Source organism: Roseovarius salis, from assembly GCF_044472985.1.
GTDB classification, from domain to species: Bacteria; Pseudomonadota; Alphaproteobacteria; order Rhodobacterales; family Rhodobacteraceae; genus Roseovarius; species Roseovarius salis.
The window spans coordinates 1-56,621 of the sequence record NZ_JBISDG010000010.1; the positions used below are offsets into that span (position 1 = coordinate 1).

A 56,621-nucleotide genomic window follows, 5' to 3' on the forward strand; every position below is an offset into this window, starting at 1 on the left:
CGACACGCGGCCGGTCGCCGCCGCTGCCGCCATCGCGGAGGCGCTGCGCGCCGCGAGCAAGCCGCTTTTCGTCTTTGGCGGCGGGGCGGCGCGCGGTGCCGCCGATTGGCGCAGGATCGTGGAACTCGCCGGAGCGGCGAGCTTCACCACTTATGCCGGGCGCGGGGTTGCCGCGGGGCACGCGCTGGATTTCGGGGCCTATCTTGCCCGGCCGGACAGCGCGGATCGTGTCGCGGAGGCGGATCTCGTCGTTGCGGTGGGCACCGAGCTGTCCGAGATTGACCTGTGGCGCGACCGGTTGGGCCATTCCGGGCGTTTCATCCGCGTCGACATCGATCCCGCGGAGCTGCGCGCGGAGCCGGGAACGACGTTGGCGGTGCAGTCCGATGCGGCCGCGCTTGCAGAGGAATTGCTGAATCAGGGTGAGCTGGGCGGCGCAACCGGCTGGCAGGCAGCCGAGGTCAGCGCGGCCCGCACCCGTTGGAAAGCGGAATGCGAGGCCGAGCGCCCGGGGATCGTGGCTGTCTGCGACGCGCTGCGCGCCGCGCTGCCGGCCGACACGATGGTATTCTCGGACATGACGCAGTTCGGCTATGTCGCCAAGGAGGTCTGGCCGATGGACCGGCCCGGCCACTGGCACCATCCGTTCGGCTTCGGCACGCTGGGCTACGCGCTGCCGGCGGCCATCGGCGGCGCGGTGGCGCGGCGGGGGCGGCCCACGCTGGCGATCGCGGGCGACTACGGGTTCCAGTATACCGTGCAGGAGTTGGGCGCCGCGGTCGAGCTGGGGCTGCCGCTGCCGATCCTGGTTTGGGACAACGGCAAGCTCAAGGAGATCGAGGACAGCATGGTGCGTGCGCAGATCGCCCCCCGCGCGGTCGAGGCGCGCAACCCCGACTTCGCCGCTCTGGCCCGCGCCTACGGCGCGCATGCGCAAACACCGCGAACTGTGGACGAGGTGGCTGCGGCCGCGCGGCAGGCGCTGCAGGCGGACGCGCCCACGCTGATCCATGTGCGCGCCGATATTCCGGCATAGGGGCATGGCCCCGGCCGCGGCATGCCGCGGCTTTCCATGGCTGTTTCAGGTCAGGGGCGCAGGGGCGCCCCTGACGCCTGCCACTGGCGGGTGGTGCCCGGTCAGTCCCAGCAACTGACCAGCACCGTCATCCCCGAGGCGCGCTTGGACAGCGTTTCGGGATCAATGGGCTGACCGCCCTCGGCGGGGATCGGTTGCACCCCGATTTCCGCCAGCAGCGCCGTGATCGCCTCGGCATCGGCGGCGAAGCTCACGCCTTCCGGCAGTTGGCGGTCCCGTTGCCTGTCGGGAAGCAGCATGCCGAGAACGGCCCCGCTGCTGTCGACGACCGGCCCGCCGGCATCGCCCTCGAGCGCGTCGAGCGCGAGGCGTTTCAGCTTCTCCTCGCCATTCAACCCGCGCACATCGGCAAGTTCCCCGTATGTCACGGTCGGCGCACCGAGGATTCCCCCGTAGGAATACCCCGCCGCCGCCACGTCGGACTGAAGCCGCGGCGGCGCCAGCTGGAAGGCGGCGATGCCGATCGGCGCAAGAGGATCGACGGGGCGCAGAACCGCAACGCCGAGATCGGGATCGCGCGCGACGACACGGGCATCGTAGTCCTCGTCCAGCGTGACCCGGTCGCAGCCCTGCACCACCTCGAGTGTGGTGACAACGGTGCCGGACCGATCGACGTAGAACCCCGAGCGCGACAGGCTCGGGCGCCGGATTTCCAGGCCGGACACGAGGTCCACGCTCTGCGTCTCGCCACTGCCTTCGGCCGGGTCGAGCACCCCCGCGATTCGCTCGAAGCTGGCGCGCATCTCGTTCAGCAGGCGCGTGCGGCGCTCCTCGTCGCCCGCCGGCCAGATCAGGGTGAACCCCTTGATCTCGCCTCCCTCGACCGATGCCTCCGTGTGCGAGACGATCTCGTCGTTCTCGCCAACCAGCCTGAAACTGTCGCCCTCGATGCCGCGCTCGCCCTCTGGCGGCACGATCCGCAGGGTCTGCATGATGTCGTAAAGACCGACAAGCGTGTCGCGGTCGCCGCGCTGGCTGATCAACAGCACGCGGGCGCCGGGGATGTCGCCGGTCGCGTCGAAATGGGCGAAGGGCGGTTCGTACCGGGAAAACGCGACCGCCCCGGTGGGCATCCGCATCTGGATGCCGGTGCGACTGTCGCGGACAAGGCGCAGCTCCAGCCCTTCCAGCACGGAATTGTATTGCCGCAGCAACTCGGCCCTCTGCCGCGATGTCATGACGCCGGTGCGCTCGTAGTCGTTTGATGCCTGCCACTGGGACATCGCCGCGCGGGTGCCCGGCCCGATGACCGCGTCGATCGGGCCGTTGTAGAAACCGGCCCATTCCAGCGCGACCTGCAGTTGCGCGCGCTCCTCCCGGCTCAGGCGACGCTCGTTCTGGCGGGCCTCATAGGTGGTTTCCGCCGGGATTTCCGGGACGGGCACGATCTGCGGGCCACTGTTGTCGATGATCTGCGGCGTGCTGTCCGACCTCTGCCCGGCCTGTGCCAGCTGGATGGTCCCGTCCGCTTGCGCCGCGCCGGCGTCCGCGGCGCGGTCGAGGTAATTCGTGCCGACGGGCCAGAACTGCTGACGGTAATCCCCGCTGGTGGCGAGATAGCTGCCGGGGGGGATCAATCCCTGCCCGCGCAGGCGGGTCATGACGCGCTCTGCCTCACCGGGGCCGTAGGGGCCAAGCGCCACGGCGTACCATCCCGCGCCGAGCGAGAAGCCGTTCACGTCGGCGAGCTGCCCGCTATAGGCCTGAACGGCCTGCCGCGTCAGCGCAAGGTCAGGGTGGGTTTCGATCTGTATGAACCGATCCTGCTCCTGTGCTGTGGCCGAGGTGACGAAAAACTGAAACAAAAGCAGAAGCGAAAAAGCAATGCGCGCCATGTGATATCCTGATTTCAGGGCCCTGTTGTCGGTCTCTGCAACTTTGTAGCAAATCCGCACGACCTTGCATCCAAAATATGCCGTGCGACGCGATTGACCATGCCGGGGCGGAACCGTAGGTAAGGCCCGACCGAACGCCCCATTCCCGAGAGGCCCAGATGGTGCAGACAACGACGGGCAAACCGCGCAGTTTCCAGGAGGTCATCCTGCGGCTCCAGGGTTACTGGGCGCAAAAGGGCTGCGCGATCCTGCAGCCCTACGACATGGAGGTGGGCGCGGGCACGTTCCACCCCGCCACGACGCTGCGGTCGCTGGGCACGCGTCCGTGGGCTGCGGCGTATGTGCAACCCTCGCGCCGGCCCACCGATGGACGTTACGGCGAGAACCCCAACCGGCTGCAGCACTACTACCAGTACCAGGTGCTGATCAAACCCAGCCCACCGGACCTGCAGGCGCTCTACCTGGGCTCGCTGGAGGCGATCGGCATCGACATGGAAACCCACGATATCCGCTTCGTCGAGGACGACTGGGAAAGCCCGACCCTCGGGGCGTGGGGGCTGGGATGGGAGGTCTGGTGCGACGGTATGGAGGTCAGCCAGTTCACCTATTTCCAGCAGGTTGGCGGGCATGACTGCAAGCCTGTCTCGGGCGAGCTGACCTACGGGATCGAGCGTCTGGCAATGTACGTCCTTGGCATCGACCACGTGATGGAGATGCCCTTCAACGACCCCTCCGCGGCCCATCCGCTGAGCTATGGTGACGTCTTCCGCCAGACGGAGGAAGAATACAGCCGTTTCAACTTCGACGTGGCCAACACAGAGGTTCTGCTGCGTCAGTTCGAGGAGGCCGAGGCCGAGTGCGAGGCGATCCTGAGCCACCCGCAAAAGGACCCGCGCACCGGCCAGCGCATCGTCATGGCGCACCCCGCCTACGACCAGTGCATCAAGGCCAGCCACATCTTCAACCTGCTTGACGCGCGCGGCGTGATCTCCGTGACCGAGCGGCAGGCCTATATCGGGCGGGTGCGAGCGCTGGCAAAGAAATGCGCTGACGCCTTCGTGCAGACAGAGGCCGGGGGATACACGGCGTGACCGGAAAGCTTGTCGGCATCGTCCTTATCGTGGCCGGAGTGGTGGCCGGTGCGGCCATGTATTACCTTCAGGTCTATGCATTCTACGAGCGGATCGAGCCGACGGGGCAGGGCGACGTTCAGTTGACCGCCCGCGGCGCCGGCATGCCCGAGCCGGTATCGCACGAGGATTTCCGCGCCATAGACGCCGACAGCTCGCCCATCCGTTACCGGGCGTGTTTCCAGACCGATCTCGACCCGGCGACGCTGGAGGGCGTCTACCGGCCCTATCGCGGGGCGGTTCCGCTGGAAGCCCCCGGCTGGTTCGACTGTTTCGACGCCGATAGCATCGGGGCGGGGCTGGAGGCCGGCACGGTGCGGGCATTCCTGGGGGAAAAGAACATCGAGTACGGGATCGACCGTGTCGTTGCCGTATCGCAGGACGGGCGCGGCTATGTCTGGCACCAGATCAATCATTGCGGCGAGGTGGTGTTTGACGGCAAGCCCACGCCAGAGGACTGCCCTGAACCACCGGAAGGCTACTGACCCATGCCTGATCTCCTGATCGAACTCTTTTCCGAGGAAATCCCCGCCCGGATGCAGGGCCGTGCGGCCGCGGACCTCAAGGCGCGCATGACCGATGGGCTGGTCGAGGCGGGGCTGACATATGCGGGGGCCGCGGCGTTCTCGACGCCGCGGCGCCTTGCGTTGACGGTGCAGGGCCTGCCGGACGAGAGTCCCACCGTCACCGAAGAGCGCAAGGGGCCGCGCGTCGATGCGCCGGACAAGGCCATCGAGGGTTTTCTGCGCGGGGCCGGCGTGGCGCGCGAGGATCTCGAAATCCGCGACGAGAAGAAGGGCCAGGTCTTTTTCGCCCGTATCACCCGCCCCGGCCGCAAGGCGGACGTGATCGTGGCCGAGGTGCTTGGCGATGTCATCCGCGACTTTCCATGGCCCAAATCTATGCGATGGGGCGCGGGCAGCCTGCGGTGGGTGCGGCCGCTGCACTCGATCCTGTGCATCCTGACCGACGATGCCGGCGAGGCGCGCGTGGTCGATTTCGAGATCGACGGGATCCGCGCCGGCAATACGACCGAGGGCCACCGTTTCATGGGGCACGGGCGCTTTGCCGTGGCGTCCTACGATGAATACCGCGCCAGGCTGAAACGCGACAAGGTGCTGCTGGAGGCGCAGGAGCGGGCAGATCACATCTGGCAGGAAGCCACCAACCTCGCCTTCGCCAACGGGCTGGACGTGGTCGAGGACCGCGGCCTGCTGGCCGAGGTGGCGGGGCTGGTGGAATGGCCCGTTGTGCTGATGGGCGAGATCGGGGAGGAATTCCTCGACCTGCCGCCGGAGGTCTTGCAGACTTCGATGAAGGAGCACCAGAAATTCTTCTCGGTGCGCAATCCCAAGTCCGGCCGGATCGAGCGGTTCGTCACCGTCGCCAATATCGAGGCCCCGGACCACGGTGCAACGATCCTTGCCGGTAACCGCAAGGTGCTGGCGGCGCGGCTTTCCGATGCCAAGTTCTTCTGGGAAAACGACCTGGCCGAGGCGCGCGCGGGCATGAAGACGTGGCTGGAAAACCTCGAGAAAGTGACCTTCGAGCGCCAGTTGGGCAGTCAGGCGGCCCGCATGCGGCGCATTGTTTCACTGGCGCGGGAACTGGCGCCGATGGTCGGGGCCGATCCCGAGTTGACCGCGCAGGCGGCGCGGGTGGCCAAGGCGGACCTGGAATCGGAAATGGTGGGTGAATTCCCCGAGCTTCAGGGCGTGATGGGGCGCTACTACGCGCAGGCGGCGGGCCTGCCCGCGGAAGTGGCCGCGGCGTGCGAGGAGCATTACTCTCCGGCGGGGCCGTCCGATCGCGTGCCGCAGGCGCCGGTGTCGGTCGCCGTGGCGCTGGCGGACAAGCTGGACACCCTGACCGGTTTCTGGGCGATCGACCAGAAACCCACCGGCTCCAAGGATCCCTTCGCGCTGCGGCGGGCCGCGCTGGGCGTGATCCGCATCGTGCTGGAGGGCGGGCATCGGATCAAGCTGGACAGGTTCATCGACGCGCAGCTGTTGCGCCACAAGATCGCGCTCAATGCCCGCAAGGCCAGCGAGGGCGAGATCGACACGCTGGAGGAGGTGCTGGACGAGGTCGCGGAGCGCGGCGTTTTTGGCGCGGCCTTCCACGCGGTGATCGAGCGCTTGCAGCAAAGGGAAAGCCCGCCGGAGACCGGCGAGGGAAGCCTGTTGCGCACGGTCGGAGACCTCGTGCCCGATCTGTCGACGGATCTGCTGGCGTTTTTCCATGACCGGCTCAAGGTCCATCTGCGTGAACAGGGTGTGCGCCATGACGTCATCGATGCCTGCCTCGCGCTCGATGGCCGCGACGACCTTGCGCTGATCGTGGCCCGCGCGCGGGCATTGCAGGAGGTGCTGGAAACCGACGAGGGCGAGAACCTCGTGCAGGGTTTCAAGCGGGCCAACAACATCCTGATACAGGCCGAGGAAAACGACGGCGTGGAATATTCCTTTGGCGCCAGCCCGAAATTCGCCGAGTCCGACGAAGAGCGCGCGCTCTTTGCCGCGCTCGATACCGCCGACGCGACCATCACCAAGGCGGTGGCGGCAGAGGATTTCGCGCAGGCGATGGCAGCCATGGCTGCGTTGCGGGGTCCCATCGACACGTTTTTCGAGGCGGTTCAGATCAACGCCGAAAACGACGTGGTCCGGCGCAACCGGCTCAACCTGCTGAACCGTATCCGCGAGAGCTGTCTGCAGGCCGCCGACCTGCGCAAGCTGGAAGGCTAGGGCGCGCATCTTGCAGCGCGGGGCACGGGCGGCATACAACTCTTGCGTTCGGCCCTTGGAAAGGCAATGGTGCCGCAGTGCAGCAAGATCAGGCGCATATCACCCTCATCACGCCGGACGCGCCCGTGGCGACGGAAACCCATGGCGGGCGTGCCAAGTGCCTTCAACGTCTGGTTCGGCTCGGCCTGCCGGTGCCGCGCACGCTTGCACTGTCTTTCCAGACGGTGCGCCGGATCGCGGCAGGCGAAATGCCAGATCCTGCGGAGCTGCTGTCGCCCTTCGATGCCGCCGCCATCCTTTGCGTGCGCCCCTCCTCGGAGGATCCTGACTGGGGCGGGCCGGGCGCGGTGCTCAACATCGGTATGAATGACGCGCGCTGCGCGGAGATGTCCGAGCGCATCGGCCCCCGGGCGGCGTCGGCGCTGTACCTGCGGTTCGTTCAGGCCTACGCCATCCACGTGGCCCGGCTGGACCCCGAAGAATTCGACGACGTTTCGGATGATCCCGTGACCGGGTTGAAGCAGGCGTTGGCAGCCTACGAGGACGAAACGGAGGAGGCGTTCCCGCAGGATCGCGGCGTTCAGCTTGGCGAGGTGCTGCGCTCGATGGCGCGGGCGTGGGAGGGCACGACCGCCCGCCTGCTGCGGCAGGCCAAGGGCGCACCCGCCGATGCGGGCCTTGGACTGGTGGTACAGGAAATGGCGCTCGGCCTTGGCGAGGGCGAGTGCGGCTCGGGCGTCATGCAGCTGGTCAACAGCCAAACCGGCGAACGGCGCATCACCGGCCGGTACCTCAGCCAGAGCCAGGGCCGCGAGGCGCTGACCGGCGGGGCCGATGCGCTCTACCTCGAGCGGGACCCGCGCGGCCCCTCGCTGGAGGATCAAGCGCCTGAGGCGTTTGCCGAGCTCAAGGCGCATACCGCGCTGATGCGCCGCGCGCTGCGCGAGGAGATGCAGGCCGAGTTCACCATCGAGAACGGCGTGCTTTACCTGCTGGACGGGACGCGCGTGACGCGGACGGCGCGCGCGGCGGTCGCCATCGCGGTCGCGCTGGCAGAGGACGGGATCATCCCGCACGAGGAGGCGCTCCTGCGCATTGAGCCGCGGGCGCTCAACGAGTTGCTGCACCGGCAGGTCGATCCCGAGGCCCCGCGCGACGTGCTTGCCCACGGCATCGCGGCCAGCCCCGGCGCGGCCAGCGGACGGATCGTGTTCAGCGCCGCCGAGGCGCAGGCCAGCGAATCGCGCGGCGAGCCCTGCATCCTGGTGCGGCGGGAAACCAGCCCGGAGGACATCCGCGGCATGCACGCCGCCGTGGGCGTTCTGACCGAGCGTGGCGGCATGACGAGCCATGCCGCCGTCATCGGGCGGGGGATCGGGCGGCCCTGCGTGGTCGGCGCCTCCGACATCGCGTTCGATCCGCGCCGCAGGCAACTGGCCTTTCCGGATGGGCGCGTGCTGAAAAACGGAGACTGGATCACCATCGATGGCACGCATGGCGAGGTGCTTGCCGGTGACACGCCCTTGCTGGAGCCCGCGCGCGACGCGGCGCTGGCCACGCTGATGGGCTGGGCGGACGCGGCGCGCGACATCGCCGTGCGCGCCAATGCAGACACGCCCGCCGATGCCGAGGTCGCGCGCACGTTCAAGGCGCAGGGGATCGGGCTGTGCCGCACAGAGCACATGTTCTTCGACTCCGACCGCCTGACAGCCATGCGCGAGATGATATTCGCCGATTCCAGCGAGGACCGCGCGGCGGCGCTGGAGCGGGTGCTGCCCATGCAGAGGGCCGATTTCATCGACCTGTTCCGGATCATGCAGGGCCAGCCTGTCTGTATTCGCCTGTTCGACCCGCCGCTGCACGAGTTCCTGCCCAATGACAGGTCGGGCATGCGCGAACTGGCCGAGGCGCTGGACCTGCCGCTGTCGGACGTGACCCGCCGGGTGGAGGCGCTGGGAGAATACAACCCGATGCTCGGGATGCGGGGCGTGCGCCTGGGGATCACCGTGCCCGAGATCTACGAGATGCAGGCGCGCGCGATCTTCGAGGCGACCATCGCGGCCAGCCACGAGGGCGAGCCCGTCGTGCCGGAAATCATGATACCGCTGGTCAGCGCCAAGCGGGAGGTGGAGCTGGTCAAGACCCGTATCGACGCCGTCGCCGCGGCCGTGCGCAACGAGCGCGGGCAGGACTTTGCCTATCGTCTTGGCGTGATGGTGGAAACGCCGCGCGCCGCGCTCCGTGCCGACGAGATCGCGTCGCAGGTGTCGTTCCTGAGCTTCGGGACGAACGACCTTACGCAAATGACCTATGGTCTGAGCCGCGACGATGCCGGCCGGTTCATGTCGCAATACGTCCAGCAGGGGGTTTATCCCGAGGACCCGTTCCACACGCTCGATACCGAGGGCGTGGGAGAGTTGCTGGAAATCGGCGCGACCCGGGGCCGCAGCGTCAAGCCGGATCTCGTGCTGTCGATATGCGGGGAACATGGCGGCAATCCCGAATCGATAGCGTTCTGCCGTGCGGCGGGCTTTGATTACGTGTCATGTTCGCCTTTTCGGGTGCCGGTGGCGCGACTTGCTGCCGCACAGCTGGCCATCCGCGACAGGATCGGATAACCTGCGCCATTAAATTGAAATTTTCGCGTTTCGGACACGGTGTGCAAGGTGCCCATCCTTGCGCGATATCCCCCGGTCGGCGGGGCCGGGTGGACGCGGGCCGCAGGATTGCGTAATAAAGCTGGCCTATGCACGGTTTTTGGGCATTGGAAAGGACGCTGTTTTGATCAGGCTGGCTTTGGTATGTCTTGTGGCCTTCGCGGGGGCTGCGGCGGCGGATACGTCGCTGGCCAAGCTGCTCGACAATGAACGCCGCGCCATGACGGTGCTGCCCGAGTCGCGGATTGCCAGTTTCCTCGAACGGCCCGAGCTGGAGGTGGAGTATTCCACCGACTGGATCGCGCGACAGGCGGTCAGCAAGGGCGACGCGGACTGGCGCTGCCTTGCAGAGGCGCTGTATTTCGAGGCACGCGGCGAGAGCGTGAAGGGCCAGTTCGCCGTGGCCGAGGTCATTCTCAATCGCGTGGACAGCCCCGAGTATCCTGACACGGTCTGCGGCGTCGTGAACCAGGGCACCGGGCGGAAGTACCAGTGCCAGTTCACCTACACCTGCGACGGTCATGCCGAGGACATCGACGAACCCGCCGCGTTCAAGCGGGTGGGCAAGGTCGCGTCTCTGATGGTTCAGGGGGCGCCGCGCCCCTTGACCAAGGGCGCCACCCATTACCACACCCGGGCTGTCAACCCTGCATGGGCGCGCAGCTTTCCGCGCACGGCAACGATCGGCGTGCACCATTTCTACCGCATGCCCACGCGTGTGAGCTCGAACTGAGCCACACCGCGGCTCTTCAAAAACCGGTTGACTTGACCGCGCGTGCCGGTACAAGGCGACCTCACGCGAATTTTGCGGGCGATCCCTTTCGCCCGATGCAGGAGACGGACCATGGCAAAGCCGACAACCATCAAGATCCGCCTGAACTCGACCGCGGGCACCGGCCATTTCTACGTGACCAAGAAAAATGCCCGTACGATGACCGAGAAGATGACCATTCGGAAATACGATCCGGTCGCGCGGAAGCATGTCGAGTACAAGGAAGGCAAGATCAAGTAACGCTTGCCGGATCCAGTGGAAAAGGGCCGCGCCGATTGGCGCGGCCCTTTCCTTTTGCGGCTGACCGCAAGGGATTGCCGAAGTGCAGGGCAGAGCTGTCGGCGGCGGCAACTGATCAATGAAAAAGGCCGGTCCATGCGGACCGGCCTTTCGCGTTTGTGCGGATGCGTCGCGTTATTCGCGGGCGCCCAGCAGGTTCAGCAACATGATGAACATGTTGATGAAGTCGAGGTAGAGCCGGAGCGCGCCCATGATGGCGGACTTGCCCAGCCATTCGCTGTCGCCGCTCTGGGCATGGGCCAGATACTCGTTCTTGATGTCCTGCGTGTCATAGGCCGTGAGGCCGGCGAAGATCAGGACACCGATGACCGAGATGGCGAACATGATCGCGGGCGAGCCGAGGAAAAGGTTCACGATCGACGCAACGATCAGGCCGATCAGCCCCATGATCAGGAAGCTGCCCCAGCCGGATATGTCCTTCTTGGTGGTGTAGCCCCAAAGGGACAGACCGGCAAAGGAAATCGCCGTGATCAGGAACACCTGCCAGATCGAGAAATCGGTGAATACCACGAAGATGTAGCTGATCGACACGCCCATCACGGCGGAGAAGGCATAGAAGAACAGCTGCGCCGCTGCCGCGGAGAGGCGGTTGACGACGGCGCCGAAGGCAAAGACCATGATCAGCGGCAGGAACATCACGACATACCGCGTGAAGCCCGTGAACAGCGCGTTCATCATCGCCGCGTTGTTGCCCACGGCCCAAGCCGCCGCAAATGTCAGCAACATGCCCACGGACATGGTGCCGTAGACCTTGTTCATGTGGGCGCGCAGGCCCTGGTCAATCTGGGCGGAACGCGCGCCGGTTCCCGTCCGGATCGTTTCAAACTCAGCCATTCAAGCCTCCGAATAATGACATACCAAGCCCTGTTGGAGGGCTTTGGCGATAATATCGGACGCCCGGCCCCTCATTTCAAGGTTTTCCGGCCCATCAGCATGCCTAAAAAGAAGGCTTATTCGATCCAGTGCGCGGGCACGTCCCAAAGCGGGCGCCGGGCCTCGTGACGGGCGTCTTCCCGGGTCAGGCCGATATCCTCCAGCGCGGCATCGTCGAGCCGGGCCAGCCTGCGCCGCTGGCGATGCAGCGACACCATGTGCATGAGTGAAATCCGGCGGCGGCACGGAGCGCCCGACCGGCTGGTTGAAAGGGATTGCGAGGTCATGGCGGCATCTCCTTTACGTCTGCTTATGGCATTGCGTCTTTCCATCTTTTCTGTTGATGTTTATGACCTGTTGCATATCATTTGGGAAACGAATGATTGTGAGGAATTGAATCACGGAGCGTGATGGATGCGGAACCTGGACATAACCACGTTGAGGTCATTCCTGGCGGTGGCCGAACATGGCGGCGTGACCCGTGCCGCGGCGGCGTTGAACCTCACGCAGTCGGCTGTATCGATGCAGCTCAAGCGCCTGGAAGAGATGCTTGGCGTCGACCTGATCGACCGGGCGGGCCGCAGGGTCGCGCTGACGGGGTCGGGCGAGTTGATGCTGACCTACGCGCGGCGTCTTGTCGATCTCAACGACGAGGCCGTGGGCCGGTTGACCGACGACGCCTACGAGGGCGAACTGGTTCTGGGCGCGCCTTACGATATCGTCTACCCGGTCGTGCCGCAGGTGCTGAAGCGGTTTCACGCCCTTTACCCGCGGGTGAAGGTGCACCTGAAATCGTCCAGCACGATCAAGCTGCACGACGCGCTCGACCGTGGCGAGGCCGACATCATACTGACAACCGAGGAAAAGCTCGGCCCCTCCGGCGAGACGCTGGCCGAGATGCCGTTGCGCTGGTCCGGCGCGCCGGGCGGGGTGCAATGGAAAAAACGGCCGCTCAAGCTGGCCTTTTGCAATGTCTGCATCTTCCGGGCCTCGGTGCTGCGCCGGCTGGACGCGGCGGGCATCGACTGGGAAATGGTGATCGACTCGGATGACGACCGCTCGGCCGAGGCGATGATCAGTGCCGATCTCGCGGTGGGGGCGTTGCTGGAGGACAGTATTCCGCCGCAGCTGGAGCCGATCAACACCGGCGGCGCGCTGCCCGACCTTGGCACGCGCCAGATCAACATGTACGGCGCCGTCGGCCGCAACCCGTTGCGCGGCGAACTGGCGGCCATGCTGCGGCAGGGTTTTGCACCCGTCCGGGCACCGGCGCCGGTTACGGCGTGATGACGACCTTGCCGGTGGATTTGCGCTGTCGCAGCAATTCCAGCCCCTCGGTCGCCCGGTCCAGCGGCAGAACATGGCTTACATGCGGTTCCAGGCGCCCCTCGGCGTACCAGCCGAAAAGCGTGGCAAGGCTGTCGGTGATGACCGAGGGTTTGAATTTCATGTACCCGCCCCAGTAGAAACCGATGACGGAAATGTTCTTGACCAGCAGGTGATTGGCGGGGATGCGGGGGATCTCGCCGCTGGCGAACCCGATGGTCAGAATACGCGCCTCGGGCCGGCAGGCGCGGAACGCAGCCTTGAACTGTTCGCCGCCGACCGGGTCATACACCACGTCGACACCGCCAAGCGCCTTGCAGGCCTCGCGGATGTCCCCGGTTTCGGCGTCGATCAGGTGATCGGCGCCGGCGTCCTGCGCGATCTTCAGCTTGTCGGCGCCGCGCGCGCATGCGATGACGCGCGCGCCCATCAGCTTTCCGATCTCGACGGCAGTCAGCCCCACGCCGCCGGCCGCACCGAGCACCAGCAGCGTCTCTCCCGGTTGCAGCCGCGCCTTGTAATCCAGCGCCACGTGGCTTGTGCCGTAGGCCACCATGAAGGCAGCCGCATCGGTAAAGGGCATATCCTCGGGAAACTGCACCGTCCGGTCGGCCGGGAAGCAGCCATACTCGGCCAGCCCGCCGTGACCGCCGAAGACCGCCACGCGGCTGCCCACGGGGGGGTGGGTTGCGTCCTCGCCAAGGGCGTCAACCGTGCCCGCCGCTTCCATGCCGAGCGTGAAGGGCGCCTCCGGCGTGTCCTGGTAATCGCCGGAAATCATCAGCAGATCTGCAAAATTGAGCCCGCAGGCACCGATCCTGATGCGCACCTCGCCCGGGCGTGGCTCGGGAACGGCGATGTCGTTAACCACGGGTGACGATTCTTGCGGGAGGAGCTGCAATGCGCGCAAGGCGACATCTCCGTTTCAAGGGCAATTGATAAGGGCTTGGCATCCTTAGACGATTTGGTGCCCAAGCGTCAATCTGGCGACGCGCGGGCAGACGGTGCGGACCGGGCTTCGCGGCGTGCGCGCGCGTTTGTCGGCGGGCATCTGCACTGGTATTGGCGGTTGTGCTTGTAAAATTCAAAACACGCGATACCATGTATATGCTGTTCATCGTGGCGCGGACGTGCCTGAATCCGGTAGAGCAGTGACAGAGTGTTCGGTGGTTGCTTTCAGGGGCGGTGGGTGTCCGCCGGTCTCCGAAGCGATGAGGAGCAGTACCAGGAGAGGACGAGATATGCCGCATCCCGTTGATGTTCATGTCGGAAAACGCATCCGGCACCGGCGGTGGCTGGCCGGAATGACACAACAACAGCTGGCGCAGGCCGTCGGTATCAAGTTTCAGCAAATCCAGAAATACGAGACCGGCGCAAACCGGGTCAGTGCCTCACGGCTCTGGGATATTGCCGACGCGCTTGATGTTGACGTTAGTTTCTTTTTCGAAGGCCTGAGCGCCGAGGACGAGGCGGAAGTCGAAGCCGGCGCTGCGCCGGCGGACATTCTGGGCGACAAGGAAGCCCTCGAGCTCATCAGGTCGTATTACGCGATTCCGGAAAACCAGCGCCGGCGCCTGTTCGATCTGGCGCGCGTTCTGAGCGACGTCGCTTGAACATACCGGTCACGCCGCGCTAACAGGCCGCGACATGCGGCCAGCGGGGTGACCGGACATGAGTTCTGACGATATCGTGGCCACGGCCCACGCACTGGCCGATGCCGCACGCGACATTGTCTTGGCGTATTTCCGGGCCGACGGGCTCGGGGCGGATAACAAGGCGGGCGCGGGGTTCGACCCGGTGACCGAGGGCGACCGTGCCGCGGAGCGGGAAATGCGTCGCCTGCTGGCTGAACGGCGGCCGCGTGACGGGGTTCTCGGAGAGGAATACGGGCACCAACCGGGGCAGAGCGGCCTGACATGGGTGATCGACCCCATCGACGGCACGCGCGCGTTCCTGTCGGGGACCCCGACCTGGGGCGTGCTGATCGCCGTCGCGGACGAAAACGGCCCCATCTTCGGCATCATCGACCAGCCCTATATCGGAGAACGGTTCGAGGGCGGCCTGGGGCGCGCGCAGATGCACGGGCCGCGCGGGAGCCGTCCCCTCGCGGCGCGGGCGGGCCGCCCGCTGTCGGAATCGATCCTGTTCACCACCTTTCCGGAGATCGGGTCCGAGGTCGAGCGCGCCGCGTTCGAGGCCGTGGCGCGCCGGGTCCGGCTGACCCGGTACGGGGTCGATTGCTATGCCTATGCGCTCGTCGCCTGCGGCCAGATCGATCTTGTCATCGAGGCGGGGCTTCAGCCCTACGACGTGCAGGCGCCGATCGCGGTGATAAAAGCCGCCGGCGGGATCGTCACGGACTGGCAGGGCGGACCGGCGCACCATGGCGGGCGCGTACTGGCCGCCGCGGCGCCGGAACAGCACGCCATGGCGCTGGAAATCCTGTCGGGGGCGCCGTGACCGCGGCACTTGCCCGCGTCAGCCGAAAATCCGCGGCTTGAGCTTGAGGATCGTCTCGCAGGTGTCGCGGCTGATCCTCTCGGCCAGTGTCATGGCCTCTTCGTGGGCGCCGCGCCCGGTTGCGACGGCGGCATCTATAGCCTGTGTCTGGACGAGACTGGCCACGAGATCGGGGTTGTCCCGCGCGAACCCCTCGCCGAATTGTGCATCGATGGCCTGCACCGCCTCTGCGAGGTAGTGCGCGGCGCGGGTCGGGGGCGGATTGGTGTCTTTCATGGCGTATCCCCTGCGGTTCGCGACTGGACGTAGGGCATGGACGGGTCTTGGAAAGCGGGCGTTCGGCCCGTTACCCGCTGGCCCGCGACCCACACCGCCGAAACGGCCCGGTCGTCGCCCATCATCAGGGTGGGAAACAGCGCTTCCCATAGGTCATCGGCCCGTGCGGCGCGCTGCGCGATTGCCGGGGTCGATGCGAGGTCAAGGGCGATCAGGTCGGCCTCCATCCCGGGGGCGATGTTGCCGATCCGGTCCCCCATGTGCAGGGCGTTGGCCGAACCGGCCGTGGCCAGCCAATAGAGCTGCGCGGGATGCAGCGCCGTGCCGGTGAGTTGTCCGATCTCGTAGGTCGCCGCCATGGTCCGCAGCATGGAAAAGCTGGACCCGCCCCCGGTGTCGGTGGCCAGCCCCACGCGCTGCCCCTCGGTTACGCGGGCGCCCATGTCGAAAAGTCCCGATCCGATGAAGGTGTTCGAGGTCGGGCAGTGGATCAACGCGCCGCCGACTTCTCCCAGGCGCCGGCGTTCGCGCGGTTCAAGGTGGATGGCGTGGCCGTAGAGCCCGCGCCCCCCGAGCAGGCCGTGCATCTCGTAGCTGTCGAGGTAGTCCCGCGCCGCCGGAAACAGCGCGCGGACCCATGCGACCTCGTCCGTCTGTTCCGACAGGTGCGTTTGCATCAGGCAGTCGGGGTGCTCTGCCCAGAGCGCGCCGAGCGCCTCAAGCTGTTCGGGGGTCGAGGTCGGCGCGAAGCGCGGGCTGATCACGTAGGACAGCCGGCCCACCCCGTGCCACCGCTGCAGCAGCGCGAGGCTCTCGTCATAGGCCCGCCGCGGCGTGTCGCGCAGCGCCTCGGGCGCGTTGCGGTCCATGCATGTCTTGCCCGCCGCGGCCCTGAGGCCGCGCGCCTGCGCTGCTTTGAAGAAGGCCTCGACGCTGCCGGGGTGTACCGTGCAGAAGCTCGCGACCGTGGTCGTTCCGTGCGAGAGGGTAAGATCGAGGTATCGCTCGGCGATGCAGGCGGCGTAATCCGGGTCGGCAAGGCGTGCCTCCTCGGGAAACGTGTAGCTTTGCAGCCAGTCGATCAGCCGTTTGCCCCAGCTGGCGATGATCGCGGTCTGGGGATAGTGCGCATGAGAATCCACGAAGCCGGCCGTGATCAGCGCATGGCCCAGGTCGTCGATCTCGGCGTCCGGCGCGGTTTGCCGAAGCTCCTGCACCGGGCCCGTCGCCGCCACGCGCCCGTCGCGGATCAGCACGCCCTCGTCGATGCGGGCGGCAGAGCCGGGCGCCCCGTCGAACGGTGACCGGACAAAGCACAGCACCCGCCCCTTGAGGATCGTCGCGTTCGTCATCGCCCGTTGCCCTGTTGCCCGACACTGCCCAGAATAGGCGGCGGCAGCGGGCGGGTAAATCGCCCCGCCGTCATTGTTTTCCACACGCCGCTTATTTATTCCTTGAAGCGGGCCGCGCGAACAGGGGGAGCGCATGTCAGACAACGATCCCGTGGCGGATGCCGACCCCGAACGCGAGGACGATGACGCCTATGCGCTGAACGCGCAGGCGGTCGCACGCATCATCTACGCGGTGGACACCGAGGACAAGGCGCTGCTCCTGCAAGAGCTTGAGCCGCTGCACCCCGCCGACATCGCCGACCTCCTGGAACAGGTCAACGCTTTCGACCGGCGCCGGCTGATCGAGCTTTACGGGCGGGATTTCGACGGCGACATCCTGTCGGAACTGGACGAATCCATCCGTGAAGAGGTGCTTTACACCCTGCACCCCGAGGTGCTGGCCGACGCGGTGCGTGACCTGGAATCCGATGACGTGGTCGATCTCGTCGAGGATCTGGAGCAGGATCAGCAGGACGCCATCCTTGAGGTGCTGGAGGACAGCGACCGGGTCGCCGTGCAGACCTCGCTGACCTATCCCGAGTATTCCGCCGGGCGGCTGATGCAGCGCGAGGTGGTGATGGCACCCGAGCACTGGAACGTGGGCGAGGCCATCGACTACCTGCGCGACCAGGATGACCTGCCGGACCAGTTCTACCATATCACCCTCGTCGACCCGCGGCTGAAACCGGTGGGCAACGTGACGCTGGGCAAGCTGATGGCGTCGCGCCGCGAGGTACTGCTGAAGTCGCTGGTCGAGGACACCTTTCACGTCATACCCGTCACGCAGGACGCCGAGGACGTGGCCTATGCCTTCAACCAGTACCACCTGATCTCGGCGCCGGTCGTGGACGAGGACGAGCGGCTGGTTGGCGTCATCACCATCGACGACGCCATGGCCGTGCTGGACGAGGAACACGAGGAGGATATTTTCCGCCTCGCCGGTGTGAGCGAGGAGGGCAGCCTGTCCGACCGCGTGATCGACACCACCCGGCGGCGCTTTCCGTGGCTGGCCGTCAACCTGGTGACGGCGATTCTGGCCTCGATGGTGATCGCGCAGTTCGAGGACGCGATCGCACAGGTGGTCGCGTTGGCGGTGTTGATGCCGATCGTGGCCTCGATGGGCGGTAACGCCGGCACGCAGAGCCTGACGGTGGCGGTGCGCGCCATCGCCACGAAGGACCTGACCGGCCGCAACGTCTGGCGGTTCATCCGGCGCGAGGTGCTGGTGGGCCTCATCAACGGGCTGATCTTCGCCGTGGTGATGGGGGGTGTTGGTGTACTCTGGTTCGGCGGGCCGGAGCTGGGTTACGTGATCGCTGCCGCCATGGTCATAAATCTCGTCGTGGCCGGGCTAGCCGGCACGGTGATCCCCGTGATCCTTGAACGGGCCGGCATCGACCCCGCGCTCGCCTCCGGTGCGTTCGTCACCACCGTGACCGACGTGGTGGGCTTCTTTGCCTTTCTCGGACTGGCCGTGGTGATCCTGTTATGAGCAATCTCAGCGAAACAGACCTTGCCGAAATAAAGGCGCACGCCCGCAAGGCGGCGTTCGACCGGCGCAGGGCGGCGCATGCCGAGGCGGGGGCAGAGGAGGCGGCGCTGCTGGCGGACGTGGTTGCCGCGTATCGCGGCGCCCCGCTGGCGGGCTACATGGCGATCCGGACCGAGATCGCCCCCTTGCCGGTGATGAAAGAGGCGTCCGCGCACGGCCCCGTCGGCGTGCCGGTGATCCGGGGCAGGGGGCTGCCGCTGCGATTTTCCCGCTGGCGGCCGGGCTGCGCGTTGCGGCAAGGCCCCTTCGGCGCGATGATCCCCGAGACGGACGATTTCTTCGAACCCGAGGTGCTGATTGTCCCGCTCGTCGCGTTCGACCGGTGCGGCGGCCGCCTCGGATACGGCGGCGGGTTCTACGACCGCACGCTGGAGATGCTGCGTGCGCGGCGGCCGACGCTGGCCATCGGTTTTGCCTATGCCGCGCAGGAAGCGGACATGCTGCCGCTGGAGCCGACCGACCAGCCGCTGGACATGGTGGTCACCGAGCGTGAGGTGATCCGGCCCGTCCGCCCCTAGCCGACACGGGAAGGGGGCGCTGCCCCCGTCGCGCCGGCGGCGCGACTCCCCCGGGGTATTTCGGCCAAGAAGAAATGCCCTGGTTCTTGCGGGCCCGGTCAGAGCGGCCAGAAATAGGGGATCAGCGCCGAGGCCAGCAGCCCCACGGACAGGTTGAGCGGCACCCCGACCTTGATGAAATCGGTGAAGCGGTATCCGCCCGGCCCGTAGACCATCATGTTGGTCTGGTAGCCGATGGGCGTGGCGAAGCTGGCCGACGCGGCGATCATCACCGCCACCACCAGCGGGCGCGGGTCGTGGCCGAGCGCGCCGGCAAGACCGATCGCGATTGGGGTGACCACCACCGCCACGGCGTTGTTGGAGACCAGTTCGGTCAGCAGGCTGGTGAGCAGGTAGACCGCCCAGATGGTCAGGAAGGGGGGGCTGTGTTCCAGCAAGGGCGCCACGCCGCCCACCAGGAAGGTGACAGTGCCGGAGGATTCAAGCGCTGCGCCCACGGCGAGCATGGCGAAGATGAGCGCCAGCAGGCGGCTGTCGACGAAGGAGAACGCCTCGTCGGTATCGACGCAGCGGGTGAGGAACACCAGCGCCATCGCCAGCACCGCCAGCAGAAGGATGGGCGCCACGCCGAGGGCCGCGAGCACGACGATTCCGGCCAGCGCGCCGATTGCGATGGGGGCGTGGCTGCGGCGGTAGGCGCGCTCGGCCGGCTGGGAGATGTCGACCATGTTCATCTCGGTCGCGAGGCGCTGGATGTCCTCGGGCGCGCCCTCCAGCAGCAGCGTGTCGCCCACCTGCACCACGATGTCGTCGAGCTGGCGGCCGATATTGCGGTCCTTTCGGTGCAGCGCCAGCGGGTACACCCCGAAGCGGCGCCGCAGCCGCAGTGCGCCGAGGCGGCGGCCGACCATCCGGCAGTCCGGCGTGATCAGCGCCTCGACGGTGGTGGTCTCCACCGCCGAGACCTGATCGACGCGCTTGAGGCTCTTGTTGCGTTGCAGGCTCAGAAGCTCGGACACCTGCGTGCGCAGCACGACCCGGTCCCCCACTTCCAGCGTCACGCCCTCGAGGTTGCGCCGCAGGGACTGGTCGCCGCGGATCACGTCGATGAGCCGCACGCCCTCGCGCTTGAACAGCTGCACGCCCGTCACCTCGCGCCCGATGAGGTTGGACTCGGGCGGGATGACGGCCTCGGTGAAGAACTTCCGCGACTTGCGGTCGTTGGTCAGAAGCGACGACATGCTGGTGCGCTCGGGCAGCATGCGCGGCGCGATGAGACGCAGATAGACAGCCCCCCATGCCGCCAGGATGACGGCCATGGGCGTGACCTCGAAGATGGTGAACGCCTCCATGCCGTGGGTGCGCGCCACGCCGTCGACCAGCAGGTTGGTGGAGGTTCCAATGAGCGTGAGGCAGCCGCCGAGAACCGCGGTATAGCTGAGCGGTATCAGCAACTTGCTGGGCGCCACGCCCAGCTTGGCGGCCAGTTGGACGAACACCGGGATCATCACCACAACGACCGGCGTGTTGTTGACGAAGGCGGAGGCCACCAGCACGAATGCCATCAGCATGCCGATCGCGATGGTCGGGCGGGTTTCGGCCTGTGCCTCGGCCGCGCGCGTGAACCAGTCCAGGGCCCCGGTCCGCACGAGCGCGCCCATGACGATGAACATCGCCACGATCGTCCACGGCGCGGGGTTCGACAACACCTCTACCGCCGTGTCGTAGGGCAGCAGCCCCGTGCCGAGCAGAACCGCCGCGCCCGCGATCGCCACCACTTCGGTCGGGTATATCTCCTTGACGAACAGGACGAACATCGCAACCACGACGGCCAGAGCAAAGAGCGCCTGCCCGGTTTGCGAAAGTTCCAGAAAATGCATCAGCCCGGCCCGTCCCGTTCCCGTCGGGGCTCATACTTTCCCATGCCCGCGGCCGGGGCAAGCCCGATCCGGGGGCGCGGCTGCACAAAGAAGATGCCGATCAGCAGGAGCACCAGCGACGCCCAGACAAAAGGCGAATACCGCTCGCCCAGCAGGGTCATGGACCAGATCACGCCGAACGCCGTGGTCAGATAGGCCGACTGGGCGGCAAAGACCGACCCCGCCCGCCCGACCAGCCAGACATAGGCGGCATAGACCAGCCCATGCGTGGCGGCCCCGGCCACCAGTGCCGCCTCGGCCCGGCCGAACGCCGCCAGCGGGTTGATCCACTGCCCCGAGAGCAGGGCCAGGGGCAGCGTGATGACGGCCCCGACGACGGATGCGCCGACGATGGTGCTGAACGGGTCGAGGCCGCCGGTGCCCCATTTCGCGACCACGTTGCCCTCGGTGGCGTAGAGGGCCGGCGCCAGCAGCGCCACCAGAACGAAGCCACTCATTTCAGGGTCCGGCAGGCTCGTCTTCGGGCCTATCATGAGCACGATGCCGGCCATGCCCATCGTGAGCCCGGCAAGCCGCGGCCAAGTGAACGCGTCGGTGCCCAGTGCCAGCGCGATCGGCATCGAGAAAAGCGGTGCCGCGGCCAGCGCGATCGAAAGGACACCGGCCGGCAGTTTCGACGCCGCGAGGTAGAAGAAAACGTCCGGCAGCACCGCTCCGGTCAGCGCGATCACGACGAAGAGTACCAGGTGGCGCGGGCGCAGTGCGACGCGGCGCCCGGTCAGCCACGCCAGCGGCGCCAGAACCGCCACGACGATGACCAGTTGCCAGAATATCAGGCCGTAGGGCTGATGGCCGGTGCTGACGGCCACCTTGGCCAGCGGCATGGTGAGGCCCCATCCGACCCCAAGCGCGAAGAGCGCGAGAAAGTCGAGCGGCCGTGCCGTCACGGTCCGGCCTGCGAAAGGCGTCCGCCCTGGCGGATCATTTCGACGCGGGCGGCCTTGCCGCTGGCGTCGTCGGTTTCGACGTAGAGCCCGCACAGCGTGACCTCGCCCATGGCGGGGGTGAAGCGTGTCCGCCCCATGCCGGTGACAAAGCGGCGCATCGGCTCGGCCTTGTCCATGCCGATGACGCTGAGGTAGTCGCCGCACATCCCAGCATCGCTCTGGAAGGCCGTGCCGCGCGGCAGGATCTGGGCGTCGGCGGTGGGAATGTGGGTGTGCGTGCCGACGACCATGCTGGCCCGGCCATCGCAGAAATGGCCCATCGCCATCTTCTCGCTCGTGGCCTCGCAGTGCACGTCGACGATCGAGGCCTGCACGCCGCCGCCGGGGATATGCGCCTTGAGAACGGGATCGAGGGCGCTGAACGGGTCGTCGAAGGCGCGTTTCATGAAGACCTGCCCCAGCACCTGTGCCACGAGCACCTTGCGCCCGCGCGCATCCTGAAAGACACGGTGGCCGCGGCCCGGCGCCTCCTTGGCATAATTGATGGGGCGCACGATGCGCGGCTCGGTCTCGATGAACTGCATCATGTCCTTCTGGTCGAAGGCGTGATCGCCGAGGGTCACGCAATCCGCCCCGGCCTCCAGCAGCAGCTTGGCGTGCTCGCCTGAGAGGCCGAGGCCACCGGTGGCATTCTCGCCATTGACCACGACGAAGTCCAGCCGCCACTCCGACCGCAATCGCGGCAGCGTCTCCGAGACGGCCCGGCGCCCGGCCCGGCCGACAACATCCCCGAGATAAAGAATCCTCATCTCAAGGGTGGTAGGGCGATTGAAGGGCCGGGGCAAGGGGTGCGCGCACGCCGCTGCGGGCCCAACCGCAGCACGGTCGACGCGGGCCAAGGCCCCCTGCCGTGGCGCAGAAGGTGCTCATAACGGCCAGAACACCATGATTGCGGGGACGGAGACGGCGATCACCAGCACCTCCAGCGGCAGGCCCAGACGCCAGTAATCGCTGAACCTGTAGCCGCCGGGGCCGAGGATGAGCGTGTTGTTCTTGTGGCCGATGGGGGTGAGGAAGGCCGAGGACGCGGCCACCGCCACCGCCATCAGGAACGGGTCGGGCGCGACGTCGAGCGAGCGGGCCATCTGGATCGCCACGGGGGCTGCGACGACCGTCGTGGCGGTATTGTTGAGCACGTCCGACAAGGTCATCGTCACCGCCATCAGCACGGCGAGCACGGCCCAGGCGGGCAGCCCTGCCGTCAGGCTGACCAGCGCGTCCGCGATGAGCCTGGTGCCGCCCACCTCGTCCAGCGCGGCGCCGAGCGGGATCATCGAGCCAAGCAGCACCACGACGGGCCACTCGATCTGGTTGTATAGTTCGTTGGCCGGGATGATGCGGGTGAGCACGTACACCATCACGACGATACCGAGCGCCACGGGCAGGTAGACGATCCCGGTTGCCGCCGCCGTCACCGCGGCCGCGAACGCGCCGATGGCAAGCCATGTCTTGTTGTCCTGCGTGACCGTCAGCCCGCGATCGGCCAGCGGCAGACAGCCGAGCCATTCCGTCACGTCGCGCCCGGTGGCCTTGGGCACCAGCAGCAGCAGGATATCGCCGGCCTCGATGGTGGTGTTGCGCACCTGGCTTGTGATCTTGCGGCCCTGCCGCGAGACGCCCATCAGCACCGAGTGCTGGCGCCAGTGCAGTCCGACCTTCTGCGCCGTCTTGCCCACGAGGCGCGATGATTGCGGCACCACGACCTCTATGATGTCGAGCCCCGCGCCCTCGGCCTTGAGGCGTTCCTCGCGTTCCTTGTCGGAAAAGGCGAGGGAAAGCCGGCTGCGGAACTCGTCCAGCGCGTCGGGCTTGGCCTCCAGCACGAGAATGTCCCCCGCCTTGAGCTCCGTGTTGATGGCCGGGCCGTAGCGCCGCTTGCCATCGCGGATCAGGCCGAGAATGGCCACGTCGGCATCATGCGCGGCCTCCTCCAGCTCGATCAGGCGCTTGCCGATGTGGTCGGAGTCCTCTGGGACGGTAAGCTCGGCGATGTAATCGGCGATCTCGGAGGGTTCCAGCACGGCGTCCTCGCGCTGGGGGATCAGGCGCCAGCCCACCAGCGTGATGAATCCAAGCCCCGCCAGCGCGGTCACGGCCCCCACGGGGGCGAAATCGAACATGGCGAAGGAGGCGCCGAGCGACTCCTCCCGGATTGACGCGATGATGATGTTGGGCGGCGTGCCGATGAGCGTTGCCATGCCGCCAAGGATCGTCGCGAAGGACAGCGGCATCAGGGTGAGCCCTGCCGCACGCTTGGCCTTGCGCGCGGTCTGCAGGTCGACCGGCATGAGCAGCGCCAGCGCGGCGACGTTGTTGATGAATGCCGAGAGCACCGCGCCCACCCCGCCCATGATGGCGATATGGCCCTGCAGCGCGCGCGAGCTGTCCACCATCGTGCGGGTGATCAGATGCACCGCCCCCGAGCGGACCAGGCCGGCCGACACCACCAGCACGAGCGCCACGATGATCGTCGCGGGATGTCCGAAGCCGGAAAACGCCCTGTCCGTGGGCACCACGCCAAGCACGACCGCGACCATGAGCGCCGAGAAGGCCACGATGTCATAGCGCCAGCGGCCCCATAGCAAAAATGCGAAGACCGCGCCGAACAGCGCGAAGAGGATGATCTGGTCGGTCGTCACGAAGCACCTCCAGGGGCCGCACCAAGCCAAGCCCATCGGGCGGGCGAACGCAAGCGGGTTGCGGGGCGGGCGCTGCATGACATATAGATGCGCAGATCGTACAGGACCGACGGAGAGACAGATGGCCGGCCATTCCAAATGGGCAAATATCCAGCACCGCAAGGGACGCCAGGACGCCGCGCGGGCCAAGCTTTTCTCCAAGCTTTCCAAGGAGATCACCGTCGCGGCCAAGATGGGCGACCCCGACCCCGAGAAGAACCCGCGCCTGCGGCTGGCGATCAAGGACGCCAAGGCGCAGTCGATGCCCAAGGACAACATCGAGCGGGCCATCAAGAAATCACAGGCCGGCGACGCCGAGGATTACGAGGAGATCCGCTACGAGGGCTACGGCCCCGGCGGGGTGGCGGTGATCGTCGAGGCGATGACCGACAACCGCAACCGCACCGCCAGCAACATCCGCTCGACCTTTTCCAAGCAGGGGGGCAACCTCGGGGAGTCGGGCAGCGTGATCTTCATGTTCGAACGCAAGGGCGAGGTGACCTACCCGGCAGAGGCCGGCGACGCCGAGACGGTGCTGATGGCCGCGATCGAGGCGGGCGCGGAGGACGTGGAGAGCAGCGAGGACGGCCACACCGTCTGGTGCGCCGACACCGATCTCAACGACGTCTCCACCGCGCTGGAGGCCGAGCTGGGCGAAAGCACCTCGACCCGGCTGGTGTGGAAGCCCACCACCACCACGGAGCTTGACCTCGAGGGCATGCAGAAGCTGATGAAGCTGATCGACGCGCTGGAAGACGACGACGACGTGCAGCGCGTGACCACGAACTTCGAGGCCAGCGACGAGGTCATGAACCAGCTCGCGGCGGAGTGACCACGACCGTCGCGCCGGCGGCTTGAGGTCGCCACGGCGACGGCCACGCCCGGCGGGCGCTCAGAGGTCAAGCTTTCCCTGCGCGCCGCGATCTTCCTCGCGGGCGGCTTTCCTGAAGGCATCATCGCGCCGGGCGGGCAGGCGCACGGCGCGGTCGCGCAGCTCCAGCGCCTCGGCGACGGTGACGATCTGGATGCGCGGGACGGGCGCGAACCCCTCCATCTCGAACTGGCCGGCCGCGGCGGCCTCGGCCACCATCGTTTTCTTCGGCTCGGTCAGGGTGAGGAACACGCCGATCTCGGCGCCCTCGCGCTCGATCGTGCCGCGCAGATCGCGGATCATGCCGACGCCGATGTTGTCGCCCGCCTTGACGCTGACGATGGCGCGCTGCGTCTTGCCGAAATAGATATTGCCGTCGATGCCCTTGTCGGCGCCCTTTTTCCCGAGGTTGCCGGGCTGGGCCGCGATGAGGGAGAGCGCCCATTTCTCGAACTCGAAATAGTAATTCTTGTCCTCGCGGCCCCGGTTGGCGAGGTCGCGCGCGCCCGCGATGTCCTGCGGCACGCCGTGGGTGGTGAATTCCACCTTGGGGAAGGCGTCGCGCAGGCGTTTCTCGATCAGCCCGATGGCAAGATGGGTGACGTCGATGCCGATCCATTGCCGCCCCAGCTTCTCGGCCGCGTGCACGGTGGTGCCGCAGCCGCAGAAGGGGTCGAGCACCACGTCGCCGGGGTTGGAGGAGGCGGCGATGATGCGTTCGAGCAGGGCCACGGGTTTCTGGGTGGGGTAGCCGAGGCGGTCTTTTCCTCCGACTGGTGGTATGTCTGTCCAAATGTTTTGAACTGGTACGCCAGGCATTTCATCCAGATAACGTTTATATTCTGGCATGCCGCTTCTAGCATAAGCAAGTCGCCCTTCTTTGGCGAATTTCTTCATATTTACTTTGCTATATGCCCAATAACGCCCCTTATAGGGTGGAACCTGTTTATATTCCCAATTCTCTTTGGGGTTTTGAAATTCATCATCTAGATCAGCTTCCCATGCTCCGCCCACTGGCCTTTTAACAGGCCAAAGATACTCTACGTCGCCTCCCGGTTTGGCTGCTGTAAGGTTATCACGGCGATATCGGCGTCCATTCGAATCTTTTAGTCGATAAGCAGATTGTATGTATTCATCGTCATAGTCGGTGAATATCCAATTCCAAGTCCAATCAGAAGACTTTGAATAGAAGAATATGATATCCGATATATTGCCATATTGTTTTCGGCCTTGCTTGGCATCGCTGTGCGCAGACGATCTTTTCCAAGTAATCTCGCTTCGAAAATTCTTCGCTCCAAACACCGCATCCAGCAATATCTTCAGGTAATGGCTCGCGGTCGGGTCGCAGTGCAGGTAGAGCGAGCCGGTGGGCTTGAGCACCCGGTGCAGTTCCAGCAGCCGCACGGCCATCATCGCGAGGTAGGCCATCATGTCGTTCTCGCCCAGGAACGAGCGCATGGCGCGCAGCATCTCCGCCGCGGCGCCGTTGCCCGAGCGCATGACCTCGCCATACGCCTCTTCGGCCGCGTCGGTCCAGTGCCAGGTGTCGTCGAAGGCCTCGATCTGGGCGGCCGACTCGTTGCCCGCCGGCCCTTTGAACAGCACGTTGTAGCTGGCGTTGGAGTTGAACGGCGGGTCGAGGTAGATCAGGTCCACGCTTTCATCCGCGATGCTGTCGCGCAGCACCTGCAGGTTGTCGCCGTAAAATAGGTGGTTGGCCATGCCTGCGCGCCCCGTTTTAGTGCCTGTCCCCATGGTGGCGACCATTGGTTGAGGGGCAGTTTAGCCATGCCTGCGCGCGGCTGTCCATGGGGCGGGGCAGTCGGGGTGGATGTCGCGGGGGCAGCGGGACATGAACCAGATGCGCAGCCAGTCGAAGCCGTGTTCGATGCCGCGGGCGCGCAGCCATCGGTCCTGCAGCTTGTAGGCCTGCCATTCCGGCGCGCCGGGGCAGGGCCAGTCGCGGTTGGCCAGCTGGACGTGGTGGACCAGTTCGTGCAGGAGCACGGACCGGTCGAAGGCGTCGTCCGCGTCCCATGGCAGCACGAGGTAGACCGTCCGCGTTTTCAGGTCGTAGGCGGCGCGCAGCGCGGGGTCGACGAACCAGCCCGCGCCGTCATACTCGATCATCTCGCCCGTTCGGCAGAAGCGGATCCCGGGCGGACGCGCCAGCGCGGACGCCATGTCATAGCCGGTTTCCGCCCCGATCCAGCGGATCAGCGACTCGACCAGCGCGCGGGGCGGCATGTCGGGCGCCGGGCAGTCGCCCGCCGGCCGCGCCGCGGCGGAGGCCGGGGCGAGCAGGAGGAGGGCAAACAGGATCGCGGTGCGCATGTCCCTTGATGCGCTGCCGGTCGCGGCGATGTCAAAGCCCGGAGGCCGGTTTGTGCGCCCGCGCGCCGCCGCCTGTGCGCCGTGCCCCCTCGACATCGGCCAGGCGGGTGCGGTTAATGCGGGGCATGAGCGAGATGACGACCCCACCCGTGACAAGCCCCCTGCGCGGGGTGGTCTGGATGGTGGTCACGGGGCTGATGTTCGTGGGCGTCACCGCGATGGTGAAGGTGCTGGGCACGCGCGTGCCCGCGCCGCAGGCGGCGTTCCTGCGCTACGTGATCGGGCTTGTGTTCTTCCTGCCGATGCTGCGGCCGCTCATGCGCCTGCGGCTGGACCGGGGCACGTGGTGGCTGTTTGGCTGGCGGGGGCTGGCACATGCGCTGGGCGTGGTGTGCTGGTTCTACGCCATGGCGCGCATTCCCATCGCGGACGTGACCGCGATGAATTATCTCTCGCCCGTCTACGTCACGCTGGGGGCGGCGCTGTTTCTGGGCGAGCGGCTCGCGGCGCGGCGGGTGGTGGCGGTTCTGGCGGCGCTTTTGGGGGCGCTGATCATCCTGCGCCCCGGCTTCCGCGAGGTGGGGGCGGGGCACGTGGCGATGATCTTCACCGCGGTGCTGTTCGGGGGCTCGTACCTGATGGCCAAGCTGCTGTCGCAGCGCTGCAGCGCGGGGGTGGTGGTGGCGATGCTGTCGATCAGCGTGACCATCGGGCTGGCCCCGCTGGCCGCGATGGACTGGGTGACGCCCACATGGGGCGAACTGGCGATCCTGACGGGGGTGGCGGGGTTCGCCACGGCCGGCCACTACACCATGACGCTGGCGTTCCGCGCGGCGCCGCTGGCGGTGACGCAGCCGGTGACGTTCCTGCAGCTTGTCTGGGCGGTCAGCCTTGGCGTGCTGGTTTTCGGCGAGCCGTTCGACCCGTGGGTGATCCTCGGCGGCACCGTGATCGTGGCGGCGGTCAGCTTCATCAGCTGGCGCGAGGCGCAGCTCAAGCGGCGGGCATTGACGCCGCCGGTCCCGGCGACGAAGGTATGATGGTGGCCCCGCGCATCCGGGCGCCGGGTGCGGGGGACAACATGCGACACTGGATCGGGCCGATGGCCGCGCTGGCATTGTGGCCGGGCGCGGCGCTGGCGGGGCTCGAGATATGCAACGGGACCGTCGAGCGGCTTTCGGTGGCCGTCGGCTACAAGTCGGGCGGCGACTGGGTGTCGGAGGGATGGTGGAACCTTGATCCGGACGCCTGTGTCGAACCGGTCGCTGGGGTGCTGTCGAACCGCTATTACTACTACCGCGCCACCGCGGCAGGGCGGGTGGTTGCGGGGGGCGCGTACGAATTCTGCACGCAGACCGCGGCGCACACCATCGTGGGCGACACGGCGTGCGCGGCGCGCGGCTACGCGACGGCGGGTTTTGCCGTCATAGACACGGGCGAGACGGCGACGCGCCACACCCACCGGATCGAGGGCAAGCCGGCGGGGCGCAAGCAGGCCGCGGCCAAGAGCGCCGCCGCCACGGCCGCCGCGCCACGGGGCACGCGCAGCGGGCTGGTGCGCGGGCAGCACGGCGAACCCTTTTCCAGCCGGCTGATGTTCCAGGGCTGCGATTTCCACGACGGGTTCGAGGCCTGCACGTTCATCGGCAATGGATGGAAGTATTTCGCAGGCTACGACGATCCGACGCCGCGCGCGTTCCTCGCCCGGTTCGAGACGCTGCCCCTGAACACGCCGGTGGCGGTGACGGGCGATCTGTTCGCCCATGGCGACAGCAGCGCGCAGCTGGCCATCAGCGCGGCCGAGATCCTGGCCGGGCAGGACTCTTACGCGCATCTGCGCCGGGCGATGCAGGGCAACTGGGTGTCGGCCGATGACGCCAACGAGACACTGTACATCCAGGGTGCGGAGATGCACCGCTATTACCGGCAGGGCCACGTGGACACGATTTACCTGGACGTGGCGCCCGACTGCCCCGACAGCGCCGGTGCGGGGCCCGTCATGATACAGACCAGCGCGCAGCACCGTGACAGCTATTGTTACCTGATCGACAACGTTGCGGGCGGCTGGATGGACCTGATCCTGATGGGGCACGAGGCGCGGGTGAGCTATCGCAAGACGGATTGAGTGTCTGGCGCGGTCCTCGGCCCAGTTCGGCGCGTCGCTGAAACAGCTGCATATCACCCGTTGAAAAGCCCCGGCGAAATCAATCGCCGGGGCCTGTTTCGTCACGCGGCGATGGCCGCGCCGCGGCTTACGAGTTGAGCCACCAGCGCTCCATCCAACGCTCGCCGTCCATCTCCCAGTTCGACGCCATTTCGCCATGGGCCACGTCCGGGCCGATGGCCTGCACGTAGTTGGCGAACATCGGGATGCAGACACCGCCCTGGTTGGCCACGAGATCCTGCATTTCCCAGTACATCTCGCGACGCTTGTCCTCGTCGAGCTCGGCGCGGGCCTTGACCAGCAGCTCGTCGAAACGCTCGTTGCACCAGAAGCTGTCGTTCCAGGCCGCGCCGCACTTGTAGGCGGTGGCGAACATCTGGTCCTCGACCGGGCGACCGCCCCAGTAAACTGCGGTGAAGGGGTCCTTCATCCACACATCCGACCAGTAGCCGTCCTTGGGTTCGCGCACGACCTCGAGTTCGATACCCGCCTCCTTGGCGGAGTTCTGGTACAGCGTCGCCGCGTCCACCGCGCCCGCGAACGCCGCGTCCGAGCTGTGCAGCGACACGGACACGCTGTCCATGCCGGCCTGCTTGAGGTACCACTTGGCCTTCTCGGGGTCGTAGGTCTTCTGCTCAAGCTCGGAATTGTAGAAGCGCTGGCTCTGGCCGATGGGGTGGTCGTTGCCGACCGAGCCGTAGCCGAACAGGATCTTGTCGACCAGTTCCTCGCGGTTGATCCCGTATTTCAGCGCCTGGCGCACGTTGTTGTCGCTGAAGGGGTCGGCACGGGTGTCCATCGCGAAGGTGTAGTGCTGCGTGCCCGCCAGCGATTCCACCGTCACGCCCGGCCGGCGCCCGAGCAGATCGGCCGCCTTGAGGTCGACGCGGTCGATGGCGTGCACGTCGCCCGAAACCAGCGCCGTGGTGCGCGCGTTCTGGTCCACGATCGACAGCATCTCGCAACTGTCGACCCAGGCAACATCGTCACGCCAGTGGTTGGGGTTGCGCTCGAATTCCGAGCTGACGCCGGGGTTGAAGTTCTTGAGCACGTAGCTGCCGCAGCCGTCGCCCGACTTCCAGTCGATGCCGTCGCCGTCGGCCTTGCAGATGACGAGGTGGTAGTCGCTCAGGATGAAGGGGAAGTCGGCATTGCCGCCCTCCAGCGTGAAGACGACCGTGTCGTTGCCCTCGATGGCGATATCGGTGATCGGCTCCACGATCGGCCCGGCGGCCGAGGTCGAGTCCTCGCCGCGATGGTGGTTGATCGAGGCGACCACGTCCTCGGGTGTCAGCGGCTTGCCCGAGTGGAAGGTCACGCCCTTGCGCAGCTTGATGCGCCAGACCGAGGCTCCTTCAGAGGCTTCCCAGCTTTCGGCCAGTTCCGGCACCAGGCTGCCGTCGGTGGCGACCTCGGTCAGCCGGCCGTGGATGGCGAAGCCGAGCGCCAGCATGTAGCCGTTGTCCCACTGGCCGGGGTCGAGCGTGTCGGTGGTCTGGCCGTGGCCCTTGGCCACGCGCAGGTGCCCGCCGCGCTTGGGCGTTTGCGCAAAGGCCCCGCCCATCGGCAGCGTCGAGGCCGCAGCGGCGGCGGCCGTGGTTTTCAGAAATCCGCGGCGGTCAAGAAATCCGCCCTTGATAAGTGACATTTGCAAGGTCTCCCTGGTTTTGGTCACGTTTGTCGATTTCGTGCCGCGCGCAGGATGCGCACGGCACTGGTCGGGTCAATACCACCCGGTCGGCGCGTCGCGCGTCCGGACATGGTCCGTAAAGGACCTAAAGCAGTCTTTAGTGTCGCATGTGTGAAACCTAATACGATCGCCTGCGGCAAAGCAACGGATAACCATGCGTTCGTGCTGTTGGGGTCGGCCACCGCCTCCACCGGGTTATTGATTGACGGATCAATTAAACACGGATAGTACGAGGCTGTAAAGCTTTGCAGAGAGGACCGGATGCCCAAGCTCGGCATGGAACCCATCCGCCGCGCGGCCCTGGTGGAGGCCACGATCCAGGAAATCGGCACGCGCGGCACGCTTGACGTGACCGTCAGCCAGATCGCCAGGCGCGCGGGCATGTCGCCGGCGCTGGCGCATCATTATTTCGGGTCGAAGGAACAGATCTTTGCCGCCGCGATGCGGCACATCCTGTCCCTCTACGGCGCCGAGGTGCGCGGGGCGCTGGTGATGGCGAAAACGCCGCGTGACCGGATCGAGGCGATCGTGCGCGCCAGTTTCTCGCCCCGGCAGTTCCGCCCCGAGACGGTCTCGGCCTGGCTCAACTTCTACGTGCAGGCCCAGAAATCGCCCGAGGCGCATCGCCTGCTCGACATCTACCAGCGGCGGCTGCGGTCGAACCTGCACCATGCCGTGCGACAGGTCTCGGATGGTGACGACTGGACGCTGACCCGTGGACTCGCGGCGATGATCGACGGGCTCTACCTGCGGCAGGCGTTGGGCGGCGACCCGCTTTCGCCCGACGCCGCCATCGACGTCATGCTGCATTATATCGACACGTTTCTCGAACAGGAGGCCCGATGACCCGTCAGCCCAACATGCTGATCTTCATGGTCGACCAGCTCAACGGCACGCTGTTTCCCGACGGCCCGGCCGAGTGGCTGCACGCGCCCAACCTCAAGCGGCTGGCCGCGCGCTCGACGCGGTTTTCAAACGCCTACACCGCCAGCCCTCTCTGCGCTCCGGGACGGGCGAGCTTCATGTCCGGCCTGCTGCCCTCGCGGAGCCGCGTCTACGACAACGCCGCCGAGTTCGCCGCCGACATTCCCACCTACGCCCATCACCTGCGGCGGGCGGGTTACCAGACCTGCCTGTCTGGCAAGATGCATTTCGTGGGCCCCGACCAGCTGCACGGCTTCGAGGAGCGGCTGACCACCGACATCTACCCCGCCGATTTCGGCTGGACGCCCGATTACCGCAAGCCGGGCGAGCGGATCGACTGGTGGTATCACAACCTCGGCTCCGTCACCGGCGCCGGAGTGGCCGAGATCTCCAACCAGATGGAGTACGACGACGAGGTGGCCTATCACGCCACGCGCAAGGTCTATGACCTTGGCCGGGGGCATGACGACCGGCCGTGGTGCCTGACCGTCAGTTTCACCCATCCCCACGACCCTTACGTGGCACGCAAGAAATACTGGGATCTCTACGAGGATTGCGCGCATCTGGAGCCGGAGGTTCCGGCGATGGCCTACGCCGATCACGACCCGCATTCGCAGCGCATCTTCGACGCCAATGACTGGCGCAGCTTCGATATTTCCGGGCAGGACATACGCCGGTCGCGGCGGGCGTATTTCGCCAACATCTCCTATCTCGACGACAAGATCGGCGAGGTGATGGAGGCGCTCGACGGCACGCGGCAGGCCGACGACACGATCATCCTGTTTGTCAGCGATCACGGCGACATGCTGGGCGAGCGGGGGCTTTGGTTCAAGATGTCCTTCTACGAGGGATCGGCCCGCGTGCCGCTGATGGTCTCCGCGCCGGGGATGGCGCCGGGGCTCGTGCCCGAGCCCGTCAGCACCATCGACGTGTGTCCCACGCTGTGTGACCTCGCCGGCGTCAGCATGGAGGAGGTGCAGCCATGGACCGAGGGGCACAGCCTGGTGCCCCAGGGGCGGGGCACCGCGCGCACGGCGCCCGTGGCGATGGAATACGCCGCTGAGGCCTCCTACGCGCCACTCATCGCGCTGCGCGAGGGCCGCTGGAAGTTCACGCGCTGCGCGCTCGATCCAGACCAGCTGTTCGACCTCGACGCCGACCCCCACGAGCTGACCAACCTCGCCGATGACCCGGCCCATGCCGGCACGCTGCGGCATTTCAGCGACATGGCCGACGAAAGGTGGAATCTGCCGCTGTTCGATGCGCAGGTCCGCGAGAGCCAGGCCCGCCGGTGGGTTGTCTACGAGGCGCTGCGGCAGGGCGGCTACTATCCCTGGGACTACCAGCCGCTGCAAAAGGCGAGCGAACGTTACATGCGCAACCACATGGATCTCAACCGGGTCGAAGAGAGCCAGCGTTTCCCGCGGGGCGAGTGATGGTTTCTTCTTGGTCCAAATACCCATTTCACGCGGCCGGCCATGGGCGCGGCGGCGCAACCGGAGCGCGCTGATGGAAGCGGATTACGTGATCGTGGGCGCGGGCAGCGCGGGCTGTGCCATGGCCTATCGCCTCAGCGAGGCGGGCAGCTCGGTTCTCGTGGTGGAGCACGGCGGCACCGATGCGGGCCCGTTCATCCAGATGCCCGGCGCGCTGAGCTACCCGATGAACATGCGCCGCTACGACTGGGGCTACAGCAGCGAGCCCGAGCCACACTTGGGCGGGCGGCGGCTGGCCTGTCCGCGCGGCAAGGTGATCGGCGGGTCGTCCTCGATCAACGGGATGGTGTATGTGCGCGGCCACGCCCGCGACTACGACCACTGGCGCGACGAAGGCTGCGACGGCTGGGGTTTCTCCGACGTCCTGCCTTACTTCAAGCGGATGGAATCCTGGCATGATGGCGGCCATGGCGGCGATCCGGGCTGGCGCGGCACCGACGGGCCGCTGCACGTCAGCCGGGGGACGATGGAAAACCCGCTCACCCGCGCCTTCATCGCGGCGGGCGGACAGGCCGGCTACGAGCTTACGGAGGATTACAACGGAGAGAAACAGGAAGGGTTCGGCCCCTTCGAGATGACCGTGTGGCAGGGGCGGCGCTGGTCGGCGGCCAATGCCTATCTCAGGCCCGCGCTGCGGCGCCAGAACTGCGACCTCGTCCGCGGGCTGGTGCAGCGCGCGGTGATCGAGGAGGGCCGCGCCGTGGGGGTGGAGGCCGTCGTGCGGGGGCGGTCGGAGGTGATCCGAGCGCGCCGCGAGGTGATCCTCGCCGCCTCGGCCATCAATTCACCCAAGCTGCTGATGCTGTCGGGCGTCGGGCCGGCCGCGCACCTGGCAGAGCACGGCATCGACGTGGTGGCCGACCGCCCCGGCGTCGGGGCCAACCTGCAGGATCACCTGGAGCTCTACATCCAGAGGGCGGCGCGAAAGCCCGTGAGCCTTTACACCTACTGGAACCTGTTCGGCAAGGCGTGGGTCGGCTTGCGCTGGCTGCTGGGGCGCAAGGGGCCCGGCGCGTCCAACCAGTTCGAAAGCTGCGGCTTCATCCGCTCGGAGCCGGGGGTCGAGTATCCCGACATCCAGTTCCACTTCCTGCCGATCGCGGTTCGTTACGACGGGCAGGCCGCGGCAGAGGGGCACGGTTTTCAGGCGCATGTGGGGCCGATGCGCAGCCCGTCGCGGGGGGCGGTGACGTTGCGCAGCGCCGATCCCGGGGATGCCCCCGTGATCCGGTTCAACTACATGAGCGAGGCGCGCGACTGGGTCGAGTTCCGCCGCTGCATCCGTCTGACGCGGGAGATATTCGAACAGCCGGCCTTCGCCCCCTATGCCGGCCACGAGATCCAGCCGGGCCCGGGCGTGCAGGACGACGCCGACCTTGACGCCTTCATCCGCGACCACGCCGAGAGCGCCTACCACCCTTGCGGGACCTGCCGGATGGGCCGGGCCGACGACCCCCGTGCGGTGGTCGATCCGCAGGGCCGCGTGATCGGTGTGGAGCGTTTGCGCGTGGCCGATTCGAGCCTGTTTCCCCGCATCACCAACGGCAACCTCAACGCGCCCTCGATCATGCTGGGCGAGAAGATGTCGGACCATATCCTCGGGCGCACACCGCTGCCGCCGGACAACGCGCGGCCATGGATTCATCCGCGCTGGCAGACGGCGCAACGCTGACATCGGCGCACCGGTTTGATCCGCGTCAAGGCAGCGGGGCTGCGCACCGGTCTAGCGTGGCCCCGACACCATGAAAAAAGGAATCCCGGATGTCCCATACCCCGCACGAGTTGCACGACGAATTCCCCGAACTCGCCGACAAGATCCACGAACTGAAGTCCAGCGACGCCCACTTCGCGCGCCTCGCCGACGAGTACCACCAGATCAACCGCGCGGTGCACCGGGCCGAAACCAATGTCGAGCCTGTCGAGGAGCTGGCCGAGACCGAGATGCGCAAGAAGCGCGCGCACCTCAAGGACGAGCTCTACCGCATGCTCGTGGCCTGACGGCCCCGGGGCCGGCGGCACGGGCGATCGCGCGCGGCCGCTGCGAACGTGCCTCACGTGCGCGCACGTGCCTGCCTCGCGCCTGGCCGCCGCTCCTGATCAATCCACGCTGTAAGGCAGCACGTCGCGCTCGTCCGGGGTGACGTGCAGGCGCCGTTCCAGCGGCGGAACCGATCGCTGATGACAGCCGGTGCGCTCGCAGATGCGGCAGGAGATGCCGATGGGCTCGAACGCCTTGGCGTTGGTGAGGTCGAGATCGTCGGCATAGACCAGCGCGTCGGCGTGACGGATCTCGCAGCCGAGCGCGATGGCAAAGCGGCGCACCGGCGCGCCGAAACTGCCGCCCGGCTTGGAGACGTCGCGCGCCAGGCTGATGTAGCGCACGCCGTCGGGCGTCTCGGCCAGTTGCCGCAGGAAGCGGCCCGGCGTCTCGAAGGCGCGGTGGACGTTCCACAGCGGGCAGGCGCCGCCGAACCGCGCGAACTGCAGGCGCGTGGCCGAGTGGCGCTTGGTGATGGTGCCGGCCTGGTCCACCCGTACGAAGAAGAACGGCACGCCCTTGGCGCCCGGCCGCTGCAGGGTCGACAGGCGGTGGCAGACCTGCTCGATGGAGGCGCCGAAGGTGTTGGCGAGGATCTCGAGGTCGTGGCGCTGGCTGCGGGCGGCGGCGAGGAACGCCTCGTAGGGCATCAGCGCCGCCCCGGCGAAATAATTGGCCAGCCCGATCTTGGCGATGGCGCGGGCCGCGTCGGACTGGAAGCGGGCCAGGTCGAGAGTGGCCTCGAGCAGCTGGTCCTGCGTCAGCAGCGCGACCTGCAGCAGCATCTGGAAGCTGCGCGTTTCCGGCTCCGCCCGCGTGGACAGGTAGAGCGTGCGCGAGTCGCGGTCGAAACGGCGCAGCCTGCCCGCGTCCGTGCCGGTGACCGTGATACCCATCGCGGCCAGGCGTGCCTCGGCGATCTCGCGCACCGGGCGGCCGGGTTCGGCCGTGGCGAAGCGCTCGGCGGCGCGGTCCACCGCGTCGATGTAGTTGTCGCAGTAGTGGAAGAAATCGCGCACCTCGTCCCAGGGGCTTGGCTGCATCCGGCTGTCCTCGCGGCCGAGCGCCTCGTCGAGGCTGGCCAGCCGCTCATGCGTCTGGCGATAGGCGCGGTGCAATTCGAGGAAGGCGCGGGCGAGCGCGGGGGCGTTGGAGGCGGTGAGCCGCAGGTCGCTCACCGGTGGCGGGTCGTCGGCAAAAACCGGGTCGGCCAGCGCCTCGCGCATGTCCGAAACCATCCGCTCGGCATCGCCCGTGGACAACTCGGTGACGTCGAAGCCGAACTCCTGTGCCAGCGCAAGCACCACGGTGGTGGAGACCGGGCGGTTGTTGTTTTCCATCTGGTTGAGATAGGGCAGCGAGACGCCGAGCTTGGCGGCGAAGTCCTTCTGCGTCAGGGCCAGTTTCTGGCGCGTCTCGCGCAGCTTGGCGCCGGCATAGAGCTTCTGGGTCGGCATGGCGGGCCTTTGCAGCTTCACACTCTCCCCAGCGTAGGTTTGCAAACTCCCGCGTGCAAGCGCCCCGGGCGTCATCTTGCCCGAAATACTCCGGGGGAGTCCGGGAAAATCCGCAGATTTTCCCGGACGGGGGCGGCGCCCCCTCAGGATACGGCCAGCCGGCGCTCGCGCCGGATCACCAGCGCGATGGCGGCCACGGCGCCCAAGGCCGTGACCATCATGATCCAAAGCAGCGGGAAGGCGCCCGAGCCGGGTGTCAGCAGCGCGCCCGCCAATGCCGAGAGCGCCGCGCCCAGCCCGATCATCAGCGCCCCGGACAGGCCCGCGGCCGTGCCGGCCAGGTGCGGGCGGACCGACAGCGCGCCGGCCGTCGCGTTGGGGATGACCATGCCGTTGCCAAGCCCGACCAGGGTCATCAGCCCGAAAAAGCTCGCCGGCGTGCCCAGCCCCGCATGAAACAGCGACAGGTTGAGCACCACGCCCCCCGCGTTGATGAGCGCGCCCCAGAACACCATCCTGTTGACGCCCATGCGTACGGAAAAGCGCCCCGAGACGAAGTTGCCGGTGAAATACCCCACCGCGGGCGCGCCGAAGAACAGCCCGAAGGTTGCCGGGTCCATTCCGAAGACCCGGTCGCCCACATAAGGTCCCCCGCCGAGATAGGCAAAGAAGGCCCCGGACGACAGGCCGAGCGTGACCGTGTAGCCCCAGAACCTGGGCGAGGCGAGCAGCTCGGGGTAGTCGCGGATCTGCTCGGCAAAGCCGCCGCCGCCGCGCGGCGCGGTTTCGCCGAGGTCGGCCCATGTCAGCACCAGCACGGCCGCCCCCGCAAGAAACAGCGCCCAGAAGCTCGCCTGCCACCCGAACACCGCGTCCAGCCCGCCGCCGATGGCCGGCCCGATCATCGGAGCGACCGCCATGCCCATGGTCACGTAGCCGATCATGCTGGCCGCCTGCGCGTCCGGAACCATGTCGCGCGCCACCGCCCGCGACAGCGCCATGCCGGTCACGATGGTGGCCTGCATCATCCGGAAAAACAGGAAGATCCAGACATTGCCGGCGAATATGCAGCCCAGTGTCGCCACGAGGAACAGCGCGATGCCCCACAGCAGGACGGGGCGCCGCCCATAGCGGTCGGAGATCGCGCCGATGACCAGCTGAAGCGCCGCGTTGACGGCGAGATAGAGCGCGACCGATAGCTGCATCAGGCGGTAATCGGTGTCGAAATGCGCGGTCATCCCCGGCAGCGAGGGCAGGAAGATGTTCATCGTCAGCGCCGCCAGTCCCGACAGCAGGATCAGCGTCGCGATGTGCGGGGGGCTGCGGCGGTCGAGAAACCGGCGCGGCGGCAGGGGGTCGGAGACCTCGGACATGGGATCGCACTACGCCGGCATCGTCCGGTTGTCCATGGCGCCCGCGCGCCCGAGGGATGTGCGCGGATGCACGCATCAACAGGCGCGGCGCTCATCAGCCCTTGCGGGCTTCTTCGCGAAGAGCGCCCGGGGGCCGCGATGAGCGCATGGACGTGCGCGGTTTGCGGTTTTGCAGTTTTTGATAAAGTCCGTGCGAAAGATTTGCAAATTTGCCGGATTCTGCTTTGTATCGCGCGGCCAAGGCTTTAGGTTCGCGCCAGATTGGGAAGAGGACAGCCATGAAAGATATCCTTCAGGTACTCGAGAACCGCCGTGCGGAGGCGCGCCTCGGCGGGGGCGAGCGCCGGATCGAGGCCCAGCACGCCAAGGGCAAGCTCACCGCGCGCGAGCGCGTCGAGATCCTTCTCGACGAGGGCAGCTTCGAGGAATTCGACACCTTCAAGACGCATCGCTGCACGGATTTCGGCATGGACAAGCACCAGCCCTACGGCGATGGGGTGGTGACCGGCTGGGGCACGATCAACGGCCGGCAGGTCTATGTCTTCAGCCAGGATTTCACCGTACTGGGGGGCTCGGTCAGCGCCACCCATGCGCAGAAGATCTGCAAGATCATGGACATGGCCGTGGAAAACGGTGCGCCGGTGATCGGGTTGAACGACTCGGGCGGCGCGCGCATCCAGGAGGGCGTGGACAGCCTTGCCGGGTACGGCGAGGTGTTCCAGCGCAACATCGAGGCCTCCGGCGTCATCCCGCAGATCAGCGTGATCATGGGGCCGTGCGCGGGCGGGGCGGTCTACTCGCCGGCGATGACCGACTTCATCTTCATGGTCAAGGACAGCTCGTACATGTTCGTGACCGGCCCGGACGTGGTCAAAACGGTCACGAACGAGCAAGTCACGGCCGAGGAGCTGGGCGGGGCGGGCACGCACACGCGCAAGAGCTCGGTCGCCGACGCGGCCTTCGACAACGACGTGGACGCGCTGGCGGAGGTGCGCCGGCTGGTGGATTTCCTGCCGCTCAACAACCGCGAGAAGCCGCCGGTGCGCCCCTTCTTCGACACGCCCGATCGGATGGAGCCCAGTCTCGACACGCTGGTGCCCGACAACCCCAACGTGCCCTACGACATGAAGGAACTGATCGAGAAGCTGGCCGACGAGGGGGATTTCTACGAGATCCAGGCCGAGTTCGCCAAGAACATCGTCACCGGCTTCATCCGGCTTGAGGGGCGGACCGTGGGCGTGGTGGCCAACCAGCCGATGGTGCTGGCGGGCTGTCTGGACATCGACTCCAGCCGCAAGGCGGCCCGGTTCGTGCGGTTCTGCGATGCCTTCGAGATACCGATCCTGACGCTGGTGGACGTGCCCGGCTTCCTGCCCGGGACGAGCCAGGAATACGGCGGTGTCATCAAGCATGGCGCCAAGCTGCTTTATGCATATGGCGAGGCGACGGTGCCCAAGGTGACGGTGATCACGCGCAAGGCCTATGGCGGGGCCTATGTGGTTATGTCCTCGCAGCACCTGCGCGGGGACTTCAACTATGCCTGGCCCACATCGGAGATCGCCGTGATGGGCGCCAAGGGGGCGACGGAAATCCTCTACCGCAGCGAGCTGGGCGATGCCGAGCGCATCCAGCAGCGCACGCAGGAATACGAGGACCGCTTTGCCAATCCCTTCGTGGCGGCCGAGCGTGGCTTCATCGACGAGGTGATCATGCCGCACAACACCCGGATGCGGGTAAGCCGCGCCTTTGCCAGCCTGCGCAAGAAGAAAAAGCAGGTGCCGTGGAAAAAGCACGACAACATCCCGCTGTGATCGCGGCGGCGTGGCGCGAGGAGGGTCGGCGCCGTCCGGGCAAGTCCGCGAGTGTTCCCGGACCCGCCCGGGATGCCGGCGGGCGCAAGATCGACGGGAGAGGCCGATAGAGGATGCGTGGACGCGAACCGCAAGGAACGGAGAGGGCCGCCGCGTTGGCGGGCGCGGCGGTGATGGCGGCGCTGGCCGCCGCCCCGGGGCAGGGCAAGGCGAAGGAGGAGCGCCTTGCCCTGCCATCCGGGCTGACCGCCCGGTTGCAGGAGGTCATACGGCAGGAGGGGCCGGTGATGCGGTTCCGCTACGTGGCGCCGGGCTTCGATCGCGCGGCGGGGCTGTCAGCGATACAGGCCGATCTGGAGCACCTTTGCGCGGCGCATGCCGCGCCGCGTGCACGGGCCGCCGGCGCGGACGGCGCGCGCATCGTGGTGTCGCTGGCGGACCGTGCGTCGGAATTCGGTGTGTTCGACCCGGAGGTGGCGCAGGTTTTCGAGGCCTACAGGCTCGAAAACGGCGTCTGCATCTGGGAGGCTTTCTGATGCGCGCACAACATCTTGCGGAGTGGCGCCCGGGCGGGACGGCAGTTGAGGCTTTCGAGTCACAGCTGGTCGGGATCGCTGTGGATAAGTATGAAAAGTGGAGGGAGTCCAGTATCCTGCGCAGCGGCCGCACCTGTGCGGCCGAAACAGCGCGTGCGGCCATGGTGGGGCAGCCTGCGGCGCGCGAACAAGAAAATGTGTACACATACAGGAGTCCTAAATGTCGAAAGCCATCAAGAGCCTCGTTGCGCTTGGTCTCGTCGCTGGCGTGGCCGCTTGCGCGCAACAACAGCAGCAAGAGGAATTCGTCGTGGTCGAGCCCGAGCCGATCACCGTCGAGCCCGAGCCGACCGGCAAATACGGCGGCAAGTACTAGGCGCCTGCCGCGAAAGAACACGGGGCAGGCCCTAGGGCCCGCCCCGACCGCCGCGCCGCGCCACCGCTGCTTGGGGGGCGCGCCATGCTGAAGCATCGCGGCTTTCCCGGGCGGTTGCCCGGCACGGATTTCCAGTTCACCATCCGCCGCGCCAACCCCAAAGGCGCCACACCGATCACCCGGCGGGAGCGCTACCGCGACCGCCGGCCGGCCGATCGCATGGCCGATGCCGCCTTCGTGCGCGCGCTGTGGCTTCATTTCGGCGAGGCGCCGTTCGAGCGCGGCAACCTTGATGCCGGGCGCCTGGGCTGGCTCATCGGGCGCGAGGTCAAGCCCGCCGACGAGGATTTCGATCCCGCCGATTACGAGGCGCGGCTGGTGCTGGACGTGGCGGCGGCGCGCGCGGCCTTTCCCGAGGCGTTCGAGGACGGGGCGGAGTGGTGGTGAGCCCCCGCCCGATATCGACGCCAAGGGTGAGCAAGACTCTGCCCATGCCCTGCGGATTCGCGCGGAGCGCCGCCGATCCGCGTGTGCGGCGGCACTTGGGCTTGGCGCGCGCCCCCGTCCTGTGCACCGTTGGATACGTGATGGTGGCCCTCCCCCAAGGGCCCGAGACGACGTATCGTCTTATCCGTTACCCTTCCCCTGGAGGGCGGTCCTGCAACCCCGAATGCAGGCCGCCCCTTTTTTTGCGCACGCGCGCTTTCCCCGATCCATCAATCGCGGCCGGCCGGCGGACCGGCGGCCACGACCCGCATGCCGCCGCGGCCCGTCCCGCGGCCGAGACCCGAGAAGAGGACCCGAAACATGTTCAATAAGATCCTGATCGCCAACCGGGGCGAGATTGCCTGCCGCGTGATCAAGACCGCCCGCAAGATGGGCATAAAGACCGTCGCCGTGCATTCGGAGGCCGACAAGAACGCGCTGCACGTGCAGATGGCCGACGAGGCGGTGCATATCGGCCCCGCGCCGGCCTCGGAAAGCTATATCGTCATCGACAAGGTGATGGAGGCGATCCGCCAGACCGGGGCCGAGGCGGTGCACCCCGGCTATGGCTTCCTTTCGGAGAACCCGAAATTCGCCGAGGCGCTGGAGGCCGAGGGTGTGGCCTTCATCGGCCCGCCCAAGGGCGCAATCGAGGCGATGGGCGACAAGATCACCTCCAAGAAGATCGCCAAGGAGGCCGAGGTGAACACCGTGCCCGGCGTGATGGGGCTGATCGAGGATCCCGAGGAGGCGGTCAGGATCAGCCAGGAGATCGGCTATCCGGTGATGATCAAGGCCAGTGCGGGCGGCGGCGGCAAGGGGATGCGCATCGCCTGGACCGACGAGGAGGCGCGCGAGGGCTTCCAGTCCTCCAAGAACGAGGCGGCGAGTTCCTTCGGCGACGACCGGATCTTCATCGAGAAGTTCGTCACCCAACCCCGCCACATCGAGATACAGGTTCTGTGCGACACCCACGGCAACGGCATCTACCTGGGCGAGCGCGAGTGCTCGATCCAGCGGCGGAACCAGAAGGTGATCGAGGAGGCGCCGAGCCCGTTCCTCGACGAGGCGACGCGCAAGGCCATGGGCGAGCAGGCCGTGTCGCTGGCGCACGCGGTCGGGTATGCCAGCGCCGGCACGGTGGAGTTCATCGTCGACGGCGACAAGAACTTCTACTTCCTCGAAATGAACACCCGGCTTCAGGTGGAACACCCGGTGACCGAACTGATTACCGGCGTCGACCTGGTGGAGCAGATGATCCGGGTTGCCGCCGGCGAAAAGCTGTCCATTGCGCAATCCGACGTCAAGCTGGGAGGGTGGGCGATCGAAAGCCGCGTCTATGCCGAGGATCCCTACCGGAACTTCCTGCCGTCCATCGGGCGGCTGACCCGCTACCGCCCGCCGCAGGAACTGGCGGCCGGCCCGCTCTTGGAGACGGGCAAGTGGCAGGACGAGGCGGCCAGCGCCGCCACGGCGGTGCGTAACGACACCGGCGTCTACGAGGGCGGCGAGATCTCGATGTATTACGATCCGATGATCGCCAAGCTGTGCACGTGGGCGCCGGACCGGGCCGAGGCGATCGAGGCGATGCGTATCGCGCTGGACAGTTTCGAGATCGAGGGGATAGGGCACAACCTGCCGTTCCTGAGCGCGGTGATGGACCATCCCCGCTTCGTCTCGGGCGAGATCACCACGGCCTTCATCGCCGAGGAGTATCCAGACGGCTTCGACGGTGTCGAGCTGGACGATCATGCCCTGCGCCGCATCGCGGCGAGCTGCGCGGCGATGCACCGGGTGGCCGAGATACGGCGCACGCGGATCTCGGGGCGGATGGACAACCACGAACGGCACGTGGGCGACGACTGGATCGTGACGCTGCAGGGCCAGACGCACGCGCTGCGCATCGCCGCCGATCGGGACGGCGCGACCGTGGATTTCGAGGACGGCGGCACCATGCGCGTGACCAGCGACTGGACGCCGGGCGACCAGCTCGCGCGGCTGGATGTGGCGGGCAGCCCGCTGGTGCTGAAGGTCGGCAAGGTCACGGGCGGTTTTCGCATCCGAAGCCGCGGGGCGGATCTCAACGTGCATGTGCGCACCCCCCGCCAGGCCGAGCTGGCCTCTCGGATGCCAGAGAAGGCGCCCCCCGACACGTCCAAGATGCTGCTGTGCCCGATGCCCGGGCTCGTGGTCAGCCTCGCCGTGCAGGTCGGCGACGAGGTGCAGGAAGGGCAGGCGCTTTGCACGGTGGAGGCGATGAAGATGGAAAACATCCTGCGCGCCGAGCGCAAGGCCGTGGTGGCGAAGATCAACGCCGACCCGGGCGACAGCCTCGCCGTGGACGACGTGATCATGGAGTTCGAGTGAGGATATGATACCGGACTATCAGTCCTTAATGAAACCAGTGCTGGAACTGGCTGCGTCGGGCGAGATGAAAATCTCGGATGCCGTCACCAGGCTTGAAAAGACGTTTCGGCTTAGCGATCAGGAAAAAGCTGAGTTGCTCCCGAGCGGAAAGCAGACACGGTTTGCCAATCGGGTGCATTGGGCGAGAAGCTATCTCAAGCAGGCTGGACTTGTACGCAATACCCGGCGCGGCCATTTCGAGATAACAGACGAAGGAAGGCGCGCTCTGCAAGAGAATCCGGATCGTATAGATGCAAAGTTCTTAGAGCGGTACGAGCAATTCCTGGAATTCAAGTCGCGTACGAATGCTTCGGATGAAGATACCGCAGTTACGGGAACCAATGCCAATACTACGCCAGACGAGACTATGCGTGCCGCGTATCAGCAGGTCATTGATGCTCTAGCGGCAGATTTGCTCGGTCGCTTACGCGATAGTGAACCGGCCTTCTTCGAAGCGGTGATCGTCGATCTCCTTCTTAAAATGGGTTACGGTTATGGTGAAGTTTCGGGTAATGTGCTGGGCCGGTCGGGAGATGACGGTGTGGATGGCGTCATCAATCTCGACCCGCTAGGTGTCGATCAAGTTTATGTGCAAGCCAAACGGTATGCGGCAGACAGCCCTATAGGGTCGGGACCTATCCGGGATTTCTACGGGGCTTTAGGTCTGAAGGACGTCACAAAGGGTATTTTCGTCACGACGTCGACTTTCAGCCGGGGTGCACGTACCACGGCGGAAAAACTGGGCGCACGTCTCGTTCTCATTGATGGCCCCGAACTGGCGCGGCTCATGGTCCGACATGAGGTCGGATGTCGTGTAACCGAAACATTCAAGGTTTCGGTCGTCGAGGAGAGCTATTTCGAATGATGAGGTTTTCCCCCCTCACGCGCATCGCGCTGGCCGGCGCGGCGCTGGCCGTTCTGGCGTCGTGCGTGCGCGAGGACGAGCCGGGGATGCGGGCGCGGCTGGAGGCGTGGTTTTCGTTGGGCGAGACGCGGTATTTCGCGGCCGAGGTTGGCTGCGCGGCGGGCCTGTTCGGGCTGGTGGACGACAGCGTGGGCGCGGCGATGCCGGTCACGGCGTCGGTGGCCGAGATGCTGCGGGTGCTGGACAGGCGCGGGCGCGCGGCGCTTGACGACCCCGCGCAGCCCCCTGACGCGGCTCTGGTGGCGCTGGCCAATGCCGATCGTGCGACGGGGATGGCCATGCGCCGTGCCGCGCTGGAGGCGCGGGAATGCCTGAGCGACGGCGCGCAGGAGATGCTGCGCACGGGGCTCACCTCGGCCGGGGCGCTGCTGGCGTGGGACGCCGAAAGCGGTACGGTGATCGTGATTGATGTGCCGCGCGGCGTGCTCGTTGCCGTGATGGGGGCGGCGTGATGGCGGGCCGCTGCAATCAGCTGTCGCCGCGGCGGTCGCGTATCTCCTGCTGCCGCATTGGCATCTTGTCGATGACCCGGGTGATCTCGCGCACCGACCAAGGGAGCGGCTTGCGCAGGTACACGTCGCCGTCCTTGCCGATCAGCGTCAGCATGAAGCCGCGGGGGTGCAGCTTGTCGCGCAGCGCGCTGCCAGTGTCGGCGGCGGTGTCGGTCAGCACGACCACGTCGCGTTCCGCCAGGTCCTCCAGCCGGTCGTTGATGTATTCCATCTGCTGGACGAAGCGCGGATCGGCAGGGCTGTCGGCAAAGACGACAAGCGGGCGCTTGATCCACTTGAATTCGGTCAAATCAACGTTTTCGCCCGACATGACGATATCGGGCCCGTTGCCCTCGTCTTCGGCCGCGACCGTGCCGCCCGCGCCGAGCGCGAGGGAAAACATCAGAAAAACAAGGGTGAGCGATTGGCGCATGTGGTCTCCTGTCGGGCCAGATATAGGCCGGAGCGCGCATGTTGCGAAGGCGGAATCCGGCCGTGGCGGGAAAAATTTTACCATTAATCGTCTGCACAGGCGCGCAGGGCCAGTCTCGCGTTCCGCGGTGTGGCGCCCATGGAGGGCGCCCCGCGGGACACGGGGACGCGCGGCCATGGACGTTATTGTGCACATCGGGGCCCACCGGACGGCCACCACCACCTTTCAGGCCTATCTGCGCGCCAATGCCGCGGCGCTGGCGGCGCGGGGCATCGCGGCATGGGATCCGTGGACGACCCGTGGCGGGCTGTTGGCGGGGATCAACCCCGCCGGGGGCAGGCCGCCGTCTGATGCGCAGATGCGCCGCGCAAGGGCCCGGATCGCGCACCGCGTGGAGCAGACGAGGCTGGCGGGGATGCGCCAGCTTGTGGTCAGCGACGAGAACATGAGCGGCCCGCCGGGGCCGCCGCGGGGGGCGGCGGCGCTCTACCCGGACATCGTGAGACGCATGGCCCGGTTCGCCGAGGCGTTCGACCATCGCATCACGCGCGTGGCGTTGTCTGTCCGGCCACAGGACGAATTCTGGTGCTCGATGCTGAGCTATTGGGTAAGCCGCGGGCGTGCGGTGCCGACGGCCGCGGAGCTGGCCGCCCTGGCGGCCGCCGGTCACAGGTGGCGCGACGTGATCCTTGCGCTGTCGGTGGCGTTGCCGGGCGTGGAGCTGAGGGTGTTGCCGCACCTGCCTTATGCGGGGCGGCCCGATTTGCGGTTGACGCGCCTGACGGGACGCCGCGGCTTGGGGGCGCCGATGCTGCCACCCGCCACCGATGGCAAGCGGCGCAACGCATCACCGGCGTTGCCGCGGTTGCGCCGCCTGTCGGCCGCGCGCGGGGGCGCCGTGGCCCGGTTGCCGGGGGGCAAGGGGCGCTGGTGCCCGTTCGACGCGGAGCAGCTTGGTTGCATGCGCGCCATGTACGGCGATGACCTGTGCTGGTTGCGTGCCGGGGCCGACGGGTTGGCCACACTGATAGAGGAAACCGGGCCGGCGCAACGGGGGGCACACCCCGGCGCCGTCCAGACGACAAGAGGACAAGGCAATGGCATCGAAGAAAGACACCTGGCGTGAGCTGGCCGAGAAGGAGCTCAAGGGCCGCCCGCTGGAAGAGTTGACTTGGAAAACGCTGGAAGGGATCGATGTCGAGCCCCTTTACACCGAGCAGGACGTGGAGGGGCTGGACCACCTCGGCAGCATTCCCGGTGCCCCGCCCTTCACCCGCGGTCCCCGCGCCACGATGTATGCCGGGCGGCCCTGGACCATCCGCCAGTACGCGGGCTTTTCCACAGCCGAGGAATCGAACGCGTTTTACCGTCGCAACCTTGCCGCCGGGCAGCAGGGCGTCTCGGTCGCCTTCGATCTCGCCACGCACCGCGGCTATGACAGCGATCACCCGCGCGTGGTGGGCGACGTCGGCAAGGCGGGTGTGGCCATCGACAGCGTCGAGGACATGAAGATCCTGTTCGACGGCATTCCGCTGGAAAAGGTCAGCGTGTCGATGACCATGAACGGCGCGGTGATCCCGGTGCTTGCCAGCTACATCGTCGCGGGCGAGGAGCAGGGGGTGGCGCGTGCGGACCTGTCGGGCACGATCCAGAATGACATCCTCAAGGAATTCATGGTGCGAAACACCTACATCTATCCGCCCGAGCCCTCGATGCGGATCGTCAGCGACATCATCGAGTATACATCCAGGGAGATGCCGCGCTTCAACTCGATCTCGATCTCGGGCTACCACATGCAGGAGGCTGGCGCGAACCTCGTGCAGGAGCTGGCCTTTACCCTCGCCGACGGACGGGAATACGTGAAGGCCGCGATCGCCGCAGGGATGGACGTGGACAGCTTCGCGCCGCGGCTGTCCTTCTTCTTCGCCATCGGCATGAACTTCTTCATGGAGGCGGCGAAGCTGCGGGCCGCGCGGCTGCTGTGGCACCGGATCATGACCGAGTTCGGCGCGAAGAGCGACAAGTCCAAGATGCTGCGCACACACTGCCAGACCTCCGGCGTCAGCCTGCAGGAACAGGACCCCTACAACAACGTCGTCCGCACCGCTTACGAGGCGCTGTCGGCGGTGCTTGGGGGCACGCAATCCCTGCACACCAACGCGCTGGACGAGGCGATGGCGCTGCCCACCGACTTCAGCGCCCGGATCGCGCGCAACACCCAGCTCATATTGCAGGAAGAGACCGGCATAACGAACGTGGTCGATCCGCTGGCGGGGTCCTACTACGTCGAGAAGCTGACCCACGACCTCGCCGAGAAGGCATGGGAGCTGATCGAGGAAGTCGAGGAGATGGGCGGCATGACCAAGGCGGTGGCCAGCGGTATGCCCAAGCTCAGGATCGAGGAGACGGCGGCCACCCGGCAGGCGATGATCGACCGTGGCGAGGAGGTGATCGTCGGCGTCAACAAGTACCGCCGCGACAAGGAGGATCCGATCGACCTGCTCGACATCGACAACACGGCCGTTCTGGAATCCCAGGTCCGGCGGTTGGAGAAGATCCGGGCGGCAAGAGACGAAGACGCCTGCACGGCCGCGCTCGACGAGCTGACGCGGCGCGCGGCGGAGGGCGGCAACCTGTTGGAGGCGGCGGTCGAGGCCGCGCGCGCGAGGGCATCTGTGGGAGAGATCAGCATGGCGCTGGAAAAGCAGTTCGGGCGGCACAGCGCGGAGGTCAAGACGCTGGCCGGGGTCTATGGCGCGGCCTACGAGGGCGACGAGGGCTTTGCCGCGATCCAGAAGTCGGTGGACGCGTTTGCACAGGCCGAGGGGCGGCGGCCGCGGATGCTGGTCGTCAAGATGGGGCAGGACGGCCATGACCGCGGTGCCAAGGTGATCGCGACAGCCTTTGCCGATATCGGGTTCGACGTGGATGTGGGCCCGCTCTTCCAGACGCCCGAGGAGGCCGCACAGGACGCGATCGACAACGACGTGCACGTGATCGGCATCTCCAGCCAGGCGGCCGGCCACAAGACGCTCGCGCCGCAACTGATCGAGGCCCTGAAGGCCCGCCAGGCCGAGGACATCATCGTGATTTGCGGCGGCGTCATCCCCCAGCAGGACTACGAGTTCCTGCAGGAGGCCGGGGTAAAGGCGATCTTCGGGCCGGGCACCAACATCCCCGAGGCCGCGCAGGACATCCTGAAGCTCATCCGCGAGGCGCGGCGCTGATTGATGGCGGCCGGCCGGGCTTGCCCCCGCCGGCACGCCCGCCATTTTCCCGGGCAGGAGGGCCGCGACCAGATGAAAGGGCAGGGCATGGACGAGCGGACACGGACAATGCTGGCGTCGGCGGCGGGGCTGGTCTGGGCGCTCCTGCTGCTCTGGGTGGCGGCGAGCTTCGTCAGGCTGCCGGTTTTCACGCTTATGCCCACGATCATGACGGCGTTCCTGGCGCCCGGGCTCGTGCTGGCGGCGATGGTGCTGCGGGTGGCCCTGCGCCGTACGGGAGACCGCGACATGCTTGCCGGCGGACCCCTGCACGGCCCGGCGGTGGCCGATCAGCGTGCGTTGCAGAACACGCTGGAGCAGCTGGTCCTCGCGCTCTGCATCTGGCCGGCGGCGGCGGTGATGCTGGGCGGCGCGGGGCCGGGGGTTATCGTGACGCTCGGTGGCGGCTTCGCCCTGACGCGGCTGGTCTACTGGGTCGGCTGTCATCGCGCGTCGCACCTGCGCATCCTCGGGTTCTCGGCCGGGTTCTGGCCCACGGTCCTCGTGGCGCTTTGGGCGCTGTGGGCAGTGGCGACATGAGGCTTGAACTCGATCATCTGGCCGTGGCGGCGGAGACGCTCGAGGCGGGGCGCGCGGCAGTCGAGGACACGCTCGGCGTCGGGCTGCAACCGGGTGGACGGCACACCCATTTCGGTACTCACAACCTGCTTCTGGGGTTGGAGGAGGGCCTCTACCTTGAGGTTATCGCCATCGACCCGGGCGCGCCGGCCCCGGGATACCCGCGGTGGTTCGATCTCGATCGTTTCGCGGGCCGTCCGCGGCCGCGGGCATGGATCTGCCGGACGGATGACCTCGACGCATTCGTGGGCGCGCAGCCCGAGGCGGGGCGCCCCGTGGCGCTGAAGCGCGGGGATCTGCGCTGGCGGATGGCGGTGCCCGACACCGGTATCCTGCCGCGGGACAACGCCTACCCTGCGGTGATCCAATGGGAGGCCGGGGGGCACCCGGCCGACCGGCTTTCGGCGTCGGGCTGCCGGCTGGAGCGGCTGGTGGTGGCGCACCCCGATGCGCGGGCGCTTGCCGCGCGGCTGGCGCCTGTCCTGCGCGATACGCGCGTGGCCTTCGAGACCGGCAAGCGGGCACTGCGGGCCGAGATCGCCACCCCGCACGGGCAGCGCGTGCTGGAATGATGCGCCCCGATGCCGCCTGGTGCGAAAAATGTGCGGGCGGTGGGTCCGATGCGCTGACATCCCCGGTCAAAGCCGGTAAGTGGTGACGCATGTCGATCTGGAACCGCATATCCGAGGCGTTGTCGGCGCTTGCCAAGGGCGAGCCGCTGAGCAAGGTCTTCGACCGCTTGCGCGCGCCGCCGGAGCGTAGCGTCGCCTTCACGATCGCGGTGATCGCGCTTGGGGCAAAGATGGCGAAGGCCGACGGTCGGGTGACCCGGGACGAGGTCACCGCGTTCCGCGAGGTGTTCCAGATCGCGCAGGAAGATGAGGCACGTGCGGCGAAGGTGTTCAACCTCGCGCGGCAGGACGTGGCGGGCTATGACGAGTACGCGCGGCGGATCAAGCGCATGTTCGGCGAGGACACGGGAACGCTCTGCGATCTGCTGGAGGGGCTTTTCCACGTCGCCGTGGCCGACGGCGTCTACCACCCCGACGAGGCACGCTTCCTGGAGGAGGTGGCGCGCATCTTCGGCGTGGCCGAGGCCGATTTCCGCCGCCTGCGCAGCCGGTTCGTGCCTGACGCGGTCCCCGATCCCTATGACATACTGGGGGTGACGCCAGGCATGAGCATGGAGGATATCCGAAAGGAGTGGCGGCGCCAGGTGCGTGACAGCCATCCCGACCGGATGCAGGCGCGCGGCGTCCCGGCGGAGGCCGTGAAACTGGCCGAAAAGCGGGTCAAGGACCTCAACCGAGCCTGGGAGGAGATCAGCGGCGGGCGGGCTGCCTGAAATGCGGCTGGCCACGTACAACGTGGAGTGGTTCGACGCGCTGTTCGACGACGCGGGCAACCTGATGGACGATGATGCCCCGTCGGCCCGGCACGGGGTGGCGCGCGGCGACCAGCTGGCAGCGCTCGGCATCGTGTTCACCGCCATGGATGCCGACGCGGTGATGATCGTCGAGGCGCCTGACCAGAACAGTCGGCGCGGCACCGTGCGGGCGCTGGAGAGTTTTGCCGCGGCGATGCGCCTGCGCACCCGCAAGGCGGTGATGGGGTTCGAGAACGGCACCCAGCAGGAAATCGCGCTGCTGTACGATCCGGACGTACTGCGTTGCCGCCACGACCCGAAGGGATCGCCGCCGGGAAAGGCCGGGGCGGACACGGCGCCCCGTTTCGACGGCGTCTTGCGGATCGATCTCGATATCGACGCCCGGGAGGACAGGGTCGAATTCTCCAAGCCGCCGCTGGAGATCGCGGCCGAGACGGCGGGCGGTTTCGCCTTCCGCATGATCGGGGCGCACCTGAAGTCGAAGGCACCGCACGGGGCATCCTCGCGCGACGAGATCATGCGCCGGGCCATCGCCAGCCGCCGCAAGCAGCAGGCGCAGGCCGTCTGGCTGCGCCGGCGCGTCATGCAGCACCTGGAGGCGGGCGAGTCGTTGGTGCTGATGGGCGATCTGAACGACGGTCCGGGGCTTGACGAGTACGAGCATCTGTTCGGGCGCTCCTCGGTCGAGATCGTGATGGGCGAGGGGGCTGACAGTGGGCCGTCGCTTTACGATCCGCATGCGCTGCGCGCGCTCAGGCGGCGGATCGGGGCGATGAACACCACGGCGCGGTTCTACATCCAGGGCGAGGAGCGCTACCTGCAGGCTTTGCTGGACTATGTCATGATCTCGCCCGACCTTCGGGGCCGGGCCCCGCGATGGCGTATCTGGCACCCCTTCGACGACCCCGCTTGCTGGCGTCTGCCCGAACTGCGCAACGCGCTGGTGGCCGCGTCGGACCATTTCCCCGTGACGCTGGACATCGACCTGTAACGCGGCCGGGGCGCCCTTACATCCGCCGCCCCGCCTGCCTATATCCTGTCCCATGAAACGCACGATACAGGGCGTGGCGCTGGCCGTCGCGGCGACGATGGCGGTGCCGGCAGCGGCACAGGACAATGGGGAAGACAACGGCCGCTCGCTGATGGAGCGCGGGGCCGAGATGTTCCTTGACGGGCTGATGCAGGAGATGGAGCCGACGCTGGAGGACCTGCGCGGCATGGCCGAGAAGGCCGGTCCGGCATTCCGCGACTTCATGCGTGAAATGGGCCCGGCGCTGGCCGAGATCCTCGGCGACATAGAGGATCTGAGCAACTATCATCCGCCCGAGATGCTGCCCAACGGCGACATCATCATCCGGCGCAAGACGCCGCTGGACCCCGCGCCCGAGCCGGACGAGGAAATCGAGATCTGACAGCTTGGCTCAGCGGCGCGGCGCGCGGATGGCCGGCTCGGCGCGGAGCGTGTCGCAAAGCGACCGGAAGCGTGCCTCGGCGACTTCTCCGAAAAGCGGGGCGGCCTCCGCCGAAAGCCGCAATTCGAGGCGTTTCTTCTTGGGAAACCAGCACAATTCGCCCAACTTGGCGTCGCGCTCCAGCCAGAGCATGGCGGCAAAGCGCATCGCCTTGCCAAGCACCTCGGCCAGCTGTTCGTCCTCGGGCGTGACCAGCGAACTGAGATCCGCAAAGCGCGTGCCCTCGCGGTTGTTGGAATATCTGTGCATGAGCGCGAGGCCAAGGAACACACGCTCGGAATGTTTCAGTCCACCGAGATTGGCGCGCGTGGCGTTGTCGAAACAGTCCTCCGCCCGGTAGTCGGGGTGGGCGCGCCAGCTGACATCGTGCAGCAGGCAGGCGGCCTTGATGATGCGGCGGCGCTCTGGTCCGACGGCGCGGAAAATGGGCGCGATGAATTCGTACACCACCTTGCCGAAACCGGGCACGCGCGCGTCGCGGTACTCGGCGAAGGCGCAGGATTCCAGGAGCGGGTCGCGCTCGCGCAGGTGCGGCGGCATCTGCTCGTAGAGCAATCCCTCTCGGATGCCGTAGCTGGAAATCGCGATGTCGCGGGGTTTGAAGGTCTTGACCAGTTCGCGCAGTACCTCGGCCGCGACGGGCACCAGCGCGATCCGGCTGGAGGAGACGCCCGAAACCTCGCGCAGCGTGCCCTGGTCGTGCGCCTCGATGAATTTCACCGTCTCGCGCACCGACTTGGGCGTCATCCGGTATTCATGCAGCACATGCAACGGATAGCCCCGCCGCGCCATGTCGATCTTGGCGATGGCCCGCCAAGACCCGCCGACGAGAAAGAGGCGGTTCTTCTGTTCACCCATCTCGGCCTGCATGGACTGCAGGCGGTCGCGGATCAGCGCCTTTCGGGCCTTCTTGCCGCCCCTCATCTCGCGCAGCTTGAGCGGTCCGAGCGAGGATGTCACGCGCCGCCCGACCTCGCCGCCGTTGATCTCGGCCAGCTCCATCGACGAGCCGCCGATATCGCAAACGAGGCCGTACGAGCCGGGCCAGCCCAGCAGGACCCCCTGCGCCGAGAGGCGTGCCTCCTCCTGGCCGTCGATCACCCAGATCCTGATGCCGGTCTCGCGCTCGACCTCCTCGCAGAAGGCCGGGCCGTCCTCTGCGTCACGGACCGCGGCGGTGGCCACCGCCGTCAGCGGCCCGGTATCCATCGCGTCGCCAAGGTGGCGGAACCGGCGCATCGCGGCCAGCGCGCGCTGGCGGCCCTCGGGGTTGAGACGCCCCGTCTGCGACATGCCCGCGCCGAGGGCGCACATGATCTTTTCGTTGAAGAAGTATGCGGGGCTGCGGGCGGCGCCGTCGAACACCACCAGACGCACCGAGTTGGAGCCGATATCCACCACGCCGACCCGGTTGAGCCCGCGCGCCGACGCCTCGTCGAAAAGCGGGCGGCCGAACGGGCCCCAATCGGCGTCCGCGGCTTCGCTGTTGCCGTCCATCGAGCCCCCCAGAGGATCGTCTGTCCCCACGGTTATGCGCCAGCACCGCGGGGGCGTCAATCTGCCAACGGATCAAAGGGCTGGCTTGCGCTTGAGCGCGCGCACGTGGATCGAGATGGTGAATGGCACGATAACGGCGGCGAAAAATCTGCGCGATCTCCGCGGATGTGGCGGCGATGCCGCCCACTCCGAAAATGCCGGCGCTGGTGTCCGCGACAAGGAATGGCAGGGCGCGCGGACAGGAAGCGGCATGCCCCGATGCCGGCGAAGTCCCGCGGCCCTACTCCGCCGCGTGGGTCAGTTTGGGCACGTCCGCCGCGCCGGCCGTGCCGCGGCCCGACAGCGAGGGGTTTTCCATGAAGAAGCGGTGGCAGTTGAAGGCGAACTCGCCCTCGGGCCATTCGGCGCGGCGGAACTTGCCATCCGGCCCCATGACCCAGCTTTGCGCGACATCGGCCATGTTGGCGGCCATGATCTGCTCGGTGATCTGCGCCTTGACCGTTTCGTTGCGGATCTCGACCAGCGTCTCGACCCGGCGGTTGAGGTTACGCCCCATCCAGTCGGCCGAGCTGATGAAAACGCGCGCAACCCGGGAGGGCAGGCCCGCCCCGTTGCCGAAGCAGACGATGCGGGAGTGTTCGAGAAAGCGCCCGACAATGGATTTCACCCGGATGTTCTCGGACAGCCCCTTGACACCCGGGCGCAGGCCGCAGATGCCGCGCACCACGAGGCTGATCTGCACGCCGGCCGCGCTGGCGCGGTAAAGCGCGTCGATGACCTCGGGTTCGATCAGCGAGTTCATCTTGGCCCACATGACGGCGGGCCGGCCGGCGCGGGCGTGGGCGATCTCGGCTTCGATATGTTCCAGCAGCGTGGATTTGAGCGTGTGGGGCGATATGGCGAGGTTTTCCAGCGAGTCGGGCCGGGCGTAGCCGGACAGGTAGTTGAAGACCTTTGTGGCATCGCGCCCGAGCGCGGGATCACAGGTGAAAAAACTCAGGTCGGTGTAGATCTTGGCGGTAATCGGGTGATAGTTGCCGGTGCCGTAATGGGTGTAGGTCACCAGCCCGTCGCCCTCGCGCCGGACGACGGTGGAGATCTTGGCGTGGGTCTTCCAGTCGATGAAGCCATAGACGACATGCGCGCCTGAGCGTTCCAGCCGGCGCGACTGGCGGATATTGGCGGCCTCGTCGAAACGTGCCTTGAGCTCGACCAGCGCCATCACGGATTTGCCGTCCTCGGCCGCCTCGCACAGGGCTTCGACGATGGGCGATTTCTCGGAGGTGCGGTAAAGCGTCTGCTTGATGGCCACCACGTCGGGGTCCCGCGCGGCCTGGTTGAGGAAGCGCACCACCATGTCGAACGTCTCGTAGGGGTGGTGCAGCAGCATGTCCTTTTGCCGGATGGCGGCGAACATGTCGCCGTCATGGTCCTGCACCCGTTCCGGCACGCGCGGGGTAAAGGCCGGCCAGAGCAAATCGTGCCGCTCGTCGAGGACGAGTTCCTTGAGGTCGGCCACGCCGATCATGCCATCGATCTCGACGACTTCCTCGGGGCCGACATGCAGCTCGCGCATGATGGTGTCGCGCAGCGCGGCGGGCGCGCCGGCCGAGATCTTCATGCGCACGACCTCGCCCCGGCGGCGGCGCTTGAGCGCGACCTCGAACTCGCGCACGAGGTCCTCGGCCTCTTCCTCGACTTCGAGATCGCTGTCGCGCAGCACGCGGAATGTACAGTAATCCTGGCAGCGGTAGCCGGGGAAAAGGCTGTCGAGATGCAGCAGCAGGAGTTCCTCGAGCGGGAGGGCGCGATGCGTTCCCTCGGGCGCGGGCAGCGTGATGAAACGGTCTACCTGTTGCGGGATCGGCAACAGCGCCTGCAGCGCGCGGCCGTCGGACTTGCGTTCAAGCTGGAGGGCCAGCGAGAAGCCGAGATTGGGGATGAACGGGAAGGGGTGCGCCGGGTCGATTGCCAGCGGCGAAAGCACCGGGAAGACCTGGTCGAGAAAGGCCTGCGCAAGGTAGGCGCGGTCGTCCTCGGACAGGGCGTCACGCGTCAGGATCGAGATGTTCTCCGCCTCCATCTCGCGGCGCAGCTCGGCAAGTATTTTCTGC

Annotated in this window: 52 protein-coding genes (1 of these 52 running past the window's edge); 33 read left to right on the forward strand and 19 right to left on the reverse strand. The window is 67.0% G+C overall.

Annotated features, from left to right (window positions below; all coding sequences use genetic code 11):
* Nucleotides 1-1,036, forward strand: a 1,036-nt coding sequence (locus ACH13J_RS05475) for a thiamine pyrophosphate-dependent enzyme (RefSeq protein WP_397542304.1), incomplete at its 5' end; no start/stop codon positions are given.
* Between the two features lie 101 nt (nt 1,037-1,137).
* Here ACH13J_RS05475 and ACH13J_RS05480 read toward each other — a convergent pair.
* Nucleotides 1,138-2,931, reverse strand: a complete 1,794-nt coding sequence (locus ACH13J_RS05480; RefSeq protein ID WP_397542305.1) for a serine protease — start codon at nt 2,929-2,931, stop codon at nt 1,138-1,140.
* Between the two features lie 158 nt (nt 2,932-3,089).
* On the opposite strand from ACH13J_RS05480, the gene ACH13J_RS05485 reads away from it, so the two are divergent.
* From ACH13J_RS05485 to rpmG, 6 genes are all read left to right on the forward strand, one after another.
* The gene (locus ACH13J_RS05485; protein ID WP_397542306.1) at nt 3,090-4,022 is read left to right on the forward strand and encodes a glycine--tRNA ligase subunit alpha; all 933 of its coding nucleotides are present in this window, start codon (nt 3,090-3,092) and stop codon (nt 4,020-4,022) included.
* Complete coding sequence (locus tag ACH13J_RS05490; protein ID WP_397542307.1) at nt 4,019-4,546, forward strand: DUF6446 family protein; 528 nt, start codon at nt 4,019-4,021, stop codon at nt 4,544-4,546. Before ACH13J_RS05485 ends, ACH13J_RS05490 begins: the two co-directional genes overlap by 4 nt.
* A 3-nt stretch (nt 4,547-4,549) precedes the next feature.
* Nucleotides 4,550-6,805, forward strand: a complete 2,256-nt coding sequence (gene glyS, locus ACH13J_RS05495; protein WP_397542308.1) for a glycine--tRNA ligase subunit beta — start codon at nt 4,550-4,552, stop codon at nt 6,803-6,805.
* Between the two features lie 77 nt (nt 6,806-6,882).
* Nucleotides 6,883-9,423, forward strand: a complete 2,541-nt coding sequence (ppdK, locus tag ACH13J_RS05500; RefSeq protein ID WP_397542309.1) for a pyruvate, phosphate dikinase — start codon at nt 6,883-6,885, stop codon at nt 9,421-9,423.
* A gap of 163 nt (nt 9,424-9,586) precedes the next feature.
* Nucleotides 9,587-10,195 carry a cell wall hydrolase gene (locus ACH13J_RS05505; RefSeq protein WP_397542310.1) on the forward strand — a complete coding sequence of 203 codons (609 nt, stop codon included), beginning with the start codon at nt 9,587-9,589 and terminating at the stop codon, nt 10,193-10,195.
* Between the two features lie 111 nt (nt 10,196-10,306).
* On the forward strand, nt 10,307-10,474 hold the full coding sequence (gene rpmG, locus ACH13J_RS05510) for a 50S ribosomal protein L33 (protein WP_010441901.1): 168 nt from the start codon (nt 10,307-10,309) through the stop codon (nt 10,472-10,474).
* 174 nt (nt 10,475-10,648) lie between these two features.
* Here rpmG and ACH13J_RS05515 read toward each other — a convergent pair whose 3' ends face one another.
* Nucleotides 10,649-11,368, reverse strand: coding sequence for a Bax inhibitor-1 family protein (locus ACH13J_RS05515; protein WP_397542311.1), 720 nt, complete (start codon nt 11,366-11,368; stop codon nt 10,649-10,651).
* A 116-nt stretch (nt 11,369-11,484) separates the two neighbouring features.
* On the reverse strand, nt 11,485-11,694 hold the full coding sequence (locus ACH13J_RS05520) for a DUF1127 domain-containing protein (protein WP_397542312.1): 210 nt from the start codon (nt 11,692-11,694) through the stop codon (nt 11,485-11,487).
* A 127-nt stretch (nt 11,695-11,821) separates the two neighbouring features.
* On the opposite strand from ACH13J_RS05520, the gene ACH13J_RS05525 reads away from it, so the two are divergent.
* Nucleotides 11,822-12,694, forward strand: a complete 873-nt coding sequence (locus ACH13J_RS05525) for a LysR family transcriptional regulator (RefSeq protein ID WP_397542313.1) — start codon at nt 11,822-11,824, stop codon at nt 12,692-12,694.
* On the opposite strand, the gene ACH13J_RS05530 is transcribed toward ACH13J_RS05525, so the two are convergent.
* On the reverse strand, nt 12,684-13,604 hold the full coding sequence (locus tag ACH13J_RS05530) for a zinc-binding dehydrogenase (RefSeq protein WP_397542314.1): 921 nt from the start codon (nt 13,602-13,604) through the stop codon (nt 12,684-12,686). The two genes, ACH13J_RS05525 and ACH13J_RS05530, sit on opposite strands and share 11 nt — an antisense overlap.
* Nucleotides 13,605-13,974: 370 nt before the next feature.
* Between ACH13J_RS05530 and ACH13J_RS05535 the strand changes: the two genes are divergently transcribed.
* Together ACH13J_RS05535 and hisN are read left to right on the forward strand one after the other, a co-directional pair.
* On the forward strand, nt 13,975-14,346 hold the full coding sequence (locus ACH13J_RS05535) for a helix-turn-helix domain-containing protein (protein WP_397542315.1): 372 nt from the start codon (nt 13,975-13,977) through the stop codon (nt 14,344-14,346).
* A 58-nt stretch (nt 14,347-14,404) separates the two neighbouring features.
* A complete protein-coding gene (gene hisN, locus ACH13J_RS05540) occupies nt 14,405-15,193 on the forward strand; it encodes a histidinol-phosphatase (RefSeq protein ID WP_397542316.1) in 789 nt (262 codons plus the stop codon).
* 18 nt (nt 15,194-15,211) lie between these two features.
* Here the strand turns inward: hisN and ACH13J_RS05545 are convergent, their stop codons facing one another.
* Entirely contained in the window at nt 15,212-15,469 is a 258-nt protein-coding gene (locus ACH13J_RS05545; RefSeq protein WP_397542317.1) for a hypothetical protein, read from the reverse strand.
* Nucleotides 15,466-16,821, reverse strand: a complete 1,356-nt coding sequence (gene guaD, locus ACH13J_RS05550) for a guanine deaminase (protein WP_397542318.1) — start codon at nt 16,819-16,821, stop codon at nt 15,466-15,468. Before guaD ends, ACH13J_RS05545 begins: the two co-directional genes overlap by 4 nt.
* A gap of 133 nt (nt 16,822-16,954) precedes the next feature.
* Here guaD and mgtE point away from each other — a divergent pair, with 133 nt between their 5' ends.
* Nucleotides 16,955-18,352, forward strand: a complete 1,398-nt coding sequence (gene mgtE / locus ACH13J_RS05555) for a magnesium transporter (RefSeq protein ID WP_397542319.1) — start codon at nt 16,955-16,957, stop codon at nt 18,350-18,352.
* Nucleotides 18,349-18,930 carry a 5-formyltetrahydrofolate cyclo-ligase gene (locus tag ACH13J_RS05560; RefSeq protein WP_397542320.1) on the forward strand — a complete coding sequence of 194 codons (582 nt, stop codon included), beginning with the start codon at nt 18,349-18,351 and terminating at the stop codon, nt 18,928-18,930. Before mgtE ends, ACH13J_RS05560 begins: the two co-directional genes overlap by 4 nt.
* 98 nt (nt 18,931-19,028) lie before the next feature.
* Here ACH13J_RS05560 and ACH13J_RS05565 read toward each other — a convergent pair whose 3' ends face one another.
* The 4 genes from ACH13J_RS05565 to ACH13J_RS05580 all read right to left on the reverse strand — a co-directional run bounded on the left by ACH13J_RS05565 (nt 19,029) and on the right by ACH13J_RS05580 (nt 24,456).
* Nucleotides 19,029-20,810, reverse strand: coding sequence for an SLC13 family permease (locus ACH13J_RS05565; RefSeq protein WP_397542321.1), 1,782 nt, complete (start codon nt 20,808-20,810; stop codon nt 19,029-19,031).
* Nucleotides 20,810-21,757: an EamA family transporter gene (locus ACH13J_RS05570; protein ID WP_397542322.1), complete on the reverse strand. Its 948-nt coding sequence runs from the start codon at nt 21,755-21,757 to the stop codon at nt 20,810-20,812. Before ACH13J_RS05570 ends, ACH13J_RS05565 begins: the two co-directional genes overlap by 1 nt.
* Entirely contained in the window at nt 21,754-22,566 is an 813-nt protein-coding gene (locus ACH13J_RS05575) for a YmdB family metallophosphoesterase (protein ID WP_397542323.1), read from the reverse strand. Before ACH13J_RS05575 ends, ACH13J_RS05570 begins: the two co-directional genes overlap by 4 nt.
* 117 nt (nt 22,567-22,683) lie before the next feature.
* Nucleotides 22,684-24,456, reverse strand: coding sequence for an SLC13 family permease (locus tag ACH13J_RS05580; protein ID WP_397542324.1), 1,773 nt, complete (start codon nt 24,454-24,456; stop codon nt 22,684-22,686).
* 121 nt (nt 24,457-24,577) lie between these two features.
* On the opposite strand from ACH13J_RS05580, the gene ACH13J_RS05585 reads away from it, so the two are divergent.
* Nucleotides 24,578-25,327: a YebC/PmpR family DNA-binding transcriptional regulator gene (locus ACH13J_RS05585; RefSeq protein ID WP_397542325.1), complete on the forward strand. Its 750-nt coding sequence runs from the start codon at nt 24,578-24,580 to the stop codon at nt 25,325-25,327.
* A gap of 60 nt (nt 25,328-25,387) precedes the next feature.
* On the opposite strand, the gene ACH13J_RS05590 is transcribed toward ACH13J_RS05585, so the two are convergent.
* Together ACH13J_RS05590 and ACH13J_RS05595 are read right to left on the reverse strand one after the other, a co-directional pair.
* Nucleotides 25,388-27,088: a DNA methyltransferase gene (locus ACH13J_RS05590; protein ID WP_397542326.1), complete on the reverse strand. Its 1,701-nt coding sequence runs from the start codon at nt 27,086-27,088 to the stop codon at nt 25,388-25,390.
* Between the two features lie 60 nt (nt 27,089-27,148).
* Nucleotides 27,149-27,700: a DUF6647 family protein gene (locus tag ACH13J_RS05595; protein WP_397542327.1), complete on the reverse strand. Its 552-nt coding sequence runs from the start codon at nt 27,698-27,700 to the stop codon at nt 27,149-27,151.
* 125 nt (nt 27,701-27,825) lie between these two features.
* Here ACH13J_RS05595 and ACH13J_RS05600 point away from each other — a divergent pair, with 125 nt between their 5' ends.
* Nucleotides 27,826-28,740 carry an EamA family transporter gene (locus ACH13J_RS05600; protein ID WP_397542328.1) on the forward strand — a complete coding sequence of 305 codons (915 nt, stop codon included), beginning with the start codon at nt 27,826-27,828 and terminating at the stop codon, nt 28,738-28,740.
* A 41-nt stretch (nt 28,741-28,781) separates the two neighbouring features.
* Complete coding sequence (locus tag ACH13J_RS05605; RefSeq protein WP_397542329.1) at nt 28,782-29,825, forward strand: DUF1036 domain-containing protein; 1,044 nt, start codon at nt 28,782-28,784, stop codon at nt 29,823-29,825.
* Between the two features lie 127 nt (nt 29,826-29,952).
* Here ACH13J_RS05605 and ACH13J_RS05610 read toward each other — a convergent pair whose 3' ends face one another.
* Nucleotides 29,953-31,512 (reverse strand): ABC transporter substrate-binding protein, encoded by a 1,560-nt coding sequence (locus tag ACH13J_RS05610; RefSeq protein ID WP_397542330.1) that lies wholly within the window; start codon nt 31,510-31,512, stop codon nt 29,953-29,955.
* A 303-nt stretch (nt 31,513-31,815) separates the two neighbouring features.
* Between ACH13J_RS05610 and betI the strand changes: the two genes are divergently transcribed.
* The 4 genes from betI (at nt 31,816) to ACH13J_RS05630 (ending at nt 35,972) form a co-directional block, all read left to right on the forward strand.
* Entirely contained in the window at nt 31,816-32,400 is a 585-nt protein-coding gene (gene betI / locus ACH13J_RS05615) for a transcriptional regulator BetI (RefSeq protein WP_397542331.1), read from the forward strand.
* Nucleotides 32,397-33,914, forward strand: coding sequence for a choline-sulfatase (betC, locus tag ACH13J_RS05620; protein ID WP_397542332.1), 1,518 nt, complete (start codon nt 32,397-32,399; stop codon nt 33,912-33,914). Before betI ends, betC begins: the two co-directional genes overlap by 4 nt.
* Nucleotides 33,915-33,987: 73 nt before the next feature.
* Nucleotides 33,988-35,646 carry a choline dehydrogenase gene (gene betA, locus ACH13J_RS05625; protein WP_397542333.1) on the forward strand — a complete coding sequence of 553 codons (1,659 nt, stop codon included), beginning with the start codon at nt 33,988-33,990 and terminating at the stop codon, nt 35,644-35,646.
* 89 nt (nt 35,647-35,735) lie between these two features.
* Complete coding sequence (locus ACH13J_RS05630; protein WP_397542334.1) at nt 35,736-35,972, forward strand: YdcH family protein; 237 nt, start codon at nt 35,736-35,738, stop codon at nt 35,970-35,972.
* Nucleotides 35,973-36,071: 99 nt separating this feature from the next.
* On the opposite strand, the gene ACH13J_RS05635 is transcribed toward ACH13J_RS05630, so the two are convergent.
* The 3 genes from ACH13J_RS05635 to ACH13J_RS05645 all read right to left on the reverse strand — a co-directional run bounded on the left by ACH13J_RS05635 (nt 36,072) and on the right by ACH13J_RS05645 (nt 39,122).
* Nucleotides 36,072-37,469, reverse strand: a complete 1,398-nt coding sequence (locus ACH13J_RS05635; RefSeq protein WP_397542335.1) for a helix-turn-helix domain-containing protein — start codon at nt 37,467-37,469, stop codon at nt 36,072-36,074.
* Between the two features lie 143 nt (nt 37,470-37,612).
* A complete protein-coding gene (locus tag ACH13J_RS05640) occupies nt 37,613-38,842 on the reverse strand; it encodes a Bcr/CflA family efflux MFS transporter (RefSeq protein ID WP_397542336.1) in 1,230 nt (409 codons plus the stop codon).
* 94 nt (nt 38,843-38,936) lie between these two features.
* The gene (locus tag ACH13J_RS05645; protein WP_397542337.1) at nt 38,937-39,122 is read right to left on the reverse strand and encodes a hypothetical protein; all 186 of its coding nucleotides are present in this window, start codon (nt 39,120-39,122) and stop codon (nt 38,937-38,939) included.
* Between ACH13J_RS05645 and ACH13J_RS05650 the strand changes: the two genes are divergently transcribed.
* From ACH13J_RS05650 to ACH13J_RS05680, 7 genes are all read left to right on the forward strand, one after another.
* Complete coding sequence (locus tag ACH13J_RS05650) at nt 39,121-40,653, forward strand: carboxyl transferase domain-containing protein (protein ID WP_397542338.1); 1,533 nt, start codon at nt 39,121-39,123, stop codon at nt 40,651-40,653. The genes ACH13J_RS05645 and ACH13J_RS05650 overlap by 2 nt on opposite strands.
* Nucleotides 40,654-40,766: 113 nt before the next feature.
* A complete protein-coding gene (locus tag ACH13J_RS05655; protein ID WP_397542339.1) occupies nt 40,767-41,189 on the forward strand; it encodes a DUF6497 family protein in 423 nt (140 codons plus the stop codon).
* A gap of 220 nt (nt 41,190-41,409) precedes the next feature.
* Nucleotides 41,410-41,565 (forward strand): hypothetical protein, encoded by a 156-nt coding sequence (locus ACH13J_RS05660; RefSeq protein ID WP_397542340.1) that lies wholly within the window; start codon nt 41,410-41,412, stop codon nt 41,563-41,565.
* An 84-nt stretch (nt 41,566-41,649) separates the two neighbouring features.
* On the forward strand, nt 41,650-42,012 hold the full coding sequence (locus ACH13J_RS05665) for a hypothetical protein (protein WP_397542341.1): 363 nt from the start codon (nt 41,650-41,652) through the stop codon (nt 42,010-42,012).
* A gap of 360 nt (nt 42,013-42,372) precedes the next feature.
* On the forward strand, nt 42,373-44,418 hold the full coding sequence (locus ACH13J_RS05670) for an acetyl-CoA carboxylase biotin carboxylase subunit (protein ID WP_397542342.1): 2,046 nt from the start codon (nt 42,373-42,375) through the stop codon (nt 44,416-44,418).
* A 4-nt stretch (nt 44,419-44,422) separates the two neighbouring features.
* On the forward strand, nt 44,423-45,322 hold the full coding sequence (locus ACH13J_RS05675) for a restriction endonuclease (protein ID WP_397542343.1): 900 nt from the start codon (nt 44,423-44,425) through the stop codon (nt 45,320-45,322).
* The gene (locus ACH13J_RS05680) at nt 45,319-45,834 is read left to right on the forward strand and encodes a hypothetical protein (RefSeq protein WP_397542344.1); all 516 of its coding nucleotides are present in this window, start codon (nt 45,319-45,321) and stop codon (nt 45,832-45,834) included. Before ACH13J_RS05675 ends, ACH13J_RS05680 begins: the two co-directional genes overlap by 4 nt.
* 16 nt (nt 45,835-45,850) lie before the next feature.
* Here ACH13J_RS05680 and ACH13J_RS05685 read toward each other — a convergent pair whose 3' ends face one another.
* A complete protein-coding gene (locus ACH13J_RS05685) occupies nt 45,851-46,306 on the reverse strand; it encodes a DUF4174 domain-containing protein (RefSeq protein WP_397542345.1) in 456 nt (151 codons plus the stop codon).
* A 175-nt stretch (nt 46,307-46,481) separates the two neighbouring features.
* Here ACH13J_RS05685 and ACH13J_RS05690 point away from each other — a divergent pair, with 175 nt between their 5' ends.
* From ACH13J_RS05690 to ACH13J_RS05720, 7 genes are all read left to right on the forward strand, one after another.
* Entirely contained in the window at nt 46,482-47,432 is a 951-nt protein-coding gene (locus ACH13J_RS05690; protein ID WP_397542346.1) for a hypothetical protein, read from the forward strand.
* The gene (gene scpA / locus ACH13J_RS05695) at nt 47,404-49,533 is read left to right on the forward strand and encodes a methylmalonyl-CoA mutase (protein ID WP_397542347.1); all 2,130 of its coding nucleotides are present in this window, start codon (nt 47,404-47,406) and stop codon (nt 49,531-49,533) included. Before ACH13J_RS05690 ends, scpA begins: the two co-directional genes overlap by 29 nt.
* Nucleotides 49,534-49,605: 72 nt before the next feature.
* Nucleotides 49,606-50,112 carry an MAPEG family protein gene (locus tag ACH13J_RS05700; RefSeq protein WP_397542348.1) on the forward strand — a complete coding sequence of 169 codons (507 nt, stop codon included), beginning with the start codon at nt 49,606-49,608 and terminating at the stop codon, nt 50,110-50,112.
* On the forward strand, nt 50,109-50,723 hold the full coding sequence (locus tag ACH13J_RS05705; protein ID WP_397542349.1) for a VOC family protein: 615 nt from the start codon (nt 50,109-50,111) through the stop codon (nt 50,721-50,723). Before ACH13J_RS05700 ends, ACH13J_RS05705 begins: the two co-directional genes overlap by 4 nt.
* 89 nt (nt 50,724-50,812) lie before the next feature.
* Complete coding sequence (locus ACH13J_RS05710; protein ID WP_397542350.1) at nt 50,813-51,496, forward strand: TerB family tellurite resistance protein; 684 nt, start codon at nt 50,813-50,815, stop codon at nt 51,494-51,496.
* Nucleotide 51,497: 1 nt separating this feature from the next.
* Nucleotides 51,498-52,529, forward strand: coding sequence for an endonuclease/exonuclease/phosphatase family protein (locus ACH13J_RS05715; RefSeq protein ID WP_397542351.1), 1,032 nt, complete (start codon nt 51,498-51,500; stop codon nt 52,527-52,529).
* Nucleotides 52,530-52,581: 52 nt separating this feature from the next.
* Nucleotides 52,582-52,950, forward strand: coding sequence for a hypothetical protein (locus tag ACH13J_RS05720; protein WP_397542352.1), 369 nt, complete (start codon nt 52,582-52,584; stop codon nt 52,948-52,950).
* A 9-nt stretch (nt 52,951-52,959) separates the two neighbouring features.
* Here ACH13J_RS05720 and ppx read toward each other — a convergent pair whose 3' ends face one another.
* Both ppx and ACH13J_RS05730 read right to left on the reverse strand, forming a co-directional pair.
* Nucleotides 52,960-54,507, reverse strand: coding sequence for an exopolyphosphatase (ppx, locus tag ACH13J_RS05725; RefSeq protein ID WP_397542353.1), 1,548 nt, complete (start codon nt 54,505-54,507; stop codon nt 52,960-52,962).
* Nucleotides 54,508-54,787: 280 nt separating this feature from the next.
* On the reverse strand, nt 54,788-56,621 hold the 3' portion of the coding sequence (locus ACH13J_RS05730; protein ID WP_397542354.1) for an RNA degradosome polyphosphate kinase. 341 nt of this gene lie beyond the right edge of the window; only the last 1,834 of its 2,175 coding nucleotides appear in the window; its start codon lies off the right edge, out of view; its stop codon occupies nt 54,788-54,790.

Coding starts and splice junctions, on each gene's coding strand:
- ACH13J_RS05480 (WP_397542305.1), bottom strand. CDS start 2,931: ATGGCGCGCATTGCTTTTTCGCTTCTGCTTTTGTTTCAGTTTTTCGTC.
- ACH13J_RS05485 (WP_397542306.1), top strand. CDS start 3,090: ATGGTGCAGACAACGACGGGCAAACCGCGCAGTTTCCAGGAGGTCATC.
- glyS (WP_397542308.1), top strand. CDS start 4,550: ATGCCTGATCTCCTGATCGAACTCTTTTCCGAGGAAATCCCCGCCCGG.
- rpmG (WP_010441901.1), top strand. CDS start 10,307: ATGGCAAAGCCGACAACCATCAAGATCCGCCTGAACTCGACCGCGGGC.
- ACH13J_RS05515 (WP_397542311.1), bottom strand. CDS start 11,368: ATGGCTGAGTTTGAAACGATCCGGACGGGAACCGGCGCGCGTTCCGCC.
- ACH13J_RS05520 (WP_397542312.1), bottom strand. CDS start 11,694: ATGACCTCGCAATCCCTTTCAACCAGCCGGTCGGGCGCTCCGTGCCGC.
- ACH13J_RS05525 (WP_397542313.1), top strand. CDS start 11,822: ATGCGGAACCTGGACATAACCACGTTGAGGTCATTCCTGGCGGTGGCC.
- ACH13J_RS05535 (WP_397542315.1), top strand. CDS start 13,975: ATGCCGCATCCCGTTGATGTTCATGTCGGAAAACGCATCCGGCACCGG.
- hisN (WP_397542316.1), top strand. CDS start 14,405: ATGAGTTCTGACGATATCGTGGCCACGGCCCACGCACTGGCCGATGCC.
- ACH13J_RS05545 (WP_397542317.1), bottom strand. CDS start 15,469: ATGAAAGACACCAATCCGCCCCCGACCCGCGCCGCGCACTACCTCGCA.
- guaD (WP_397542318.1), bottom strand. CDS start 16,821: ATGACGAACGCGACGATCCTCAAGGGGCGGGTGCTGTGCTTTGTCCGG.
- mgtE (WP_397542319.1), top strand. CDS start 16,955: ATGTCAGACAACGATCCCGTGGCGGATGCCGACCCCGAACGCGAGGAC.
- ACH13J_RS05560 (WP_397542320.1), top strand. CDS start 18,349: ATGAGCAATCTCAGCGAAACAGACCTTGCCGAAATAAAGGCGCACGCC.
- ACH13J_RS05565 (WP_397542321.1), bottom strand. CDS start 20,810: ATGCATTTTCTGGAACTTTCGCAAACCGGGCAGGCGCTCTTTGCTCTG.
- ACH13J_RS05575 (WP_397542323.1), bottom strand. CDS start 22,566: ATGAGGATTCTTTATCTCGGGGATGTTGTCGGCCGGGCCGGGCGCCGG.
- ACH13J_RS05585 (WP_397542325.1), top strand. CDS start 24,578: ATGGCCGGCCATTCCAAATGGGCAAATATCCAGCACCGCAAGGGACGC.
- ACH13J_RS05590 (WP_397542326.1), bottom strand. CDS start 27,088: ATGGCCAACCACCTATTTTACGGCGACAACCTGCAGGTGCTGCGCGAC.
- ACH13J_RS05595 (WP_397542327.1), bottom strand. CDS start 27,700: ATGCGCACCGCGATCCTGTTTGCCCTCCTCCTGCTCGCCCCGGCCTCC.
- ACH13J_RS05600 (WP_397542328.1), top strand. CDS start 27,826: ATGAGCGAGATGACGACCCCACCCGTGACAAGCCCCCTGCGCGGGGTG.
- ACH13J_RS05605 (WP_397542329.1), top strand. CDS start 28,782: ATGCGACACTGGATCGGGCCGATGGCCGCGCTGGCATTGTGGCCGGGC.
- ACH13J_RS05610 (WP_397542330.1), bottom strand. CDS start 31,512: ATGTCACTTATCAAGGGCGGATTTCTTGACCGCCGCGGATTTCTGAAA.
- betI (WP_397542331.1), top strand. CDS start 31,816: ATGCCCAAGCTCGGCATGGAACCCATCCGCCGCGCGGCCCTGGTGGAG.
- betC (WP_397542332.1), top strand. CDS start 32,397: ATGACCCGTCAGCCCAACATGCTGATCTTCATGGTCGACCAGCTCAAC.
- betA (WP_397542333.1), top strand. CDS start 33,988: ATGGAAGCGGATTACGTGATCGTGGGCGCGGGCAGCGCGGGCTGTGCC.
- ACH13J_RS05630 (WP_397542334.1), top strand. CDS start 35,736: ATGTCCCATACCCCGCACGAGTTGCACGACGAATTCCCCGAACTCGCC.
- ACH13J_RS05635 (WP_397542335.1), bottom strand. CDS start 37,469: ATGCCGACCCAGAAGCTCTATGCCGGCGCCAAGCTGCGCGAGACGCGC.
- ACH13J_RS05640 (WP_397542336.1), bottom strand. CDS start 38,842: ATGTCCGAGGTCTCCGACCCCCTGCCGCCGCGCCGGTTTCTCGACCGC.
- ACH13J_RS05650 (WP_397542338.1), top strand. CDS start 39,121: ATGAAAGATATCCTTCAGGTACTCGAGAACCGCCGTGCGGAGGCGCGC.
- ACH13J_RS05645 (WP_397542337.1), bottom strand. CDS start 39,122: ATGGCTGTCCTCTTCCCAATCTGGCGCGAACCTAAAGCCTTGGCCGCG.
- ACH13J_RS05655 (WP_397542339.1), top strand. CDS start 40,767: ATGCGTGGACGCGAACCGCAAGGAACGGAGAGGGCCGCCGCGTTGGCG.
- ACH13J_RS05660 (WP_397542340.1), top strand. CDS start 41,410: ATGTCGAAAGCCATCAAGAGCCTCGTTGCGCTTGGTCTCGTCGCTGGC.
- ACH13J_RS05665 (WP_397542341.1), top strand. CDS start 41,650: ATGCTGAAGCATCGCGGCTTTCCCGGGCGGTTGCCCGGCACGGATTTC.
- ACH13J_RS05670 (WP_397542342.1), top strand. CDS start 42,373: ATGTTCAATAAGATCCTGATCGCCAACCGGGGCGAGATTGCCTGCCGC.
- ACH13J_RS05675 (WP_397542343.1), top strand. CDS start 44,423: ATGATACCGGACTATCAGTCCTTAATGAAACCAGTGCTGGAACTGGCT.
- ACH13J_RS05680 (WP_397542344.1), top strand. CDS start 45,319: ATGATGAGGTTTTCCCCCCTCACGCGCATCGCGCTGGCCGGCGCGGCG.
- ACH13J_RS05685 (WP_397542345.1), bottom strand. CDS start 46,306: ATGCGCCAATCGCTCACCCTTGTTTTTCTGATGTTTTCCCTCGCGCTC.
- ACH13J_RS05690 (WP_397542346.1), top strand. CDS start 46,482: ATGGACGTTATTGTGCACATCGGGGCCCACCGGACGGCCACCACCACC.
- scpA (WP_397542347.1), top strand. CDS start 47,404: ATGGCATCGAAGAAAGACACCTGGCGTGAGCTGGCCGAGAAGGAGCTC.
- ACH13J_RS05700 (WP_397542348.1), top strand. CDS start 49,606: ATGAAAGGGCAGGGCATGGACGAGCGGACACGGACAATGCTGGCGTCG.
- ACH13J_RS05705 (WP_397542349.1), top strand. CDS start 50,109: ATGAGGCTTGAACTCGATCATCTGGCCGTGGCGGCGGAGACGCTCGAG.
- ACH13J_RS05710 (WP_397542350.1), top strand. CDS start 50,813: ATGTCGATCTGGAACCGCATATCCGAGGCGTTGTCGGCGCTTGCCAAG.
- ACH13J_RS05715 (WP_397542351.1), top strand. CDS start 51,498: ATGCGGCTGGCCACGTACAACGTGGAGTGGTTCGACGCGCTGTTCGAC.
- ACH13J_RS05720 (WP_397542352.1), top strand. CDS start 52,582: ATGAAACGCACGATACAGGGCGTGGCGCTGGCCGTCGCGGCGACGATG.
- ppx (WP_397542353.1), bottom strand. CDS start 54,507: ATGGACGGCAACAGCGAAGCCGCGGACGCCGATTGGGGCCCGTTCGGC.